The following is a 56,016-nucleotide window of genomic DNA, read 5'->3' on the forward strand; positions in this document are numbered from 1 at the left end:
TTCCTGTACATAATTCTACTTATTTCTTCTTAATATATCATTCTTAGTATTTCTCAATTATTTTCTAAAGACTCCCTTTACCTTATCTTATGTTTTGAATGACGATTAGAAAATGAGGTTTACTGCTTGCAAAAAATGTGAAGCGTGATCGGCAATGAGAAGAAGGTATAGCGATGAGGTCAACGCTATACCTAAAAACGGGTTAAAACTGTCTAGCGTACTCTTCCGCTTGACGCCATACCCTTAAGGTATTTCCCCCTAAGATTTTCTTGATTTGGCCTTGGGTATAATTTCTATCTAAAAGACCTTGTACTAAATTAGGATACGTTGACACATCTTTCAGACCGATAGGGAGAGAGTCGCCTACACCGTCATAATCAGAGCCAATACCAACATGATCGATACCAATGAGCTTAACAACATGATCTATATGATCAAGAACTTGTTCAAGCGTGGCAAAAGGGAAAGGGTTTTTTGCCCGGTATGCTGCCGCAAAATCGGTGGGTGTATTGCCGTTCTGTTGTGCTTCTTTTTGTGCTTTATTGCGCACATCATACCAGCTACGAGAGCTTGCTGTGACAAAGCTTGAGCCAAAGTTTATCTGGATAACTCCACCATTTTTTTTGAGAGCTTTTAACATTTTGTCATCCATGTTGCGCTCAAAGCCGGGTGTGTATTTACGTAATGAGGAGTGAGATGCGATAACGGGTACTTTGGATATTTCCATTGTTTGATAAAATGCGGCGTCAGAAATATGTGATACATCGATGAGCATCCCAATTTTATTCATCTCAACCACGAGGTCTTTACCAAATGGGCTAAGCCCTTTCCATTTTCTGCGTACATCGTAAGATGAATCAGAAATATGGTTACTTTGAGAGTGCGCTAAGGTGATATAGCGTACACCACGATCGAAAAAGTGTTTAAGGTTATTCAGCTCGCCTTCAATTGGTGAACCGTTCTCCATGCCCATGGCAATAGACATCTTCTTTTGTTTAAAGTGTACATAAATGTCTTTGGTTGAGTATGCAATTGCAAATTTGTCAGGTGCTCTGAAAGCCAGCGCTTCCATACCATCAATAAGCTGATTGGCAAGCTGATAACTTTTACCTTTCCCTTCAAACTCTAAGTTGGCTGGAATATAAATAGACATAAAAGGGGCGTTTAACCCCCCTTTCACAGCTCTTGGGTAATCAAAATCACCTGACTTGGTTGCTTTACTTACGTCATCCCATTGCTCTTTAAGTCGATATGGCACATCAATGTGTGTATCAATCAGGATGTTTTGTTGTGCGAGTCGGTGGGCGAGCTCGGATGCTTGATAATCTTTTGCATGTACACCGGATGCCATCAGTGCAAGTGCGCAAAGAGAATAACGTAAGGTCATGATTTTGCCTTTTTAGTTTAGTTATTAGCTCTAAACTATAACTGAAAATACAAGGCGGCAAAACCAGCTTTAGTTGTAATCCTCACTTTGCATGGCTTGAAATTGGGCTTTAGTGACAATGTTGACAGATTCATGCAGTTCTGAGAACACAATCAATGCTTCCCCTGCGGTGAGCAGCGCTTTGACATGGGCAATTTTTTCTTCAGTTGAATACTCATGCTCGCCGTAGTCGGTGCCTTCTCGTAAAACATAGTGCTCAATTAAATTAGCCAGTGTCGTTGGGTCAAGTTGTTGCATAGGAATGATCATGCTTTTTTATCCATATTGGCCAATGTAGTAAAATAGTGAGGTACAGCTTGCTCTAACCAAAAGAAGGGTTTAAATGGATTTATACCACTAATAAACCCGACATGCCCACCACGCTCTGACACCGCTAACGTAACGGCACTACTGACTTGCGCTTCATTGGGAATTGCTTGTGTGGATAACATTGGGTCATCTTTGGCGTGAATGAGCAAGGTGGGGGTTTGTATATGTTTTAAATAGGGTTGTGCGCTGGCTTTTTTGTAATAATCTTCTGCGTTTTCAAAACCATGTAATGGTGCAGTGATGTGATTATCAAATTGCCATAAATCATCAAAGTTATCTAATGTGACTTGATCTAAAGGCAATACACTCTGAATGGTTGGTAACTTGCGGGCAAACGACTTCTTCATTCTATCGAGTAAATACTTTTGGTAGAGACCATAGCAGCTATTGCGTATAACTTGGCATGAAGATGATAGATGATAAGGTGCCGAAATGACGGCAGCACCACAGAGGCTACTAGCATGACGTTGCTCACCTAAATATTTTGCGAGTACATTTCCACCCAGCGAAAAACCGACCGCATACAGTGGACTATCAGTATAGCGCTGTTTCAGCGTTTTAATTAAAAAGCTTAAATCAGTGGTTTCACCACTGTGATATGCACGAGCGAGTTTATTGGGAGTACGAGAGCAGTTGCGAAAGTGCATCAGTACCGTGTTAAAGCCTTTCTTACTGAGTGCATTAAGCATTCCTTTAGCATAAAAGCTATTAATATTACCTTCTAAGCCATGTAAAATAATTGCGATGGGGGCACTGGGCTTTTTGTTTTTGGCCCATGCAAGTTCAAGAAAATCACCATCAGGGGTAGTGAGCTCTTCAAAGTAGACCGGGACTTTTTGAAATGGTCTAAAAAAACGCGGCAGTATGGTCTGTACATGCCGATTGCGCATCCACCATGCACCTTTAAATGAGTAGTCCATAAAACATCTTGCTATCAATGGGTCGAATAGTTTAGCAAAAAACAGTGAGTGTGTTGAGGCTTAAATAAGCATGAATGCAGATAATAAAAAGCACCCGACTAACTAGGTTAGTAAGGTGCTTTGTGCGTCGTGCTTAATTCGGTTACATCAGGAATTTATTATCGTGTTTTATGAGTACTTTATTGCTCAGGCACTTCAGCATCATTAATTTTTTTCATAAAGTAATATACATAAAACAGACACAGCCCAATTACTATTCCCAAAAACCCAAATGACAAGAATAATACTGGGTCAGTAAAAAAATCTCTGAAGAATACGTTCATGGCCGTGACTCCTAATTAGTTGATGTATTCATCTTAGAGGAGGGGCTTACGAAGGATTATGATCAAGATCAAGTTTTTTAAGCGTGCTACGAGGGTTAATTCACTGATTTGATCTTGATCATGTTTTTGTGGCGAAAAAGCATTGTTTTAAGGCTAGTGCGTGGTGCTCATCGAGGTAAAACGTCAGGTTGTTTGAGACGTTGTTATGGTTCAAAGTATCGGATTCGAGGTGTTCTATAAGTAATTGCTGCTGAAACTTCTCAAGTGCTAATTCACTTGTTAACAGCTGCTTTCGCAATGACTGATAAGCAGGGTGGCGTTGATAAGATGCCTTGATGTGTTTGCGCAATTGCCGGTGTTGTAACAATGTTTGCGCGTCTATATCCGAACACAGATCTGCTAATGCTTTAACTTGTATTGGCGTTAACTGTATTTTTTGTTGCTCTAGGTAAAGTAATAACAAGCATAGGTTTATATTTTTATTATGCTTATCTTGTAGCGACAACAACAGCTCCTTGATGTTAGGCAGGGCATAGCTAGCGCAAGAAAATTGCCAAAACAGCGCAGCAGAGAGTGCGTTCATGCACTCATACTCTGTTCAAAATGGCGCTCTTTCCCTTCCAGTTCTTCTAATGCCATGAGCAAATCTTCTTCAACTTGGTTAAGCTTTGGTGTCACGAGCGCTTGCTTATTGAGTAAGTCAGTCAACTTAGCCTTGTTATCTTCATGATACAAATCGTTATCCGCTAACTGCATCTCAATCGTGGCCAACTCATCGGAATGCTTATCTAGCGCTTTTTCTAGCTTTTCAATTTGCTTTTTTAACGGTTGCACTGACTTTCTAAATTCGGCTGCTAGGCGCTTTTGTTCTTTACGATTACTACTAGAGTGACTTTTTGTGTCTACTTCCGGTTTCTTCGCGGCCTCTTTGTTTGCATTTAATAACCACTGATAATACTCATCAAGGTCATAACCAAATTGGGTTACCGTTCCATTATCAACGAGGTAGTATTCATCGGCTGTATTTTTTAGCATGTGGCGATCGTGTGATACGGTGACCATGGCGCCCTCAAAGCCTTGCAATGCCATAACGAGTGCATGACGCATTTCTAAATCTAGGTGGTTGGTCGGTTCATCAAGTAACAGTAAATTGGGCTTTTGATAGACTAACATCGCAAGTACGAGTCGTGCTTTCTCTCCGCCAGAAAATGGTGCAACTGGCTCAAGTGCTTTGTCACCTATAAAAGCAAATCCGCCTAAAAAGTCACGTAGGGATTGTTCACTGGCTTTGGGGTCAAGACGCTGTAAATGTGTGATTGCATTTGCTTGTAAGTCTAATGACTCAAGTTGGTGTTGTGCAAAATACCCGATATTTAAGCCTTGATGTTGGAATACTTCACCTGCTTGTGGTGCTAGCTCGCCGGCAAGTAATTTAATGAGAGTTGATTTACCCGCTCCGTTGCGGCCTAACAGGGCAATGCGGCTACCTGGAACAAGGTTTAATTTAATTTTATGTAAGATAGTGACATCACCATACCCAGCAACAGCATTGTCTAACGTCATAAGTGGGTTAGGCAATACTATGGGGTCAGCAAACTCAAAGTTGAAGGGGGAGTCTGCATGCGCTGGCGCAAGTTTCTCCATTCGTTCTAGCGCTTTAACCCGACTTTGAGCTTGCTTTGCTTTACTTGCTTTTGCTTTAAAGCGGGTAATAAATTGCTCTAAATGTGCAATATGTTCTTGTTGCTTTTCAAACAAAGCTTGGTGTTGTGCCATTCTTTCAGCTTTTTGACGTTCAAACTGAGAATAATGGCCTTTATAAATATTTATGCGCTGTTGATCTATATGCCAAATTTGGTCAATGACGGCATCTAAAAACTCTCTATCGTGAGAAATTAGCACCAGAGTGCCAGTATATGCTCGCAAGAAACGCTCCAGCCAATAAACCGCATCTAAATCTAAATGGTTAGTTGGTTCATCAAGCAGCAGCAGATCAGCATCACGAATGAGCGCTTGGGCTAGATTTAAACGCATGCGCCAACCACCAGAGAAGGCACTCACAGGGTTATCTATTTGCGCATTTGTAAACCCCAAGCCATGTAGTAATTCACCCGCTTTAGATTCAATGCTATAGCCATCAATGAGTTCAAGCTTTTGATGTACTTTGGCTTGTATTGCACCGTCACCGCTCGCCTCAGCTTGCTGCAAAGTGATGCGGCATTGATAATATTCGTGATGACCTTGCAGCACATATTCCAGCGCACTGATGTCTAATGCAGGGGTTTCTTGTTTTACCGAGGCAATAGACCAATCTTTAGGAAATTGAAAATCTCCAGAGTCTAATTGTAATTCGCCTTTTAATAGCGCAAATAGAGTGGATTTTCCACAGCCATTGGCGCCGACTAAGCCAACTTTATGTTCAGGGAATAAAGTGGCATTAGCATTTTTTAAGAGTGTTTTACCACCACGAAGTAACTCAATATCAGACAGCTGGATCATAATTTCAATTCTAAATGTGCATTAGGGACATCATAACATGATCTGCTTTATCCTGTTCAAGCGTATCATGCCAAGTCGCTTTAGGATAAAATGGCATCGTTGTAATATAACCCAGTAGTAGGGGAACATTTGTGAAACAAAAAAAACGCTTTATTGCAGGCGCATCGTGTCCAGAGTGTAAAAAAATGGATGTGATGATGCTATTTAAAGAACATGATGTGGAAAAGGTCGAATGTGTTGAGTGTGGTCATATCATGACACAACCAAAAGCAGCCGTGCAGGCGTCGACTCGCCAGTTTGAACAAGTTATTGGTGTGTTTAAGCCAGAGTAAACTGGCTGAACAACGAAAGGTTAGTAATGGGGAGGAGGCGGTTCTTGATGTTGTGGAATAATACCAGACTCATTGGTTTCCTTCATCTTTTCACCAATTAATTCAATTTGGCGCTGCATCTTCGCTAGGCGCTTTTGATGAGTTTGTAATTCATCATTGAGTGTGTCTATCGTGTCATCTTGAAAAGACACTTTAGCCTCTAATTCCATAACGCGGTTTTCTAAATCAGTCATCAACGGTTTACTCGCTTAAATCGTTCTAGTAGTCCACTAGAGCTTTCTGTTAATAGTGCTTGGTCTTGGTTTACAAATGCCACATCAAATACAACGGCTGATTTAGGTCGGCTCCCAGATCTGGGCTCAACAAGCCAAGATCCAAGCTTTTGTCCATCATTTACCTGCCATAAATCCATTTGTCGACTGGGTGAACCGGTAAGTAGCAAATGACTATTGTGATTAAAACGCACAGCACTAAAAATTTTCTGTCGCGCAATATACTGCAATTGAGAGACAAGATCACCTGAAGTCAGTTGCCATATACTGGCTTTTTTTAAACTGTCTGCGGTAAATGCATACTGCCCACTGGCATCTAATGCGACTTTTGTGACTCGACTTGGGTGATTAAATCGATGAATTACCTGCCCAGTTTTGGTATTCCAGAAGTAGGCACTGTAATCATTTGCGCCAGTTAAAGCAAAATGTCCATTCGGTGATAATGCGATACTATTAATTTTTTCTTGATGTCCAAGGAACTCTATGCGCCTTCCGCTTTCTAAGTCCAGATGTACAACAACGTTATCGCTGCGACCATAAAGTATGTAACGGCCCTGGTTGCTGATTGCAATGTCGCGAATAGTGCCTGTTTTTATTTGATAGAAACCTTGGTTTTTGCCATTTTTTATATTCCAAATGGCAAAAGTATTATTTTCGGCAGTAACGGCAAAGCTATTATCGTATGCAATAGCCAGTGAGTGGACGAGGTTTTCATGCTCAGACGATTGGTGCCATTGATATTTTAGCCCATGGCTATCATTGTCCCATAGGCTGACACCATGTTCGACTGAGGACACTAAACTGTAACGTCCATCTTGAGAAAGCGCAGCTGTGAATGCACCTCGTGCGGCGTGTTCAACAGTAAACTCAGCTTGGTTAGTGCCATCTGAGCAGCTTATAAGCAAAATTAATTGTGATAGCAGGGCGACACGAAAAACATTGGGCATAATATCGGTATTTTCCCTTAACGTCATGTAGTGCAAAGGGTAGACTATATATAATCTGCCCGTTAGAAGTAGTATGTTATTAGATACTAGCGTATCAAGTACACAAAGTCGCGTTAACTTATTCTACGTTTAGCGTTTGAATTTGGCATCTACTGCGATGAATGATAATGTGGCTACAATAGATTTAACCATTAATATAATATTAACAGACTACCGTTAGGTATGTCGGAAAGAGAGAATAGACAGAATGAAACAGACGATTAAATTGTCTTTGATTGCTGCGTCAGTTTTAGCATTAACTGCATGTAATCAAAAAGCTGAAGAAAAGCCAGTTGAAGTTAAACTAGAAACAGAGCTACAACAACAAGCTTATGGCATTGGCGCTTCAGTAGGTAATTTCTTGCAAAAAGACCTAGCTGATAAAAAAGGTTTTGGTGTTGAGCTAGATCAAGCGTTACTTATGCGTGGTTTTCAAGACGCATTAGCGGGAGAAGCAAAACTAGATGAAGCTAAAATCCGGGAAGTCCTTACTGCGTTAGACACATCGGTACGTGAGTTACAAGCTGAAAAAACCAAAGTAGATGCTGAAAAGAATAAAGCTGAAGGCGAAAAGTTCTTAGCAGATAATGCACAAAAAGCAGGTGTAACCGTTACTGAGTCAGGTTTACAGTATGAAGTATTAAGTACAGGTGAAGGTAAAAAGCCATTAGTCACTGACGTTGTTAAAGTACATTACAAAGGCACTTTAATTGACGGTACTGAGTTTGATAGCTCGTATTCTCGTGATGAGCCAACTACTTTCCCATTAAATCGTGTTATCTCAGGTTGGACTGAGGGTTTACAGTTAATGCCAGTTGGGTCTAAATACAAGTTTACTATTCCAGCGAACTTAGGTTACGGTGAGCGTGATCTAGGTAAAATCCCAGCAAACTCGACTTTAGTATTTGAAGTTGAATTACTGGAGATCCAAGAAGAAAAAGCGGAAGCTGCTGCGGAGTAATTCATTTCTCCAGCATCAGCAAAAAGGGCCTCAATAGGCCCTTTTTTAATTGTTGCTAACGTTCCGCAATGGCATAGTTATTAACGACTATAATTGGCATAGAGGTTATCAATCAACTCATCTTCTAACTCGAAGCGCAGTTCCAGTGTTTCACCTAATTTAGATAAATCACTATCAAACTCTACCAATGGGCTTTCTTGAGAGGCTTCGGCATATTTATCATTGAAATCTAAAGCAAGGTCAGTTGTATCAGCAATTCTAGGATAAAGCGCTTGCGCTAATTGTGCGCTTTCAGGGCCTTTTTCCTTACAGGCTTCTACGATGTTATCGTAGATTTCAAAATGGCCAGCGGATAAATAGTCCATAAGAATCTGACAGAAAGATTGAATTTGTACCTGCTCTGGCAAAGCTTGTTCATTCTTATCGTAAGGGGAAAATCCAGCTATTTTACAATAAAGTAATAACAGCTCTTGACGTTCAGCCAACCATGCATCAATAACACTATGGCTACCTCCCCATTTTTGTTGGGCTTGTTCTAACCTAGAAAGCATAGCGGACTCCTTTAGCGGATTGTTTTCCTCTATGAAAAGGAAATCTGCTGCAAAGGTCAACCTATTTTTATTTTATTTCACCAAAACTGGTGTAGGTTCTTGATTTTTAATGAGTTGTTGTTTTGGGTAAATCAATCGCTTTTCACAAGAAAAAACCACCCGTAGGTGGTTTGTAAATGAGTTTAGCTCTTTGATAATAGTTGTTATTTTTATTATAAAGGTGTTTTGTTGTTATTTTTGTAACGCGGATATTTTATACCAAGCTTTTACCTCTGTTGCAAACAAATTAATAAATTGTTTTACATTTTGTTACGTAGCGAAGGACTAACTTTCTGAATTTCAGTCTCTTTTAATCTAGATCATATTCCCGTATTTTGGTGTTTGCTTTTAATAGAGCGTTTGCGTGGATGATGATACAATCTGCTCAATTTTTAAAGCTTTGGAATTGAGAGCCGCTATGAGCGAATTGAAAAATGATCGTTATTTACGTGCGTTAATGAAACAACCTGTTGATGTCACGCCAGTATGGATGATGCGTCAAGCAGGTCGATACTTACCTGAGTATCGTGCAACTCGCGCACAAGCAGGTGATTTTATGAGCTTGTGTAAAAATGCAGAATTGGCATGTGAGGTTACTTTGCAGCCGTTGCGTCGTTATCCACTCGATGCGGCTATTTTGTTCAGCGACATCTTGACTATTCCAGATGCAATGGGCCTTGGTTTGTACTTTGAAACTGGGGAAGGGCCTAAGTTTGAACGCCCTATTAGTTCTTTGGCTGATGTGCAGAAAATCCCCAAATTAGATCCTACTGATGAGCTGGGTTATGTGATGAATGCGGTCAGTACAATTCGCCGCGAATTAAAAGGTGAAGTGCCTTTGATTGGTTTTTCTGGCTCTCCTTGGACACTTGCCACATATATGGTGGAAGGGGGCAGTAGTAAAACCTTTGGAAAAATAAAGAAAATGGCGTTTGCTGAGCCTAAGACATTGCACCTGTTGTTAGACAAATTAGCAGATTCAGTGATTGATTACTTGAACGCGCAGGTAAAGGCGGGTGCACAGTCGTTAATGATTTTTGATTCATGGGGAGGTGTGTTAAGTCCTCGTGATTATAAAGAGTTTTCATTGCAATATATGCATAAGATTGTAGACGGTCTCATTCGTGAAAATGATGGTCGAAAAGTGCCCGTAACGCTATTTACAAAAAACGGGGGTCAGTGGATCGAAGCGATTGCAGCGACTGGTTGTGATGCCGTAGGCTTGGATTGGACAATTGATATTGGTGATGCTAAACGTCGCGTGGGTGATAAGGTTGCCTTACAAGGTAATATGGATCCATCAATGCTACATGGTACGCCAGAGCGTATTCGTGAAGAAGTTCAGCACATTCTAGCTGGATTTGGTGAAGGCAATGGCCATGTCTTTAATTTGGGCCATGGTATTACTCCGGAAGTGGATCCTGAGCATGCGGGCGTTTTCATTAATGCGGTTCACGAATTTAGTGCGCAGTATCATAAGTAAGCACTTCGATAAGATAGTGGCTGATTTGCAGAAAACCCAAGCGATTGCTTGGGTTTTTTGTATTTATGGTGTCCGTTTTTCAAGTGCTATTTGGCAAATGCGCGTTTCATAAAGTTAGGAGTTGCCAGTGCACCTTTGTGAATGCCTGTATTATAGTAATCGGTATGAAATAGTGCTTTATCAGCATCTTGCTCTCTGAAGCCTGAGAACCCTTCGCCCTTACGGGCCATCGTTGATGACCATAAGCCACTTGGATAAATCGGTTGCGGAAAGGGTAAAGTTTGTAAGTCAACAAACCCAACATCTGTCATAGCATCACGCATTTCAATGAGTAGCGGCATATGCATTAGGGGAGATTCACTCTGTTGGATCATGATCCCACCTTTACGTAAAGCGTTTAAGCAGCTTGTATAAAAAGCATGGTTGAAGAGCCCTTCACCAGGCCCTACAGGGTCGGTACCGTCAACGATAATGACATCAATAGATTCAGCATCCGCTTCTTTCATAAATTTTATGCCATCATCAAACATGATGGTGGCTCTTGAGTCATTATTCGATTCACACAGTTCGGGGAAATATTTAAGCGACATTTGTGTTACCACTTCATCGATGTCGATTTGCGTAACACGTTCAATATCTGGGTGTTTTAAAACCTCACGCAGGGTTCCACAATCCCCCCCCCCGATAATAACGACATTCTTCGGTGCTGGGTGAGAAAACAATGCTGGGTGACTCATCATTTCATGGTAAAAGAAGTTTTCTCTGCTGCTGACCATAGTACAGCCATCGATTATCATTAGGTTGCCAAAGTCGGTGGTTTCATACATTTCAACATTCTGGAATGGAGATTGGATCTCATCGAGTTTTCTGTTGATACGCAGAGAAAAGGCGCTGCCATCACGGTCACTTACTTCGGTAAACCAACGGTTTGCTTCTAGATTTGCCATATATATTTCACACTTACTATTCAATTCGGGTAATTTTGCCAGTGAGCACGTGTTTGCTCAATCTATTTTAGCGCATTTTCGCTAAAAGCTCATGTTTCATCTGAGTTGTCATTGATCGAGCTTTGATTTGGCTAACAAGGAATAACAAAGTGAGGCATGCTTAACGGTTGTTTGATATATGTATTGCTTCTAAATTTTGCATCAAAGTGTGACTTTCGCGCTTTTGAAAAAAATATAAGCGTATTTTCACGAAAGAGACGTGAATTTTGTTCGCCAATAGTATGCGCTAGTATTAAAATACGCCTTTCGAATTGAGTAAGTGAGATTGCCATGAAATGGGGCTTAGAGACAGCGCGAGATATCTATAATGTTGCACATTGGAGTGATGGCTATTTTGATATTAACGATCAAGGTGAGCTCGTTGCATTCCCGGATGGGGAAAAAAGGACTCCGCCAATCTCATTGACCGAACTGACTGAACAATTTAAAGCAGAAGGCTTAACATTGCCGGTTTTAGTCAGGTTTACAGATATTCTGCAGCACCGTGTTGATACTATGACAGAGGCGTTTTCCTTGGCTTGTGAACAAAAGCAGTATCAAGGTCACTATACCTGTGTTTATCCGATAAAAGTGAATCAACAACGTTCGGTGGTGAGTAAATTATTAGCTCACCCGAGCGGGTTAGTTGGTTTGGAAGCCGGATCTAAGCCTGAATTAATGGCTATTTTAGGTCTTACGAACAAAGCGATTACCATTGTGTGTAATGGTTATAAAGACAGTGAGTTTTTACGTCTTGCATGCATTGGGCAAGCGATGGGTCATAACGTTAACGTGGTGGTTGAAAAGCTTTCTGAATTAACCTCTCTCATTAAAGAAATTGATGACTTAGACATTGAACCAGCGATTGGTATTCGGATTCGATTAAACTCAGTTGGCAAAGGTAAATGGCAGAATACAGGCGGTGAAAAAGGTAAGTTTGGATTAACTGCGGGGCAAGTATTAGAAGCCGTGGAGACGTTAAAACGTCATAACAAACTACATTTAATGAATTTGGTGCATTTCCATATCGGATCGCAAATTGCCAATATTCGTGATATTCAACGGGCATTAACGGAATGTGCCCGTCATTTTGCAGAGCTCTCTCGATTAGGCGTGCCCTTAAAAACGGTGGATGTGGGCGGCGGCCTAGGTGTGGACTACGAAGGTTCTGGGTCACGAAGCGCTTGCTCAATGAATTATACGGTAGCGGAGTATGCTCGTAATGTCGTGAGTGCTTTTGCGGATGTATGTGACCAACATGATCTAGAGCACCCTGCGATTATCACCGAATCAGGTCGTGCACTTACAGCGCATCATGCGGTGTTAATCACAGACGTTATTGATATTGAAAAAGCGCCAAAGCAAACGTCAAATACACCACCGAATAAAAGTGATCATGCTATTTTGCACCAGTTATGGCAAGTGCTCCATCGCATCACACCACGCTTGGCATTAGAGGCTTATCACGATGCAATGCATTTATTTAGCGAAGCGCATGGTCAATATGTGCATGGTTTGGTGAGCATGACGCAATGGGCACAAATTGAATTAATGTATTTCACTATTTTGCATCAAGTTCGTGAAACATTAAGCGATAATGCACGTTCACACCGCGAAGTGTTGGATGATTTAAATGAAAAGTTGGCTGATAAGCTTTTTGTGAACTTTTCTTTATTTCAATCATTACCTGATGTTTGGGGGATCCAACAGCTATTCCCTGTAATGCCGATAGAGTCTTTAGATCAACCATTGACTCAAAGGGCCATTATCCAAGATATTACCTGTGATTCTGATGGACAGATCAGAGAATATGTTGAAGGCTCGGGAATTGAATCAAGTTTGCCAATACCGCCTTATCAATTTGGTCAGCAATACCATTTAGCCATGTTTATGGTTGGAGCTTATCAAGAGATATTAGGTGATTTACATAACTTATTTGGTGATACGGATTCTGTGCATGTGGAGTTGACGGAGCAAGGATATACGTTAACCAATGCAATTAAAGGGGATAGCGTGGCTGATGTTTTGAAATTTGTGCATTATGATCATGAAAAACTGTCTAATAATTTTGTTGAACAAGTGAGCAAGTTGGATATTGAGCATGATTTAAAGGCGCAATATTTAGCTGAATTAAACGCAGGATTAGCAGGGTATACCTATTTTGAAGATTAAGCTTTTTATTGGCTTAGGTTTTTCGTAGCATAAAAACAAGGTATTATTCTCAGTCATGAATTAGGCTCGCATATGTAGCAAGATGTTAGCCTTTTGACTTAGGTTGTTGTAAAGGAAACATTGAATGTCGTTGTTACGTCGCATTATCAGTTTATTCTTGTATGCCCTGAATACGTTAGTTTGGTTTATACCCATTTTCTTATTTGGCTTATTGAAGTTGTTACCAGTCCCTATATGGCAAAAACTTTGTAGTAAACTGGCCAAAGAGTGTGCAAGCATGTGGGTTGCAGGCAATAACTGTAATCAGAATTTAATCACGCCATTTGAGCTAAATATAACAGGCTTAGAAGATATTAAACGTAAGGATTGGTATTTGGTGATTGCCAATCATCAAAGTTGGGTCGATATTGTGATTATGCAACGCGTTTTACATAGAAAGATCCCATTCTTAAATTTCTTTTTGAAAAAGGAATTATTGTACGTGCCAGTGCTAGGTTTGGCTTGGTGGGCGCTAGATTTCCCATTTATGAGCCGAACCAGCAAAAGCCAATTGCGTAAAAATCCGAAGCTCAAAGGCAAGGATATAGAAACAACGCGTAAAGCCTGTGAGAAGTTTAAAACTATGCCTGTGAGTATTGTAAACTTTGTGGAAGGCACACGTTTTACTCCAGAGAAGCATCAGCGCCAAAAAAGTCCGTTTGACCATTTATTAAAGCCAAAGGCCGGTGGCATTGCATTTGTGATGCAAGCGATGGGTGAGCAAATTAACAAAGTGGTGAATGTGACAATTCATTATCCAGACGGGATCCCAAACTTTATCGACTTTGTCAGTGGCAAGGTAAAAAGAGTAGATGTGCACATTGATGTAATGCCTGTAAGTGAAGAGCTAATAGGGGATTACAGTAACGACAACGAATTTAGAGTGCGTTTCCAGTCAGAATTAAATCGTTTATGGAGCGACAAAGATCAGCAGCTTGAAAAATTACAGCACGTTAAATAGACCGTCAAGATAGGTGTGGGGAGTATGTGTAAGTACGCTCCTCAATAAACCTTAGCTAATAAGGTGCGAGCAGTTAATGAGTACACAGCACTCACCTTCAAAAACCAAGATGTGGAAATACGGTGATTGTATTAGCGTAAGCTGATGAGGAGTGATTAAAATATGAGTATTGCACATATAACAGACTTAATTGAACCATGGCTTAATGGATTACCAAAAGAAGCTTTATTGAGTGCTATTTCGGCAAACAGCATTGGCTTTATCGGCGTTATTTTTGTATATATATTCACCCGTCGGTTGGTATTTCCAACCATTCAAAATACGCTCACTAAGTTTTCTCCATCGCGCTTGGGACAGCTCACAGAGCACCTCAATAAACTCACTGGTAGAATGGCGGCAATGCTCAGTTGTGTGGCATTTTTGGCATTTTATCCGCGTGTGCTCGTGGCGCCTGAATGGGTGCTATTGAGCTTTAAATCAGTGGGCCAAATTGTTCTGATTGTTATTTCTGGGTTTTTACTCAGCAGCTTAGTGAATCTTGCTCATGGGATTTACAGTCAATTGCGATTCGCTAAAGACGTACCTATACAAGGCATTGTGCAAGTTACTAAATTGATGACTTTTATTGTCTGCAGTATTTTAATCATCAGTTTGTTGTTAGATAAATCACCGACTTACATACTTTCAGGTTTTGGCGCAATTGCTGCTGTGACTTTGTTAGTATTTAAAGACACAATTTTGGGGCTGGTTGCATCCATTCAAATTGCTGCAAATCGATTGGTGACAATTGGTGATTGGATCCAAGTAGATGCATTTGGTGCTGATGGCGAAGTCATTGATTTAGGGCTAAATACGGTAAGAGTGAGAAATTGGGATAATACGGTGACAACCATCCCCACTTATATGCTCATTACGGATTCTTTTAAGAATTGGCGTGCGATGCAAGAGTCTGCGGGTAGAAGAATAAAACGGGCGTTGTTATTAGATATGCATAGTGTCGTTACGTTAAATGCAGCCAGCGTGACGCAGTTGCAAAATGTGTTCCCTGAACTTTTAGACGTTGGCGAGTTACCACAGCCCATTACGAATGTTGGATTGTTCCGCCGTTATGCAGAAGCGTATCTGCGTAAGCATAAAGATATTAACCAAGATTGTGTGCTAATGGTACGGGAACTCGCGCCTCAACACCATGGTTTACCAATTGAATTCTATTGTTTTAGTGTGAATAAGCAATGGGTTTTTTATGAACACTTACAAGCCGATATTATGGACCATATGATAGCTACAATGTCTGAATTTGAGTTGCGCCCGTACCAAACAGTATCAGGGCAACTACAAATAAACTCACGACAAGAACAGACCCAACGAAGCGAAGGCGATTAACATCATCCAAATTGGTGGCTTGAACAGTTTCATACAACTAAACCCAATAACGACAATGGCAATATGCCATAGATTAGTAACGCTTGATGACCAGATAGGCTGATAAAATGCAGCCGCGAGTAGGCCAACAACAGCCGCATTAATTGCCGCAGTTACACTGGCAAATTTTGGTAAATTACTCAATGCATGCCAACTATGGTGGCAGCTATACATAAGTAGTAAACCGGGCAAAAATACAGCAAGGGTTGCTATAATAGCACCAAACCAGACATTATCAGGCTGTGTCACAGCACCCAAATAGGTTGCAATAGTAAACATTGGCCCCGGCACTGCTTGCGCCGCGGCATAAGCGGTTAGAAAGCTTTCTTGAGAAAGGTGCTCTACGCTATTTTGCAACAGGGGTAGCACCACATGACCGCCGCCAAAAACCAAAGCCCCAGCTTGGTAAAAAGGCGCATAGAGATAGTCTGAGAAACCGAAAAATGATAGGACAAATAACCCGACGAAAAGGGCGAGTGCAGGCCAGTGCCACTTGCCGACTTTCGATGTAGTGCTATCGGGTATAGGGCTGAAGCGGTAGAGCATCCCCATAGATGCAGCAATCACCAGCAACCAAATTTGGCTAAATATACTCGGAGAAATAAGTATAAATAAGGTACTTGCGAACGTAACGAGCTTGAGTGCGGTGGTTTTACAAAAGCTCTTTGCCATTGATAAAATAGCGTCGGCGACAACGACCACGGCAAAGAGTTTTAAGCCATGAATGACGCCAGTCAAATTGTCTTGTAATTGGGTTGCGCTCAAAGCCAGTACTACCATGATTAAAAAAGAAGGTAGCGTGAAGCCAATGAAAGCTGCAATACCTCCTAACAGGCCTGCACGTTCTACGCCGATAGCAAAGCCGACTTGACTGGAACCTGGGCCTGGTAATATTTGTGATAAACTGATCATCGAGCTATAGCGCTCGTTTGATAACCACTTGAGGTTATCAACAAAGTGTTTTTTGAAAAAGCCAAGATGGGCAGCTGGACCACCAAAACTTGTACAGCCTAACAAGAAAAACTGATAGAAAATACTCAATACCATGGTTCACCTTATGTTATGGTTAGCACTTCAGCCTTACATACAATTATGACATTTTTGTGACTATGCGATGTAGTATTTTTTCGCTATGCTTAAGTTGCCTTTACTTAAATAGTTTATGTCTTTTAAGCGCGATAAAAGTGTGCTGCAGGTTGTGATTAAAGAACAGAGGTATAATAATTTGAAATGGTCTTTTGTCAGCTCATTGACGTTGATATTGCTACTATTATTAGTCAATATTGCACATGCTGACCATGATAAAGTGTATGTGGCTATCGATCATGCGCCTCCTTATAGTGTCATCACTTATGAGGGTGATGTGTCAGGGCTGATAATTGATATATTAACGCAACTACAGCCATATGCAGAGCGAGGTTATAAAATAGAGCCTGTTCCATGCCCTTTTTCTCGTTGTTTGAGAATGCTAATACAGGGTGAAGTTGATGTATTAGGGGGGCTTATACGTACCCCTAAGCGCGATAATCTAATACGTTTTGTCACACCAGCCTATATGGCACTGCCATCCTCTTTTGTATTTTACGCTAAACAAAGTAGTAGCATTGTCGTCAATAACTACGCAGATTTGAAAAATAAGCGCATTGCCGTGATGCGTGGAGGCGTATATTTTACCAAGTTTAATGAAGATCGCAGTCTGAACAAAGTCGCGGTGCCTTCAGAACGTGTTGCGGTTGATTTATTACTGAAAGGGCGAGTTGATCTTGTTATAGCCGTTGAAGACACGGCGGAAGTCGCGATGAGTGTCCTTGAGCAACCAACTTCAAAATTAAAAAAGGTCGCATATAGGTATACGAACACCATATATGGGCATATGGCATTTAGTAAAGCATTTGCCAAAACGACAGTGGCAAAACAATTGATGCAGGGAATGGTGGATATTGCTCAGCAGGGTACGCTTGATAAAGTGATTGCACCCTACCATTTACCTGCTATTCCAAAAAGGCTGCTGCCAGAATCACCATAGCTTAACTTTCTATTCATTTGTTCTGAGCATACTCATGCCTATGGGAGATCAGAATGAAAGAAATAATATGAAGGCTATGGTGTATTATGTGGCTATGGGGGCTGGCCTTTTATCGCTCTCTGGATGTGAAATGACACAGGCAGATAAAGGAGCAAGCTTAGGTGCAGCCGCCGGAGCTATATTGGGCAAAGCAACGGGGAATCATAAGAATAAGCGGGTGTTTATTGGAGGGGCTATTGGCGCAATCGCAGGCGCAGCTGTAGGAGAGTATATGGATAGGCAGGAAGCCGCACTCAATGACTCGCTTGCTGGTTCAGGTGTCACTATTGTCCGAGAGGGGAATGCTATGCGACTCGTGATGCCCAGTAAAATAACTTTCTCAAGTAACCAAGCGACTATCTCTGCAGATTTTTATAGTACGTTGAACGACATCGCCGATGTTATGCATCAGTATGATAAAACACGCTTGATTATTACGGGTCATACCGACAGCGAGGGAACCACCGCATTTAATCAACACCTCAGTGAGCAGCGCGCAGAGACGATTAAGAATTATTTGCTTGCACAAGAAATTGCTGCAGGACGTTTGCAAGCCGTGGGCATGGGTGAGTTTTCAAGTATTGCCAGTAATACAACAGCTCACGGACGTGCGTTAAATCGGCGGGTGGAAATAGAGATAAAGGCTAAATAAACCTCAGCTCTGGGTAAGCGAATCTGCCCAATAAAGCTATTTTTCTCACTCTCGGCGTTGCTTTCATTTGTAATAGCCCGCTATTACTGCATAAAAGCGCCTTGATATTGAAAAAAATATCATCATTGGAATGTACGTAAGTTTGTTTTCAAAATATTTCCTATTCCAAAACCCTTATCCAAACCTGAGGTTAAATAAGCGTAGTAAATTGGCGAGGTACGTATTACCCCGCCATTGTCTTTATTTTTGATATGTATATGCAAGACGCAGTGCCAGTGCTTTTATTTGTGAGAGTGCTTCGCTATGGGAATCAGAATTAAAATCTCCGTTACTGAGTAAAACAATACCATTTTGAGTATGTGTATCACCAATGAGGTAGGTGAGCACACCAGGATCAGCACCATCGTGGTGAATAATGGCTCCATCTAAATTCCAGAAGTAACCAATATCTCGGCTTGATGTTGGCACATCTGTTTGCGATGACAGCATATCTTCGACTACCTTAGCGGGCAGTACTTGCTTATTATTTAACACCCCTTGATTCATTGTGGCTTTCAAAAACTTCGTAAGGTCGTTCACTGTGGAAATAACAGAGCCATCTGCATACGTAATGGTGCGGTAATTTGGGAACTGCATTGGTTGCATCGTTTCTGGATCTATATAAAGCCTTTGGGCAACGTCGTTTGAGGGTATAGCGAGTCCCCAACTCGTGTCTTGCATGTTTAACGGCGAAAATACATAACGGTGCGAGAGTTCAGTAAATGACTCGTTGGTTTTTTTTTCAAGTGCATACGCTGCTAATGATGTTGCGATGTTCGAGTAAACTTGGACCTCACCAACAGATAAGTTGTATTGATGAATGAAATTTTGGGGACTGTTTAATTCTCCACTACGTGTTAAGTATTGCTCGAATAAGTTGGGTAAGCTCGGATACACTTGGTTAACGCAGTTACTGCTTTGCGTCATTAGGTTATATAAGCTTACATAGTTATCTAACACGTAATATGTGCAATTGTAGACTTGCGGGTTGTCAATTATGCCACTGGTATGGGTGATAAGATGGCGTAGTGAAATTTGTTCAGCTTGTTCTTTGGGTATAAAGAGTGGGAACGGCAATAAAGGCGCGACGGCCTCGTCTAACAATATTTGCTTATTGTGAACTGCTTGAGCAAGGGTGGCGCCAACCAGTGTTTTGGTCACTGAAGCCAAGAAAAAAGGCGTATCGACTGACACTGGCGAATGTTGTAAGTCTTTAACACCGAAGCCTCCTGCAAATACCGTTGAGCCATTATGTATCACTGCAGCCGATAGTCCGGGTAAGTTATGCTCAGACATAATACGATTAACCTGCTCTTCAAAAGTCGTAACGCTAATCGGGAGGTAGCTTTGTTTATTTAATAAAGACAGTACATGGTCATAACTTTCAAACCGATTAGACTCAAGTTCAAAGCTTGAAAAGGCGGATACATCAATATTGGGTTGTAGGCCTGCTTGCTCAAAGTTTTCGCCTTGAGCATTACGATATACTTCGTTTGAGAGACCGACCTCCCACCCATTTGGCAGATTGAAAGAGAGAATATCTGAGAATTCTCCAGAAGTTTCTTCACCTACTTGAGTTACATGAGGGAACTGTAGCATCGCCATCGCAAATACTTCTGCAGCACTTGCGGTGATTTGGCTAGTAAGCAAGTAGATAGGCTTGTTATACGGGGTATTATGTTGTTTCACAAGTGAACGATATGGTGAACCCAAGCCGGTTTTGTTGATGGCTTGTTTATTAAAAGCCAGAATGTCTTGGGTCGCAAATCGCTGTGCGATAGTCAACGCTAAGTCATCACTGCCGCCGGTGTTGATACGAATATCTAGAATAAGAGCTTCAGTTTCGGCCAAATCAAGCATGATTTTATCTAAATGACGCTCCAGTGCAGCCATGTTTTCAGTCGATGTTGCTTGAGGATGCGTATGGAAGTTCGCCATGTTGTTGATAGTCAATATACCAACATTGTCAGCGGTTTTACCCCAAATAAAGGTTTTCAATGTATCACCCGTTGGAAATGTATTCAGACTTGATGGTGAGATATATTGAGTGAGTGTATTTTCATAGGTAGACAATATGTAGTGCGTGACAGCTTGCTCATTGGGTTGCTCACCGTGTCGTAACGCGCTATTCGCCAACCCTTGTATTGCGTCAAATAGTGGAGAGGGTTTGCCTACCGAAAATGCTGAAAAGTCAGAGCTGAGGCTGACATGGCCGTCTTTTAACGGCGCAATCATAGCCGCAAGCACCTCAAACAAGGCTTCTTTACTCATTGCATTTGTAACACGAGGTCTAAATGTCTCGTATTGTGTTTGCCAATTTACATTCCTTAATTCAAAAAATGCATAATAATCATTAAATGTATGCCAAAAGTAGTCAAAGGTTTGGACTGCAGGTATGTCATTGGTGGTGTCTATAGGTGTTAAGCAAGAGGTTGGCAATCCTGTTACTTTATCAAACCGGGAGATGACTAACTCTCCTTGATAAGCAACATGTAATTCGTTATTAGAATGTCGTTTAAGTTGGTCAATTTCGGTAGGGAGTGCTGTTCCTCTGATAAATGAGTGAGTGTTCATGCAACCGTGTTGGTTATACTCGAATCGACTGATCTTATCTTTGGTGATTTCTAACACTTCCCCATAGGCTGTTTTGTTCCAAATACCTAATAAGGGATCTTGATCTTTGTTATCGTTATGGCTGTTGCACCCAGCGAGTAACAGTTGTGTGGTTAGCAGTATTCCTATGAATCTCGTTTTTTCAAACATAACCGGTTCCTTTTGCACATTTGTAACGTTGAAGATATTTTATACATGTGCATAAGGAAGATGCTGTGAGTAATTATTAAGCAATTGTGATGAAGCGTTAATGGGTCCCTACAGTTTTATACAAAAAGGCGTAACCACTGTGTTAAAGAGAGTCGAGCATAAGATAAATTATTTAAAGGCGTCGTATATCTCTGCAAATTTACAGGTAATAACACTAATATCTTGGTAGCCTAATCGTGTTAGCTGTTCAGCGGCAAATATGGCTCGCCCGCCTGTCGCACAATGTAAGTAGATGGGTTTTTGCGCATCTTTTTCTATATTTGGTAGCTTAAATTCAAGCAGCCCTCGGGGTATGTTCATAGCATGTGTTACTGCTTGTTGTTGATGCTCATTAGGTTCTCTAACATCAATCAGTAAACTTTCTTTGTTTGATAGTTCAACTTTAGCTTGTGTTGCACTGATACAGCGTTGATTAGGGCTAACTGTTTTTAAGACATCTTGTACGCTAGTGAGCATGAGGCACCTTGATATAGTTTACTTATAGAATGTTAAGTATATTTGTTATCACTATATTAGCAAGTTCTAATGTTAGACTGAAGCGCGCTAGAACACTATACTAAAGGTATACTATTTGACATAGGCAGGTGTATGACTCTCGCAAATATGGCAGACAATGCTGAGCAGGCGGCAAGCTTGTTGAAAATGATGGCAAACAAGCATCGGTTGATGATTTTATGCAGTCTTGTTGAAAACGAAATGAGTGTTGGGCAGCTTAATCATAAAGTCCTGCTTTCACAATCAGCTTTGTCTCAGCATTTGGCGAGTTTAAGAAAGGCAAACATTGTTAGCACGCGTAGAGAGAAACAAACGATTTACTACATGATAAGTGATGAAAAAGTGGTTGCGTTGATCACGTCACTGTATCAACTTTTTTGTTTGAAAGAGCCTTGAGTATACGCGGTGTTAGTTTGTTGGTCATGGCACTTTTTTAGCGGGTATTGTGATTGAGTGCCACAGATACAATGACTCACTCAGCATCGAAAGATGTGAGTGAGTGTTTGAGCTATAAAATGGTCGCAATATCATCGAACGGCTTTTTCACCAGAGCATGCTCTGGCACCGTGGCATCGTCAGCGGGGTAACCGGCAATTAGCAACATATACGGGCGTTCATTGTCACGGTCTCTACCGCAGATATCGGTTAAAAAGCTCATTGGTTTTGGAGTATGTGTGAGTGTAGCAAGACCAGCATTGTGCAGCGCTTGAATTAAAAACCCCGTCGCGAGTCCGACAGATTCATGGACATAGTAATTGGTATTTTTATCTTCGGTTTGGATGCCGCCTTTCTTCTGACTGAATACCGCGATGAGCCATGGGGCATGCTCTAAATACGGTTTTTGTGCGTCAGTACCCAAAGGTTTCAATGCATCTAACCATTCTTCTCCTGCGCGGCCTTCATAAAATGATTGCTCTAGCTCTTCCGCTGCGTGACGAATTTGCTGTTTGACATCTTGACTATGAATTGCGACAAAGTGCCAAGGTTGATGGTTTGCCCCGCTTGGCGCAGTCGCGGCTGTTTTTATACATGCTTCAATGATGTCCTGAGGGACGGGGCGGTCGCTAAAACTGCGGATTGAATGACGGCGTTTGGTGTTTGCTAAGTATTCATTAGCACGTTGCAGCATTTCCTCTTGAGGATATTCAACAAAATCACTCAGAGGTATATTGGCATGCTCTTTCATAGGATCACCTGATTTTTTTAGTTAGTATATGGGCAAGTTATAACCTGTGCAGTGCTGAGGCGCAACATGCGTTATAAAAATGTGAATGTGTGATGTAATTAATTAAATACAGAGAGTAAATGAATATGCGATATCAAGCGACATGGGATGATGGAAGGATCATTGACTTGCCTGTAGGGAAGGCAATATGTGTTGGCCGGAATTATGTGGCCCATGTACAAGAGCTCAATAACCCAATTCCTGATGAGCCATTGCTATTTATGAAACCCAGCAGTAGTTTTCAATCATTTGGCAGTGAAATAACATTGCGAGAGGATTTAGGTGAGCACCATTATGAAGCAGAGTTAGTTATTCTAATTGGCAGTGTCGTTGACCGAGATACCGTGAATTATGCAGATGCTGTGATTGGCATTGGCTTAGGGTTAGATTTAACGTTACGTAGTGTACAAACACGTTTAAAAAGCCAAGGGTTACCTTGGGAGCGGGCGAAAGCCTACGATGGGAGTTGTGCATTGACGCCTTTTACGCCGGTATCACAGCATCACAACTTACACGACAGTGAATATCGTTTTTGGATTAATGGAGAGCTCAAGCAACACGGTGACACTTCTTTGATGATCAACTCGGTTGAGGCACTCATAGCAAATATTGCGCAGGTTTTTTCACTCTACCCAGGTGATATTGTTATGACAGGAACTCCAGCAGGTGTCGGTTCACTTGCCCACGGCGATAAACTTCAGCTGCAGTATGAAAATGGTGAAAAATATAGCAGCACCACGATTATTACATAACAGAGACTTTAAGGCTTGGGGGGAATACGGGTTCGTCGGCTAATGAGCCCGGTTGTGAGAATGATATTTTGTACCCCAGGTTTGTATCGTGTAAAGAATATCTCGATTTTTATTTTGACCAGCAATAACCCCAATAGCAAATAGACCATGGTAGCTTCCAGCCAATTAATTGGTAGTAGTGTGAGGGTAGTAACGGCCTCTAAAGCAATAATAAAAATAACCATGGCGAGAATAGATTTTGCCGGAAGCTTTGTCATAATAAGCCCGCCTAATGGCGCGCCTATGGCCACGATAGGTGCAGCAAAAAACCAGCTAGATATCACAAATGGTGAAGGTACAGTGTTGCTGGATAAGACGAGTACAGAACCAATGATCGCGTTGCCGGCCATCAAAGCAACCGTTGTGGGGATCACTTTTTTTGCAGGTTGCTTCATCAGAATGACATAATAAAAAAACAATAATGTATCAGCACCTGCCCCTAAGAAGCCGCTGACCACCCCGCCAATAAATGCCGCAGTTGCCAGTCTTTTACGCGCAAAAATAAGGTGATATATCTTAGGTGTATGGGTAAAGCTATCAAGCAATATAATTGCAACCAGTAATAAAAAGCAAGTGTACATGTGCTTGATAACTAGGCCGCTTTCGATATGAATAAATAAGCATGCAAATTGCCCTAAGGCTGAGAAAACCAGAGCGTAACTGAGTGTTTTCCAGTCAATTTCTATTCTTTTACTGATAAAGAATAGCGTTGCAAATGACATACCGATAGATTGAATGAACAGTGAAAACACCTTTGCGTCTTCAGCAGATACCGCAAGCACTTTAGTTAAAATGGGGAATGCAACGGCGCCACCGCCTAATGGTGTCGATCCGGCGACAAACGAGCCGAATAACATTGTTAAGCCTGTTTTCCAGCTGGCTATGAGCTGTTCGACGTTGAAATATAAATAGTAATTACTGGCCCAAAATAATAGCCCAACGACAAGTGTAAACCAGTAAAGTCCCTGAATCCTTGGTTGTGTACTTAACATTAATAACATTCCATTTACTTGGTGCGGGTATTGTGCCCGTTCTCTCCACAGGGATCAAGGTTGGCTGATTATTCATCATTATAAAAACTTGTCACCCAGCGTTTTTACTGTAATAAACCTTTACTACTCAAGCATTTTTTTATTAGTCACTATAGAATACGACTCTACCTTACCAAGGAAATATTATGAAAATAAGAAAGTTAGGCACGCCTTTTTCTATATCTGCATGCAAGGTTTTGCTATGTGGGGGAGGAGAGCTTGGCAAAGAAGTGGTTATCGAATTTAAACGCTTAGGATGTGAAGTGGTTGTCTTAGATAGATACGACAATGCCCCCGCCATGCAAGTGGCTGATAGGTGCTATGTATTGTCTATGCTAGATGGTGACAAGCTTGAACGCATCATTCAACTAGAGCAACCCGATTATATCGTGCCTGAGATTGAGGCCATAGCTACGGATAAGTTAGTCGCGCTGGAAGCACAAGGCTTTACTGTGGTCCCCAGTGCAAAAGCAACTCAGCTAACCATGAATCGTGAAGGTATTCGTCGATTGGCAGCGGAAGAGCTCAATATACCGACTTCAAAGTATCAATTTGTTGATACCTTAAATGACTTTAAGCGTGCCGTTGCAGAAATTGGTTTTCCATGTGTAATAAAACCAATCATGAGCTCATCAGGGAAAGGGCAAAGTGTTGTTAAGCATTCTCAATATATCGAATTGGCGTGGCAGCATGCCCAAGAGGGCGGTCGGGCTGGGCAAGGTCGTAATTGTTGAGGGCTTTGTTGAGTTTGATTATGAAATCACGTTATTAACAGTGCGTCATATTGCAGGCACGAGTTTTTGTGAGCCAATAGGGCATGTACAAGAAAACGGTGATTATCAACAAAGCTGGCAACCACAAGCTATGAGTGCTTTGGCGCTAAAGCGAAGCAAAGCCGTAGCAACTTTAGTGACTGATGCGTTAGGTGGGCGTGGGTTATTTGGGGTAGAGCTGTTTATTAAAGGTGATGAGGTCTTTTTTAGTGAGGTGTCACCTCGACCTCATGATACTGGTATGGTGACCTTGATATCACAAGATTTAAGTGAGTTTGCACTTCATGTACGTGCTATTTTAGGTTTGCCCATTCCGCATATTCATTTTTCAGGGCCTTCAGCATCCAGTGTGCTTTTGGTAACAGGGAATTCAAATCGCGTGGCGTTTGACAACGTGGCAGAGGCATTGAGCGAATCGCACACCGATATTCGTTTGTTTGGGAAGCCCGAAGTTGCGGGTACTCGTCGTATGGGGGTGGCGCTTGCGCGTGATGAGTCTGTTGAGCGAGCAGTGAATAAAGCTAAAAATATAATTGAAAAAATACAGGTAGACGTGTGAGTGAAACAATGAGTTCTCGAGTGATTGACCCCTTAGTAATGGGGTTTTGGCGTTTGTTAGATTGGCAGCTGTCTGATCAGCAATGTGTGTCGTTTTTGAAAGAATGTATTGAACTGGGCATAACTCATACAGATCATGCTGATATTTATGGTCAATATGAGTGTGAGGCTGCATTTGGTGCAGCATTAAAATTGGCGCCCAGTATTCGAGATGAGATAAAGATTATTACCAAATGTGGTATTCGTCCGGCGATCGCTAAAACCGGTTTGGCAGGTAAAGCAAATCACTATGATTCAAGTTATACGCATATAATGGCTTCTGTAGTACAGTCTTTACAGCATTTTAATACCGATAGAATAGATGTTTTACTGATCCACCGACCTGATTACCTGATGGATGCTGACGAAATGGCGAAGGCATTTAATCAACTGAAGCGTCAAGGTGATGTTTTGAATTTTGGTGTGTCTAATTTTACCCCAGCTCAATTATCTATGCTGCAATCTCGCTGTGATTTTCCACTTGTAACCAATCAAATTGAATGCTCACCTTATGAAATGAAGGGGCTAGACGATGGCACACTCGATCAATGTCAGCAGCTAAGGATACATCCTATGCTCTGGTCACCATTGGCAGGAGGAAGACTGTTTAGTAATCGTGATGAAAAAGCGTTACGGTTGCAGACGACATTAAGCGAGGTCGCACAGGAGATAGGGGCAAAGTCAATCGATCAGGTGGTTTATTGCTGGCTGGCCACTTTGCCCAGTAAACCTTCTATAGTGCTTGGCACCGGCAATCTCGCACGAGTTAAAGCGGCACTAGAGAGTGCTTCTTTATCCATGGATAGAGAGCAGTGGTACCGAATATGGCAAGCTTCCACAGGGCACAGTGTGCCATAAAGAAAAAAGGGCTCACGGGCCCTTTTTAAATTAAAAATATGTATTAAGAATTTTGAACCTAGAGCTCAAAGTCGAGGCCATAGCTCACATAGGCTTTGACATCATCATCAGCATCTAAATCGGTTTTGACGACGCCAAGGGTAAAACCATTTTTAGCGACGCTGACGCCATAGTCCATATAAGCGTCATCTTCACTGGTCCACTCTAAAACGGTATCACCACTTGAGCGGCCAATATGGAACGACAGATCTGTGTCATTCAATATCGTGAAACTGGCGCCCAACTCTAAATACAGCATTTCTTCCTCCGTACTTTGGTCTTCTTGTGCATGCGTTAAGTAACTTGCTTTAAAGCTCAACCATTGCCAGCTTAAGGCGCCGTATAGCTCTCCGAAATCTATGCTCCCCTCAGCATCAGGGTAGGCATAGTGTATGTAACCTACGTCGTAGCCAAATTGACCTTGCTCGCCAGAGAAACCAGCATATAGGTCAAGTTCATAACTGGTTTTATTGCCAAAGTCGACATTGGATACCCAAGTACCTGCATAGAACCCAGAGTCGTCGCTATAATCTATTCCGCCGGATACTGCTGAGCCATCTTTGGTTTGTGTTATACCGCGCCAAAAGTAATTCGAGCTGGCTGCGACGTTTGCGGTGACTTCGGCCATCGAGTGAAACGAAGTAACGCTCATAAATGATGATGCAACGATTAGTGATAGTAGTTTATTCATTGTAATTCCTCAATGCGCTAGAGATGCCATGAATATTGCAATGGTTGCGCCAGTTGCAATAAAGCAAAGAATTTTTAGTTCAATATATTGATGTATAGTTGATTTTTTTATTCTTGCTAGGGTGAAGGGGTAAGTTGTTGTAAAAAAGTTGCTCAAATGTGGTGCAAAGAAAGAAAAGTTGCACGGGTATATCGCAATGCAGATATCGCTCTATTAACAGTCATAATGCGCGTGTATGGCTCATTGCGAGCCACACACAGACGTGTTAGCCAAAAATAGCACGCATTAATGAGATGGTCTCATCAACACTGCGGCCTTTTTCTACTTCAGCCACAATTGAGTCACGTTTATCGCGAATATGTTCAGGGATTGATTCATCACTGAGTGCTCGGTCAACTAAAATTTCGGCAGATTCTTTACCGCGACGCACTGCTTTTCTAGTCCCTGAGCTTGCACTGCGTGCTGGCTTGTTTAGTAATTTTATGTAGTTAGACTGATTGGCGGTTTCTTTGTCTGCATGATAAAACCAACAAGGGATCAACGCTTTGATACTGGCAAGCTGCTGCTCAAATTCATCTGCAGGTGAGGTCATAGTAAACCAAGGCATTGCGTGAATTGTCATAACAATGTCTGTCCAATAGCGCTCAAAATCACGATTGTTTAGTTTAGTGATACCTAAAGAAGAACATAAAGCGTCTAGTTTCGCATTGGTGATGGGTGTAAATACATCAGGGCGACGCATCGCAAGTAAGCGGGTAGCTGGTGCCAGAGTTGGTTTTTCATCACTGTTAGCAAAGGCGGTTAGATAGGCAACCATAAATTGCTGATAATCTTGCTCACTGACCCCACCTTCAAGTGGAATGTATGCGAGTGCAGTATCAAACTCTCCAGGGAGATCTGCAAATAATTGGTGGAAGCCTTTGGCATTTTTAGTTGAAGCAAACCACTCCACATCAAAATTATAAATGCTAGGATCAAGTGAAGCAGCATGTTTACCACTAAAGGCTAAACGGTCTTCTACAATCATTTCTTTCAATGGTGTTGCACGTAAGTTTGCAATGTAGTCGGTGAGTTTGAGTTGTTCTTCAAGTGCGAGCACATCGCTATGTTGTGTTACGAAACCGGTCAGTACAGGCCATGGAGTGACACGCAACGTTTTCAGTTGTAAAAAGCTGATGGCTGATCCTAATAAGTCTTGAAGCTTTTTGACTGTAGGCAACTGATGATCATCTAGCAAATCAAAGTTGATACGATTTTTAGCAATATCATATAGCTCATAACACCAACTTAAAAAGTCTTCTGGGTGTTGCTCAACTTTAACAGCCATGAGGTTTAAGCTTATCTCGGTGGCCTGTTTTAAAATATTTTGGTAAATCTGACTTTCTTGTTCACCTAGAGCCATTTTTGATGGGGAAATAAGCAACTTCTTCATATTGGCGAGAGCCTCCACACATATGCATATATTTTAATCATAATAGTTTAGCCAATAGTGAGCTAAACAGACAAGGCCGTGGATCATACCGAAGAATGTGAAAGTTACAATCACCGAAATAGATAATTGTGCCAGCAAATTGGGGGATTGTTAGGTAATGAGTGCGTTTAGGCACGTGTTTATAAGATGAAATACTTGTTTTTCAATCACATTGATTTGTGCACTGGACTACATTCTCTCACAAACTCATTGATGATTTTATAGCGTAGCAAGGCTACTATATAGACATAGCGCAAATCAGATTTATAGGGAAAAGTATGAACGCAGTAGTTAAAGTTGTTGGCGGCTTGGTTGTCGTAGTGGTGGGTGTGGCAGTCGCAGCGCCATTTTTGATACCAACACAGACGATTATTGACGAAATATCACAGCAAGTTGAGTCGACAACCGGTAGGACTTTGCAAATAGCGGGTGATAGCACGGTATCGATATTGCCCAGCTTAAATATCACCTTAAATAATGTGCGTTTTGCAAATATGCCATCGGGAAGTACCGAACATATGCTCGCTATGGAGCAATTATCAGTGCATATTCCTTGGCTTTCGTTACTATCAGGCGAGGCTAAATTAGAGCGTTTTGTTATTAATAACCCAACAATAACGCTAGAAACTGATAAACAAGGCCAGCCCAACTGGCAGCTATTTCCGACCCAACCAAATAGTTCTGTTACTGCACAAGAACCAGATGCACAAACGGCCTCAGCTGTGTCATTACCCAGCGGCTTTGATATCAGTCTTGGTGAAGTGGCCATTTATGGTGGCTCAATTGCTTACATTGATGGCCAAACCGGCACACAGCATCGCGTCGATGAGCTTGACTTAAGTATTCAGTTGCCGTCTTTGTATAAAACATTGACAATCAATGGTGCAATTACTTATCAAGCACAGAAATTTGAATTGACTTCGGTGGTTGATACACCCGCTAAGGCCATTGTTGGAGAAACGTTCAGTGTTCAGCAGCGCCTTGATTCGCAATTACTAAATGTTGAGTTCGACGGTGTCATTGCGCAGCAAGGTAAAAACATTCAAGGCGAATTAACCCTTGCTGGCGACTCAGTTAAAGCGATAACTCAATGGCAAAACATGGCGTTATCAGCTAAAGGCAACGCGTTTAATCGATTTAGTGTTGCTGGAAGTATGTCGTTTGTTGGCAATACGTTTACGCTGAAGTCTTTGGTTGCCAAACTTGATGAGTTAGAAATCAAAGGCCAAAGCAAAATTGTACTGGGGGAAAAACCGGATATTAACGCTAATATTGATTTAGGCATGTTAGATTTAAATCCTTACCTTCCTGAACCAGTAGAGCGAAAAACCTCAGAAAAAGCCGAAACTCAAACACCAAGTGAGCCCATAGTGTGGGATGACTCCCCAATTGATTTATCGGCATTGGGGCAACTTAATGCGCACGTTGTGGTGCGTTCTACGGGTTTAAAAGCCCACGATATTACGTTGGGCAAGAATCAATTTTCATTGCGACTCAAAAATAGCGTTGTGCAACTAGGTCTAGACGAGTTCAACGCGTATGAAGGGAGCGGTAAAGGCACTGTGAAAGTGGATGCAACAGCCAGTCCTTATAAAGTCGCAACAAATTTTGCGTTAAAAAACATCAATGCGGAACCTTTACTTACCGATGCCGTTGGCTTTGATAAAGTATTGGGCAAAGGCAGTATCGATTGGAACTTAACAACTCACGGACAAAGTCAAAAGCAATTCGTTTCAGCACTTGCGGGTAAGATGGCGTTTAGCTTTAAAGATGGGGGGGTTAAAGGCGCCAATATCGCTGAAATGACTCGTAAAGCCAAAGAGATGCTTAAAGGTGACTTCTCATCATTGAAAGACGGTTTAAATGCCGACTACGATCCGCAACAGAAAACCGATTTCTCAGCATTAACCGGCAGCTTTGTATTCAAAAACGGTGTTGGCCATAACAATGATTTGAGCTTAGCGAGTCCGCTCATACGGATCAGTGGTTCTGGTGATGTGGATTTACCTAAAACTTATGTTAATTATCGTTTGGTTACCGGTATTGTCGATACTGTTGAAGGGCAAGCCAGTGCGGATAAAAGCACCGGCTTTAAAGTGCCGCTGCGCATTAAAGGGCCTTTTCATAAGGTCGATGTCAATATAGATATAAGTAGTGCCGCAAAAGATACCGTGAAAGACAAATTAAAGGATAAATTGAAAGATAAATTCAAAGGCCTTTTTGGGGGATAATCGGTTACATATAGAGTGCGTATTAAATAAAGGGCCGATTTACCGGCCCTTTATTTCATATATGGATAAAAATAAAAAGGTATATTTAGATATGAAACAACAGTGGCAAAATGAATTTTCTCAGCAAGGCTATATCGTCATTGAGCAAGGCATTGAAGCAGCGTTGTTAGCACAACTTCAAGTCTACGCACAGCAACTGCTATTTGATGCAAAAGTGATGGCTATGCAAGGAAAAGACCTCAACAATATTGCCGTGTATAAACAAAGCGGGCAGCTATCAATATCTCGTATTAATGACTTATTTAGATATCAAGCACACTTTGCATCTTTGCTGACCCATTTAAATGTACTCAACGTGGCTGAAGCATTGATTGGCGAACCCGTATTACCCGTTTATGAGTCGCTTGTGATCAAGGACCCTATTAACACAGAGTCATTTGACTGGCATAGAGACATGGCTGTGAGATCAGATGAAAGGATTGTGACAATGGGGATTTATTTAGATGATTCACTCGCAGAGCAAGGGGCATTAAAAGTGATCCCTGGTTCACAGATGCAAGCACACAGTGTATGTGAATTCAAAGAGGCAGTGGAGCAGGGTTCTGTGGCAAGTCAAAATATAGCGGTAAAGGCGGGAGATGTGGTTATTCACCATGTTAATACCGTGCATGGCTCAGACAAGCAATTAACGAATGACCTTCGGCGAACGATTTATTTTGAGTTTAGGGCTGTCTCTCATTTAAAAAACAATCCACGCTTTAGTGAGCATTGGCTTAATCAAAGAGTCAGATTGATGGAACAGCTTAAATCGAAGGCCACTGGTAATGACTCAAATGCCATTGTACTGCCAACAGACTTTTATCAAGAGCAACTGCGTATAGAACCTGCTGAGTATTGCTTTAAGTTTTGAGCACCCCCAATAAGGGTTGTTGAATAGGAAGATACACGACATAAAATGGGCCGTTAACTAGGGGAAATAACGGGGGGGTGTTAAAATCACGAATGGCAACATCAGACAGTAGCGCAAAAAAAGAGGCGGTCAATCTCGGTGGTAATTGGTGGAGTTTATCTGTAAGAGCTTTGCTCTGCGTATAAAGCTTACGTTAAAAATGTTTGCTGGCATTGTTGCAAATAATGAAGAGGTTGGGCGTCGAGTAACTAAATTGAGTAGCTAAATAACCTCAGTTCAGGATAAGCAAATTTGCCCAATAAAGCTATTTTTCTCACTCTCGGCGTTGCTTTCATTTGTAATAGCCCGCTATTACTGCATAAAAGCGCCTTGATATTGAGCTAAATATCATCATTGGATTGTACGTAAGTGTGTTTTCAAAACATCTTCTATTCCAAAATCCTTATCCAAACCTGAGGTTAAATACAGTTTTTTATAAAATGCAAAATAGCTGGTTAAAAGTTAACCTGTTGAGTGTGTTTGAATTTCTATCTTGAAAAACTAACCCCTTGTCCTCATATCAGAAAAGTACTCAGCGAAACTCGGTGGAATACGTAAATTAATTAAAAATTGAGCTATCCAACCTAGCACTTTGCTGGTACAATTGCCCGCCCTTGAACGACAATGTAATTGTTTTTTGAGTGGTATTTAATCGAAGTGCTTTGATTTTAAACAAATTAAAGCGTGTTAAAACTACACCGGAGCTCATTCAGATGATCCAAATGCAAACTCAGCTGGACGTTGCTGATAACAGCGGCGCTCGCAAAGTGCAGTGTATAAAAGTCCTTGGTGGTTCGCACCGTCGCTATGCAGCGATTGGTGACATCATTAAAGTTTCTGTTAAAGAAGCTATTCCTCGCGGTAAAGTGAAGAAAGGTGATGTTAAAAACGCGGTAGTTGTGCGTACTAGAAAAGGCGTTCGTCGTCCGGACGGTTCTTTGATCCGTTTCGATAGCAATGCGGCTGTTATCTTAAATGATAGCTTACAGCCTGTTGGTACTCGTATCTTCGGCCCTGTGACTCGTGAACTGCGTACTGAAAAGTTCATGAAGATCGTTTCACTAGCCCCAGAAGTACTATAAGGAATCTATCATGGCAGCAAAAATCCGTCGTGATGACGAAGTAATTATACTAGCCGGTAAAGACAAAGGTAAGCGCGGAAAAGTGCTTTCAGTTGTAACTGAAGCTGGTCGAGTATTTGTCGAAGGCATTAACTTAATCAAGAAGCACCAAAAGCCTGTTCCGCAGTTGCAACAAGCTGGTGGTATTGTTGAGAAAGAAGCGTCAATCGACGTATCAAACGTTGCGATCTTCAACCAGGAAACTGGTAAAGCGGATCGTGTAGGTTTCAAGATTGAAGACGGTAAGAAATTACGTATCTTCAAATCTACTGGTAAAACTATCTAATAGTTGGAGTAGACGATGGCGAAACTGCATGAAGTATATAAAGACAAAGTAGTAGTTGAACTTCAAGAGAAGTTCGGTTTCAGCTCTGTTATGCAAGTCCCTCAGATCGAAAAGATCACATTAAACATGGGTGTGGGCGAAGCCCTAGCTGACAAGAAAATTCTAGAAAATGCAGTAAAAGATCTAGAATCAATCTCTGGTCAGAAAGCGCTTATCACGAAAGCACGTAAGTCAGTAGCTGGCTTCAAGATTCGTGAAGGCTACCCAATTGGTTGTAAAGTAACCCTACGTGGCGAGCGTATGTGGGATTTCTTTGAGCGTTTAGTCTCAATTGCAATGCCTCGTATTCGTGACTTCCGCGGTGTAAGTGCTAAGTCTTTTGACGGACGTGGTAACTACTCTATGGGCGTACGTGAGCAAATCATCTTCCCAGAAATCGATTATGATAAAGTAGACCGTGTTCGCGGTATGGATATCACAATCACAACTTCTGCGAAAACTGATGAGGAAGGCCGTGCGTTGTTAGAAGCGTTTAACTTCCCATTTAAGAAATAAGGGTAGGGTTATGGCAAAGAATTCTATGAAAGCGCGCGAAGCAAAGCGCACTAAATTAGTTGCTCAGTTCGCTGAAAAGCGTGCGGCACTAAAAGCTATCATTTCTGATGTAAATGCATCAGAAGATGATCGTTGGGATGCGGTATTAAAGCTACAAGCTCTACCGCGTGATTCTAGCCCTGCACGTCAACGTAATCGTTGTAACATTACGGGCCGCCCACATGGTTTCCTTCGTAAATTCGGCATGAGCCGTATTAAAGTTCGCGAAGCAGCTATGCGCGGTGAAATTCCTGGCCTTAAAAAGGCTTCTTGGTAATAGAATCACGGGAGTAAGACAATGAGCTTGCAAGATCCTATTGCGGATTTGTTCACACGTATCCGTAACGGTCAGACTGCGAAGAAGGTTGCTGTTGCAATGCCTACTTCAAAGCTGAAAGTAGCAGTTGCAAAGGTACTTAAAGACGAAGGTTACATTACTGACTTCGCTGTATCTAGTGACGTAAAAGCAGAATTGACTATCGAATTAAAATATTTCGAAGGTAAAGCTGTTATTGAAAACATCCAGCGTGTTAGTCGCCCAGGTCTACGTATCTATAAGAAACGTGACGCGTTACCGAAGGTAATGGGTGGTCTAGGTATCGCTATCGTATCAACTTCTCAAGGCTTGATGACAGACCGTGCCGCACGTAGTGCTGGTGTTGGTGGTGAAATCATTGGCTTTGTAGCTTAATCGGAGGGGAACAATGTCTCGTATAGCGAAGGCTCCAATTTCAGTTCCTGCCGGTGTAGAAGTTACAATTAAAGGCCAGGACATCACAGTTAAAGGCAAAAACGGTGAGTTGACTCGTACTATTAACAACGCTGTTGAAGTAACTCTTACTGATAACGTGATCACAACTACACCTCGTGAAGTTGCGAACGCATGGGCACAAGCAGGTACTGCTCGTGCACTTATCAACAACATGATTGTTGGTACGAATGAAGGTTATGAGAAGAAACTTCAGTTAATCGGTGTTGGTTATCGTGCGGCAGTTAAGGGTAAAGTATTAGACTTAACTCTTGGCTTTTCACACCCAGTTAATTTCGAGATCCCAGCGGGTATCACGATTGAAACTCCAAGCCAAACTGAGATTCTTGTTAAGGGCGCAGATAAGCAAGTTGTTGGTCAAACAGCTGCTAACATTCGCGCATACCGTGCACCAGAACCTTATAAAGGTAAAGGTGTTCGCTATGCAGACGAACATGTGCGTCGTAAAGAAGCCAAGAAGAAGTAAGGTAAGACGATGGATAAAAAAACAGCTCGTCTACGTCGTGCTAAACGCACACGTAGAAATTTTATTGAACAAGGCACAACGCGTCTTGTTATCCACCGCACGCCACGTCACATTTACGCTCAGGTTGTTAATGCTGAGGGTACTGTACTGGCTGCTGCTTCTACTGTTGAGAAAGCAATTAGCGAAACAGTTACAGGTACAAGCAACGTGGCTGCAGCACAAGCTGTAGGTAAAGCGGTTGCTGAACGTGCAGCTGACAAAGGCATAGCAAAGCTAGCTTTTGATCGCAGTGGCTTTAAATATCACGGCCGTGTGAAGGCGCTAGCTGATGCTGCGCGTGAAGCCGGTTTGCAATTCTAGGAGTAGACAATGGCTAACGTAGAAGCAAAGCAACAACAGCCTGATTTAGCTGAAAAGCTAATTGCGGTGAACCGTGTGTCTAAAGTAGTTAAAGGTGGTCGTATCTTTAGCTTCACTGCACTAACAGTAGTTGGTGACGGCGCAGGTAAAGTAGGTTTTGGTTACGGTAAAGCACGTGAAGTACCAGCTGCTATTCAAAAAGCAATGGAAAAAGCGCGTCGTAACATGATCAACGTTGATCTTAACGGTAACACACTGCAACACCCTATCAAGGGTCGTCACGCAGGTTCACAAGTGTTCATGAAACCAGCATCTGAAGGTACTGGTATCATCGCAGGTGGCGCAATGCGTGCAGTATTAGAAGTAACGGGTGTACAGAACGTTCTTTCTAAATGTTACGGTTCAACTAACCCAATCAACGTTGTTCGTGCAACAATTTCAGCTCTAGAGAACATGAATTCTCCAGAGGGTATTGCTGCAAAACGTGGTTTGACTGTTGAACAGATTCAGGGGTAATTAACCATGGCTAATAAAACTGTAAAAGTTACACAAGTAAAGAGCTCTATCGGTCGTTTACCGAAGCATAAAGCGACTTTACGTGGCCTTGGTTTACGTCGTATCAATCACACTGTTGAGTTGGAAGACACAGCATGTGTACGTGGTATGATCAACCAAGTTTCATACATGGTTAAGGTTGAGGGGTAATTCGAATGCATTTGAATACACTTTCTCCTGCTGCAGGTTCAAAAACTGCTGCTAAACGTGTTGGTCGTGGTATCGGTTCTGGTCTTGGTAAGACTGGTGGTCGTGGTCACAAAGGTCAAAAGTCACGTTCTGGCGGTAAAGTACGCGTTGGTTTCGAAGGCGGTCAAATGCCTATGCAACGTCGTCTACCTAAGTTCGGTTTCACTTCACGCAAATCTTTAGTATCTGCAGAAGTAAACTTGTACGAAATCGCTAAAGTTGAAGGCGATGTGGTAGACCTAAGCGCGCTACAGGCAGCTGGTCTAGTTAAAAAGAACGTTTTGTTCGTTAAAGTTGTTAAATCTGGCGATGTTTCACGCGCTGTTACCGTTAAAGGCCTTAAGGCTTCTAAAGGTGCTCGCGAAGCTATTGAAGCTGCCGGAGGCAAGGTAGAAGACTAAGGAAGTACAAAATGGCTAAACCAGGTCAAGATATGCAAAGTGCACAAAGTGGGCTTGCGGAACTGAAGCGTCGATTACTCTTTGTATTGGGTGCTATCATTATATACCGTTTGGGTTCATTTGTGCCGATCCCTGGGATTGACGCCGCTGTACTTGCCGAATTCTTCGAGCAACAAAAGGGCACCATTGTTGAGATGTTCAACATGTTTAGCGGTGGTGCGCTTGAGCGAGCTTCGGTATTGGCACTCGGTATTATGCCTTATATTTCGGCTTCGATTATTATGCAGCTATTAACGCACATACATCCTGCGATGATAGAGCTTAAGAAAGAAGGTGAACAAGGTCGTAAGAAGATCAGTCAATATACGCGTTATGGCACGCTCGTGCTTGCTACATTCCAGTCAATTGGTATAGCTACTGGCTTACCAAGCATGATGGACGGATTAGTTGTTAATCCAGGTTTCGGTTTCTACTTCACCGCAGTGGTGAGTTTAGTAACTGGTACTATGTTCCTTATGTGGCTGGGTGAACAAATTACAGAACGTGGTATCGGTAACGGTATCTCAGTTCTGATATTTGTTGGTATTGTAGCTAACCTGCCGTCTGCGATTGGTTCGACAGCTGAAATGGCGCGCCAAGGTGATTTGCATGTTTTAGCACTGCTATTGATTGCGGTAATCGTATTCGCTGTTACTTATCTTGTTGTGTTCTTTGAACGTGGTCAACGTCGTATTGTCGTTAACTATGCAAAGCGTCAACAAGGTCGTCAGGTATTTGCTGCTCAAAGTACGCATTTACCACTGAAAGTAAACATGGCGGGTGTTATTCCACCAATCTTTGCTAGCAGTATAATTCTGTTCCCTGGTACTATAGCAAGCTGGTTCGGCCAAGGTGAAGGTCCGGTCGCTGATGTGCTACAAGCTATCTCTGCAGTGTTGACTCCTGGTCAGCCTCTGTATGCGATGGTATTAGCCGCGGCTATTATCTTCTTCTGCTTCTTCTACACTGCGTTGGTATTTAACCCGCGTGAGACAGCAGATAACCTGAAAAAATCTGGCGCTTTTATCCCAGGAATTCGTCCCGGTGAGCAGACATCTAAATACATTGATAAAGTGATGACACGCCTGACATTGGCAGGTGCTTTGTATATAACCTTTATCTGTCTGGTGCCCGAGTTTATGACCATGGCATGGCAAACGCCATTCTACTTCGGCGGTACATCAATTTTGATTATCGTTGTTGTGATCATGGACTTCATGGCACAAGTACAAACTCATATGATGTCTCATCAATATGATTCTGTGCTTAAAAAAGCAAACCTTAAAGGCTACGGCCGCTAGGGTTATTTTCACGGAGTTGAGCAATGAAAGTACGTGCTTCCGTTAAGAAAATCTGCCGTAACTGTAAAGTTATCAAACGTGCTGGTGTAGTACGAGTGATATGCAGTGAGCCTAAGCATAAGCAAAGGCAAGGCTAGTAAAACTCATGCAGGCTAAGTAATAATACTTAGCCTGTGTTTTTAAATGTGGTTCGGTCTTCGTTTGAGTATCCTTACGGGCTTTTCAAACAGATGGGAATCGAATCGAAATATAGGAGATGTGTTAGTGGCCCGTATCGCTGGCATTAACGTCCCTGATCATAAGCATGCAGTAATCGGTTTAACTGCTATCTATGGTGTAGGTAAAACTCGCTCTAAGGCTATCTTAGCAGCGACTGGTATCGCCGAAAATACTAAAATCGGTGAGCTTTCAGACGAAACACTTGACGTACTTCGTGAAGAAGTAGGTAAGTACACTGTTGAAGGTGATCTTCGTCGTGAAGTGACTTTAAACATCAAGCGTCTTATGGACCTTGGTTGTTTCCGTGGCTTACGTCATCGTCGTTCGTTACCACTTCGTGGTCAACGTACTAAGACTAACGCGCGTACTCGTAAGGGTCCTCGCAAGCCTATCAAAAGATAAGGTGAGGTAAGTTATGGCTAAAGCACCAATTCGTCGTAAAAAGGTTAAAAAGCAAGTTGTTGATGGTATGGCACACGTTCATGCATCATTCAACAACACGATTGTAACCATCACTGACCGTCAAGGTAATGCTCTTTCTTGGGCGACTGCAGGTGGTTCTGGTTTCCGTGGTTCACGTAAGTCTACTCCGTTCGCTGCACAGGTTGCTGCAGAACGTGCAGGTACTGCTGCTCAAGAGTACGGTCTTAAGAACCTAGAAGTATTCATTAAAGGACCAGGTCCAGGCCGTGAGTCTGCTGTTCGTGCTTTGAATGCTGCTGGTTACCGTATCACAAACATCACTGACGTGACGCCAATTCCACACAATGGTTGTCGTCCACCGAAGAAACGTCGCGTATAACAATAGGTTAGGAGAAAGAACATGGCAAGATATTTGGGCCCTAAGCTCAAGCTGAGTCGTCGTGAAGGTACTGACCTGTTCCTTAAGAGCGGCGTGAGAGCAATCGACTCAAAGTGTAAACTTGAGACAGCACCTGGTCAGCATGGCGCACGTAAAGGTCGTCTATCAGATTATGGTTTACAGTTACGTGAGAAGCAAAAAGTTCGTCGTATCTACGGTGTACTTGAAAAGCAATTCCGTAATTACTACAAAGATGCTGCTCGCCTAAAAGGTAATACTGGTGAAAACCTATTACAACTTTTAGAGCAACGTTTAGATAACGTAGTTTACCGTATGGGTTTTGCAAGCACACGTGCTGAAGCACGTCAGCTAGTAAGCCACAAATCGGTAATGGTTAATGGTCGTGTTGTAAATATTCCTTCATTCGTAGTTACTCCAGAAGATACTGTTGTAATTCGTGAGAAGTCTAAAAAGCAAGCACGTATCATTGCAGCTCTAGAGTTGGCTGAGCAACGTGAAAAGCCTACTTGGGTTGAAGTTGACGGTAAGACATTGGAAGGTAGCTTCAAGCGCCTACCAGAGCGTTCTGATCTGTCTGCGGACATTAACGAACAATTAATCGTCGAACTTTACTCGAAGTAAAGTTAAGAGTTAAGAGAGGATAAAATGCAGGGTTCTGTAACTGAGTTCCTAAAGCCAAGATTAGTCGATATCGACGCTATCAACCCAACGCGTTCTAAAGTTGTTTTAGAACCACTTGAGCGTGGCTTTGGTCACACTCTGGGTAACGCTTTACGCCGTATACTACTTTCGTCTATGCCAGGATGTGCAGTAACTGAAGTTGAAATTGATGGTGTATTGCATGAGTACAGCGCGAAAGAAGGCGTACAAGAAGACATCATTGAAATTTTGTTAAACCTTAAAGGTTTAGCTGTATCTCTAGAAGGTAAAGATGAAGTTTTTCTTACCCTGACAAAATCTGGTGTAGGCCCTGTGACAGCGGCAGACATTCAGCACGATGGAGATGTAACAATCGCCAACCCAGATCACATTATTTGTCATTTAACGGCAAATAATAGCGAGATCAGCATGCGTATTCGTGTTGAACGTGGTCGTGGTTATGTGCCAGCGTCAAGTCGTTTATCCTCTGATGACGATGAGCGTCCAATCGGTCGTCTGTTGCTAGATGCATCATTCAGCCCGGTTGAACGTATTGCGTACTCGGTTGAATCAGCCCGTGTTGAGCAACGTACAGATTTAGACAAGTTAATCATTGATATGGAAACAAACGGCACTTTAGATCCTGAAGAAGCGATCCGCCGTGCGTCTACTATCTTAGCTGAGCAATTAGATGCATTCGTAGATTTACGTGATGTTTCTGAGCCAGAAGAGAAAGAAGAGAAGCCAGAATTCGATCCTATTCTGCTTCGTCCAGTTGATGATCTTGAGCTAACAGTACGTTCAGCAAACTGTCTGAAAGCCGAGCAAATTCAATATATCGGTGACTTAGTACAGCGTACTGAAGTCGAGCTTCTGAAAACGCCAAATCTTGGTAAGAAGTCTTTGACTGAAATAAAAGATGTACTGGCTTCACGTGGTCTTTCTCTAGGCATGCGCCTAGAAAATTGGCCTCCGGCAAGCTTAGCTGAATAAGCTAAGTTACTATATTAGTTTAGTTAGAAGGATAGGGTCATGCGCCATCGTAAGAGTGGTCGTCAATTAAACCGTAACAGCAGCCATCGTAAAGCGATGTTCAGCAATATGGCTAGTTCATTGGTGAAGCACGAAATCATCAAAACAACTGTGCCTAAAGCGAAAGAGTTACGCCGTGTAATTGAACCTTTAATCACACTGGCTAAGACTGACAGTGTAGCAAACCGTCGTTTAGCGTTTGCTCGCACGCGTGATAATGAAGTAGTTGGTAAGTTATTCAGCGAAATTGGTCCTCGTTTCGAAGGCCGTCCAGGTGGTTACACTCGTATTCTTAAGTGTGGCTTCCGTGCTGGTGATAATGCACCAATGGCTTATGTTGAACTTCTAGGTCGCCCTGTGGCGGAAGAAGCTCAAGAAGACGCGCAGTCTGCAGAGTAAGTCTTGTAGAAGACACTAAAAAAGCCGAGCAATAGCTCGGCTTTTTTGTATCTTATTTTTAGTCATTTCACATATACTCGCTATATCTCACACCTTTTCATAATAATGCCCATAACATCAAGAAGATAAAGTTAAGATTACTTTTTAGCATGGCTTGTTTTATCTTTACGACCTTTTAATACCTGCCTTTTACGCGTAGAAATACTGGCTAAGAGTTATAGCGTTTGCTTTGTGTGTAAAACTTGGAAAGCAGATAAAAAATATAATAATCAAAATCTTGCTAGGTTTAGTTACGAATGATTACTAATTAACAAATATTCATGAAAATAGAGATGTCTACCCATCCCCATTCATCGTATTTATAATGAGTATAAGTGCTTGTTCCAGTTGCGTTATTCTCATCGATATGCAAAGGCCTTATAATTACCTTAAAGAATATAAGGCGACAGGTTTAGGATTTCCACAAACACTGCGCCAATTTACGTCATCAAGAGGGTAAAATTGTGCTTCAAGAATATCGTCAACATGTAGAAGAGCGTGCCGCTCAGGGTATCGTCCCTAAGCCATTAGATGCACAGCAAACCGCAGACTTAATCGAACTCGTCAAAACACCGAGCGCAGGTGAAGAAGAGTTCATCTTAGACTTACTAGTTAACCGTGTGCCGCCTGGTGTAGATGATGCTGCTTATATTAAAGCGGGTTTTCTCGCAGCGGTTGCCAAAGGCAATACACAATCACCGCTGATCAGTAAAGAGTATGCAGCTGAGTTACTTGGCTCAATGTTAGGGGGCTATAATATTGCCCCGATGATTGAGCTGCTTGATGACGACGCGTTGGCGCCAATTGCAGTAAAAGGTCTGTCGCACACATTGTTAATGTTTGATGCTTTTTACGATGTAGAAGAAAAAGCCAAAGCGGGTAATACATACGCTCAACAAGTTATTGAGTCTTGGGCAAACGCACAGTGGTTTACTGATAAACCAGCAGTTGCAGAAAAGATTTCCGTCACGGTATTTAAAGTAACCGGCGAAACCAATACGGATGATTTGTCACCCGCACCAGATGCATGGTCTCGTCCCGATATTCCGTTGCATGCTTTGGCGATGCTGAAAATTGAGCGAGAAGGTATTATTCCAGAGAAATCGGGCGAAATTGGCCCTATTTCACAGTTAGAAGACTTGAAGAAAAAAGGCTTACCACTGGCGTACGTAGGTGATGTAGTTGGTACTGGTTCATCACGTAAGTCGGCCACTAACTCGGTGTTATGGTTTATGGGAGATGATATTCCATTTGTGCCAAACAAGCGGGTTGGGGGTGTTTGTTTAGGTGGAAAAATTGCACCTATCTTTTTCAACACAATGGAAGACTCTGGTGCATTACCAATTGAGCTACCCGTTGAGCAGCTGCATATGGGCGACCAAATCGATATTTTCCCTTATGAGGGGGTGGTTAAGCGCCATGGTAGCGATGAAGTCCTTTCTACCTTTGCATTCAAGTCAGACGTGATCCTAGATGAAGTACGTGCCGGTGGCCGTATTCCTTTGATCATAGGTAGAGGCCTAACAGATAAAGCGCGTACCTCTTTGGGCTTAGAAGCTGAAACTATCTTCCGTAAGCCTGCCGCTGCTGAAGTATCAAATAAAGGCTTTACGTTAGCGCAAAAAATGGTGGGTAAAGCCTGCGGTGTCGAAGGCATACGCCCTGGCCAATATTGTGAACCAAAAATGACCACCGTTGGTTCTCAAGATACAACAGGCCCTATGACGCGTGATGAGCTTAAAGACTTAGCATGCTTAGGTTTCTCGGCAGATTTAACCATGCAGTCTTTCTGCCATACGTCTGCTTATCCGAAGCCAATTGATGTGAATACACATCATACTTTGCCTGATTTCATTATGAACCGTGGTGGTGTTTCATTACGTCCGGGTGATGGGGTTATTCACTCTTGGTTGAATCGTATGCTGTTACCAGACACAGTGGGGACTGGCGGCGATTCACATACGCGGTTCCCGCTCGGGATTTCGTTTCCAGCAGGCTCGGGTGCAGTCGCATTTGCAGCCGCAACTGGGGTTATGCCATTAGATATGCCAGAGTCTATTTTGGTACGCTTCAAAGGAGAAATGCAGCCGGGGATCACGCTACGCGATTTAGTCCATGCCATACCGTATTATGGTATTAAGCAAGGGTTATTAACGGTTGAGAAAAAAGGCAAAGTCAATGAGTTCTCAGGCCGAGTACTTGAGATTGAGGGGGTTGAGCATTTAACCGTTGAGCAAGCCTTTGAACTGTCTGACGCATCTGCTGAACGTTCTGCAGCAGGGTGTGCGGTTAAGCTTTCTAAAGAATCAATCGCTGAATACCTTAACTCAAACATTGTTATGCTTAAGTGGATGATTGCAGAAAGCTATGGTGATGTACGAACCATCGAGCGCCGTATTACTAAAATGCAAGAATGGTTAGCTAACCCAGAGTTAATGGAAGCCGATGCTGATGCCGACTATGCCCATATTATTGAGATTGATTTAGCTGATATTAACGAGCCTATTTTATGCGCGCCAAATGACCCTGACGATGCGCGTTTGCTTTCAACCGTACAAGGGCAAAGCATTGATGAGGTCTTTATTGGTTCATGTATGACCAACATAGGTCACTTCCGCGCAGCGGGTAAGTTATTGGATAACTATGGCGGCCGTTTACCAACACAGCTTTGGGTTGCACCACCGACCAAAATGGACAAAGACCAACTTACCGATGAAGGCTACTATGGTATTTTTGGTCGTGTTGGCGCGCGGATAGAAACGCCGGGGTGTTCATTGTGTATGGGTAACCAGGCACGCGTTGCCGACAAAGCAACGGTTGTATCAACTTCAACACGTAACTTCCCGAATCGTTTGGGTACGGGCGCAAATGTATTTTTAGCATCCGCTGAGCTGGCTGCAGTGGCTGCCATTATTGGTAGACTACCTACAACGACGGAGTATCAAGAATACGCAGAGAAAATTAACGCAACGGCAGCTGATACCTATCGTTACCTTAACTTTCATAAAATGCCACAGTACACTAAAAAAGCCGATGATGTGATCATTCAACAAGCTGTGTGATCATTATATGCAATGAAAAAAGCCGGCTGTATTGCCGGCTTTTTTGTGGGTGAAACACCGTAATCAAAGTATTATAACAATATGAAATAAATATCTAAAAATAATTCAATTATCGGTTTGTTGTTGCGTTTTGTTGGTAATTTAATAGGTAAATTAGACAGTATTTATTTTCCATTCGCTTAGAATTATCGCCAATTTCTCATCAATAGGCGAGCGCAAAATGACCGCAGTAAACAATCAGAATTTGCTTCAACTACGTTTCATCAAACAAGCGCATATCAACGCAGTGAAGCCCTCATTTAATCAATTACCGAGTAACCCCTATGCCGATGGTGCATTTAGGAAACGCCGTTACTCTGTGGTTAAATTTGTTCAAGATGAAGTGTCACTTCAGCCAGCCAAAGCATTTGTGCAAGACGATGCCATTAACACCTTTCAGGGCAATGTCGAACGAGTATACGAAAACCTAGAAGACAGCTTATTGCAAAGTACAGGCTTTAAACATTTGCTTAGTGAATTTAGAGCGATGACAGGTATTGCAGAAGAGCGTGATATTGAAGTGCACCAGTTCCGCATGCTTGCCATTGAAAGCGATACGCCCCCGGCACCAGAAGGTATTCACCAAGATGGCTTCGATCATGTGTGTGTATGTGGTGTGTCTCATGAAAATATCGCTGGCGGCGAGTTATTGGTGTATGAAAACAAAGATGTTGAACCATGTTTTAAAATGGAAATAAAAGACGGGTTGTTTGCTTTGATCAATGACCGTGAAGTGTGGCACAACGCAACACCAATGAATAAACTAAATGCTGATGAAGTCGGTTATTTAGATTGTTTTGTATTTACCGCATAACGAGTGAATGATGGACCTAACTAAACTACGACGCCAATTTCCGGCATTAATGCAGCAAGTCAACGGCCAATCGCCGATTTTTTTAGATGGCCCAGGTGGCTCGCAAGTACCTCAGTCGGTATTGAGTGCTATGTCGGCTTATTTAGGGTATTACAACTCTAATTTAGGCGGGGCGTTTTTCTCTAGTGAAAAAACCGTTGACCTACTAAGTAATGCGCGCCAAGCCGTGGCTGATTTACTGAATGCACCCAGCCAAGAGCAGATCGTGTTTGGTGCCAATATGACCAGCTTAACCTTTAGCTTCAGTCGTGCTATTTCAAGAGACTGGCAAGCAAGCGATGAAGTTATTGTCACTAACGCCGACCACTTCTCGAATGTGTCGTCTTGGCGTCAAGCGGCAGAAGACAAAGGCGCAACAGTTCATGCCCTACAAGTGAATGATGCTGACTGCACCCTTGATTTGACCCAATATCAGCAGTTACTTAACAGCAACACCAAATTAGTCGCGGTGACTTACGCATCAAATACCACAGGGTCTATTAACAACATTAAGCGCATTGTTGAATTGGCTCATCAAGTTGGCGCGCTCGTGTACGTTGATGCGGTGCATTATGCGCCACATGAGCTCATTGATGTGCAAGCACTAAACTGCGACTTCCTAGCGTGTTCAGCCTATAAGTTTTTTGGCCCACATGTGGGTATTGTGTATGGTAAACGCGAGCATTTGGAAGGTTTTACCCCTTACAAAGTGGAGCCTGCCAAAGATATCCTTCCTGGTCGCTGGGAAACCGGTACGCAGAGCTTTGAGGGCTTAGCTGGGGTGGTTGCTGCCATTGACTATATTGCAAGCTTAAATGGGTTACCTGAAACAACGCCTCGTCGGCAGCGCTTGAGTGAAGCATTTGCAAACACCAAGCAGCATGAAATGGCATTAAGTGAATACTTTTTAACGCGCTTGGCCGAGTTTCCAGACATTACGTTATTTGGCATAAGCGACTTAACGCGGTTGGCTGAGCGTACGCCTACCTTTGCATTGACCTTTGAAGGCATTGCCCCAAGAGACGTCTCAGAGTTTTTAGGTAAGCAGCACATGTGTGTGTGGGATGGCAACTTTTATGCGCAAGGTTTATGTGAGCAACTGGGTGTAATGGATAAAGGCGGCGTCGTGCGTATTGGGTGTATGCATTACAACACGATTGATGAACTAGAAACATTATTTAGTGCGTTTACGGCCTTATTTAATCGCTCATAACTCGCTAATAATTCGCTAAGACTGAGCGGGGAAAGCGTCGATTAATAATTCGGTATACTATACGCTATCAGTTAGCCAAAAATTGAGCGCTAAAACATTTTAATAATTCTAGTGCTCAGTTTTATCTTTGGCTATTTAAATGTTTAAATTAACAGCCAAAGCGAGGGTTATTGCTAATACAGCCTAAATAGCTCATACACTTCCATACAGGTAACGTATAGTCGCCTGCACCTGCTACATTGGGCGTTAATTCTGCTGGCAATGTTTTCGCATTATGTTTTAAATCTTTCATGTTTTTTTTCTTTAGTACGAGTTTCATGTTGTATTCCTTTAAATTTGGAGTACAAAATTTAACCATACGTACTATGCATGTAAAGTGAATAATATTTATACAGATAAATACAATGGTGCTTTTAATGACACTTAACGGGGTTATTTTTAATTGTTCATACAAGGGTTTTTATATTTAAAAGTATTAAAACCCATGTAAGAAAAAGATAAACAGCTTAAATATTATCTTCAATAAAGTTACTTAATGTACTAATACGTGCACTCATGCCTTCGATGATTTTGTCTTTTACTTTTTCTCTTATTACATTGGGGAGGCGTGTCATAGCTTCTGGGGTAATGGCCAATAAAATACTGTCTTTGAGTGCTTTGGCGCTGGTAGAGTGCTCTTTATGGCAAATAAAAGCGCCTTCACCAATAAACTCCCCAGGGCCTACGCGGCCTAATTCAAGTAACTGACTTTTTTTGAAAATTATAAACTCGCCACTTAATACAATAAACAAGCGGTTATCGAGCTCAAAGCGTTTAAATGCATGATGCTTTTCATGCACTAAATATAAATGACTAAATGACTCAAGTAATACCTGCCGTTCAGACAGAGTAAACTCATTGAAAAAATTGAGTCGATTGATGATCTCAAGCTGTTTTAAAAGTGGAACATTTTCGAGTAATTTCATGCTAATGGCATAACAGACGTAACATAGGGTAAATAGTGGCGGGTTTTTATCAATGGATCAACGTATTTTAAAAAGCCATACGGGGTATGGCTTAGCGCACTTATAATTAGCAGCCAGGATCATACGGAGAAGTAGGGCAAGTTAACCCTTGGTAACTCATACAACCTGCGTTATAAGGCGATGACGCATATTGCCCACCAGCCGCTTGAGGGGTTAACTCTTTAGCAAGTGTATGCTGGCTGTTATCTAATTGTTTTAGTGACTTTTTGTTGAGTTTTATTTTCATGTTAATTCCTTTACGTGTTGTATTTTTATGTTGTACCGAACGAGTCGGTCTAAATAAATTACGCAATGGTTGTGTGTTTTTCAATCAAGTTTAATTCATGTAGTGGGTACACATTATGCGTAACAAAATGTGTTTTTAACTCAGGATCAAGAAGGAGGGCGCTAATCGGTGTCTAATAGGGTGTTTTAATAGATAGTGCGCATTGGTGTTGCAAGAGGTCGTTAAGAGGTCGTTGTAACAGGTCGCTAAGTCAGAGAGTATAAGCAATTGGTCAAGAGATATTGATAGAGCATCATGACAGTAGCCATAAAAACGAATCAAAGTTGTCTGCCATTATAAAACAGAGCCCCAGAACACGCAGTAAAATCAGATTGGGGCTACTCTGTTGTATAGCAATATCATTTAAGCAACCAGTGCTGCACCAGCCTGATTATTTCCCATTAATTGCGCAATATTAGGGCTAGAAAAGTCATTGCCAAAAATAAGCAACATTTCATAAACCTGGGTAATACTCATCACGGTTTTACCACTTTCAAAATTGCTGATGGTGGCTTGATCGACGCCTAACATATTACCCAGCTGCTTTTGAGTAAGACCCCTGGTTTTACGTAAATTGCGAATCGACTTTTGTAGTTCTTTTTCAAATCGGTTTATTTTGGTTTGTCTTTTTTTAGAGTTGTTTTTCATGTTACACCTCGACCGATGAGTAAAGGGAAGCACTCTGAGGGCTTACTTTAAGTGCGTCAGAGAACCCAGCTAAAAAGCGCAGCATGGCAAATGCACTTAGGCTAGTTTGTAAGCAAAGGGTGTACAACTTGTTGTGTGGTGCGTTAAAAACACCGTTAAATCGCGTATTATGCGTATTTATGAACAAATCACCTTGTGGTTGACGTTCTGTACAAGAAATATGCGCATCAAGTCGGCACATAAGCACTGTACTGGCCGTATTGATAGTGCTATTAAGTCCGTTAATAGACGGGGTATTCGCTTCGATATCCATGTTAAAGCATTGTATTGACATATTATTTAGCTAATTATGTGTTGGTGTTAATATATTGTGTTATTCGGTGTGGAAAAATCTCCTCATCGAAAAATAAAATACGACGAAATAACAAATAACGTTACAAAATGATGAAATATAAAGAAAATAGTGCAACTACTCGTGAATTTTTGCGGGTAAAACCACGTCATTGTGGTTGCGTAGAGAGCAAAGGCTTTTCATGCGGTTGCATATAATGGCTAAGCTCGTTTACAAGCGGATGAAATGAAGTACATTGAATGTCACGGCCATAAAACCATACTTTTGAAATCATACTTTTTAAGGCAAGCAAGCGTAAGCCAAAGCGGTTTAAATCAGCGCCGTTTAAACCAGAGCCGTTTAATCCAGCGCTGAGTAGCAGAAAGCATAACTTAACTGATCCCCTTTTTTACTTATAGCCCTCGGTTACTCATTGCCAGTCGTTTGTTTATCGTTACAACAGTTTGAGCCAGTTGAGCTAATCATCATCGCCAGTAATGCACCACAACAGAGCGCCCAGCCAATATAAATCAACCCTTCAAAGTTATCGTAGATTAATGTCCAAGATTTCAGTTCGAAATGGGACCATGCAATATTTTCTAAAAGGGCGAGTAAGTAGATCAGAGAAGCGTAAATGTAAAGCCAATGGAATATGCCATCAAAGTGCGTTAAGGCGATATTGTTTGATTTAGATATGAGTCGAGAGAGTTGTACTCTAAAAATTAATACAAACACTGTGATTATGCTTAAAATAAGTTGAGTACCATAAATGATTGTGCCTTGGAGTAGCTTATTGTCGCTGGGCGTGACGTAATTTATTAGGCCACTATCGAATATTGGGTAATTAACGGCTGTTAGAATAAAGATAAACCCAGCAATATGAGTAACATTAATATCTTTTCTATACACGCCGTAAGCTGCGCAAACACCAAGCAGTAAAAAATAAAGGGGGTGACGATTAAGTGACTCCATAACGGGCTAAATAGTAATATCACTGACATGATGTCTAGCAGCTTCGACTGACCATTTTTACTCGCTTCGCCACGTACTGCTTTCACTTGGTTTAGTAACACCGATAAATCGAGTTTGCAGAATGTAAGCCATTGGAATAATCGTGAAGAGGGGATATCACTCACACCAATTTCATAGTTGTGAATGGTTTTTCTGTCACATTTGAGCTTTTTCGACATGCCTTGCTGCGAAATACCGGCATTGATGCGCATCGCTCTTAAGTCATCACCATCTATCATATTTTTCCTTTTTTAATGAACATAGTATTTTGAAATACAGGGTCTGTAAACCGACGCTGTATACAAGGAGTGTTTACTGAAAATACATGCAGTAGCTCAATGTTGAATAGCTCAATGCTAAATAGAACAAGTGTACCGGGTAAATGTGACTCTATTTTGTTAGAGGAGGAGAGTGACTGACGAAATGGCTTTGAGGCGAAATGGTTTTGGGACAGGCAGTAAGTCGGGAGGTTATAGTAACCACCCGTTTATAATCTAACTATAAGCGCTGGGGTACTTAAAACTTGAAAGTGATACCTGTATAAAAAGCTGTAGTAAGAAAACCGTATAAAATGCGAGCGATATAAAGAAATTTGAAGACGCAGCTAATTCACGGCTAAATCATAGCGTATTACGTCTTCTCAATTTATTTCGCTTCTTTAAGAAATAGCTTCTTCTTTTTCATCATGATGGTTTGATTTTTTAGAGGTGATCATCATGGCTACTAAGGTGCCACAATTTAATGCCCAAGCAATATAAATCAACCCTTCAAAGTTATCGTAAATTAAGGTCCAAGATTTCATTTCGAAATAGTTGTACATTACATCTTCTATCAGGGCTAAAAAATTAATCACTGCCATATAAATAAAAAACCAATGAAAGATACCATCAAAGTGGGTCAATTCAATGTTTTTTGATTTGGAGAGCAGTCGAGACAGTTGTACTCTAAAAATTAATACAGTTGCCGTTATTAGAGTAAATAAAATCTGAGTACCGAAAACAAGAACGATTTGCAATAACTTATTCTCATCAGGTGTTATGTTATTTATCAGGCCCATTTCAAATATTGCGTGGCTAATAGTAGTCAAAATAAAGATGAATCCAGCGATGTGGGTTATGTTGATGTCTTTTTTAAAAGCACCATATGCTATGCACATACCAAGCAACGATAAGTATAGGGACATAACAATGCGATCATCCCAGAGTTGAATATAAAAAAAAGCTAGAGAGATGATGCTGAGCAAAATAAGGCTTGAGGGTTTCATTATCTATCCTTGTGAACTATCTATGGGAATAATGGGCGCACGATTAGCAGATACAGCCCTTGGTGTTTTTTTTGCACTGTTACCACCAGCCACCAAAATACATGTTCTTTGTTCGATAGTATCTATTTTCTGATCGCCTGCAAGTTTTTCCGTACGCGGTCCATTTCCCTTTATTAAAAAATTCATAGCGCTAAGAGTTTTAAGTAGACTTATTTTTTGCATTTTTCTTCATCCTGTAAGCTTGGGTTTTTTGTACGATTGACTTGATCACGGATCTGCTTAATTTCGTTTAACAAGGATCCTGAGTCTATCTTACAATATACCAGCCACATGAAAAGCTGTTTAGAGCGAATATCGCTCACACCTAACTCATAGTTGATGACGGTCTTTCTATCACACTTAAGTTTCTTAGCCATGGTGTCTTGAGAAATACCTGCATTGACTCTCATCGCCCTTAGGTCATCACCATCTATCACATCCTTATCCTTATTTTTTTAGGGGAGACGTTGTTCCATATATGCACATACACACTGTTAACAATGAATGCTTCAAGGTAAGGAGTGTATCAGTGAAAAAGCAGCCAAATATTGTGCTTTTAGCCGTATTAGGACTTCGGTATACATAATATTTCGAAACGCCTAAAATGTAAACATCATGTTTACATCCGTTGACAGAGTTTGGTGAGAATTTGGTGAGAGCTGACTGAGATGTGATGGGAGATGAGGTCGAGTTCCGGTTGTTGGCAGTGAGCGCCCCGCAGGAGAGCTGAAAATGGGGTAAGTAAACGCAAGGAGTAAATAGAACTTCCTAAAAAGAGGTATAAAGCCGCCAGCTATTACGACTTTTTAGTGTGGTTTTATTTAGGTGCTAAGCGCGTATTCATGTTATTTACTGGTATTGCGACGTTAAACAACAAGACTAAATGTAGATTTACCCAGATCTTAATTTTGTTACGTTGCGCTTATGTCCCAATTTTATATAGTATTCAAGTATTGCCATTGCGATGAAAAAAAGGATGTAAAATTGCTTAGCTTGCAGCGTCTGTTTATAAAATTGAAAAAGTTAGTATTCCGTGACAATTCAAGTAACCTGCGGATGGAAACAGAGCGGGTAGCAACTGAATGGGTCGCGACTGTCGAAGAGTTGATTCAGTTAAGTAATCACCGAGATGGCTACAAGAGAGAGAATGCCGCTGCAAAGTTAGGTTATTTAGGTGATCCGATAGCAATTCCAAGTTTGCTTCTGCGTGTTAATGATTGGGTCCACAAGTTAGGGCAGCTGCAATAAAGTCACTTAAAAAATTGATCATAACAGAGCACCTAGACTCAATTATTCAATGCTTGCCACATATATACCATTTAAGAGAGTGCCATAGAGCAGATCACGAACATCTCATCCAACACATTGAAGGTTTATTGTTGGCGGAATCAAATCAATATTATTTGCTCGATGGGCTTCATAACGCAAATAGTGATATTGCAAGATTGTGCTTACAGTTAGCAATTCGAAGTCAATTTATTGATGTAGCTAATTTATTGTCGGTTGCTTTTTTAAGCAAAGACGTTTTAGTGAGAATGAACGCCTTTCGATGGGCTAAAAAAATGCACCCTGACGAGTTAGAGAGCTATTACTCGTCTTTATTGAAAGACGCATTTATGCCTATTCGAAAGGAATCATTGCGGTATTTACTCTGTGCAGATGATGCTGATACGGTTGCTAAAAATGCTTTATTTGACCACCATACCTCGGTACGCGAGCTTGCCATAAAGTATTGCCTTGAAAATGGCGAAGACGCCGTGTCGTTGTATCGGAATAATTTCACAACAAGCGCAAAAACCAAAGCTGCTATTTGGGGACTTGGCTACCTTAACAGTCATGATGACTTGGAAAAAATCAAATCTTTTTATAACAGTGTAACGCCCTCTTTGAGAAAACAGGCGCTTAATAGTTTGTTAAGGCTTGACCCACAAAATAGTGAAATATACCTGCTCAAAGGGTTAAAAGACCCAGCGCCATCCGTGTGTAAAAACTCTGCAAAGTTAATTGTGAAGGTGAAGGTTCATGTTGGTGTGAATGAACTGATACGTATAATCGACGAATCAGTATACCCTCATACTGCATTATCTTGTGTGGCTATTTCTCATCACCTTAACAAATGGGATAGAGCTGTATTTTTACTTTCATGGACAGTAAATGAAAAAATGTCGTCAACGCTTAAAGAAGCGCAATTTGAAGCTGAACTGGGGATCTGGAATAGTGACTACAATCGTTCATTTATACAACCTACTCAAGCTCAAATAGCGACCTTAAAGGCTTTAATAGCGTCTGTAGGTATTGAACAAAAGTCTAAGCAATGGAAAGGTTTAATCAGCATTATTATAAGTACAATTTAGTTGGTTTATTTAAAGGTACTGTCACAGGACACTCCCAGCTTCTTCGGCCAGCAGTAAACAAGCTTCTCCTTCTGGTAAGGCATTATCAAGGAAACTGTATGCAACAGAGTTATCGTGATTATTATCAAGCATTAAGCTTGGTGATATGGGGAAACCGTTTTGCTGCCACACTTTATTGTATTCTAATTTAAGCAAGCCTGTTTCTTTGTTCAATACGAGTGAACCGATTAATCAATCCGAAAATTTTGTGTTTAGGCTGTGGGCATCTAATTTATTATCCATGTGTTAAACCCATTCGCTGTCTGCTAAAGAGTGAGAGCTGGGAGTTAATAGCTCTTTTGTCGTGAGTTTGATCCCTAAGCCTTGTAAGACTGAAAATACTGCGGATAAAGTGCAATTAGCATTGCCGTTTTCAATACGTGATAGGGTATTTATGCCAATTCCACATAGCGCTGCGCAGTCTGCCAGCTTCATATTCAACTTTGTTCGTTTTGCTTTGATCAGCTTACCTAGTATTGCCGCATCTTCTATGTATTCAGAGCTGGGCATGTCTGACACTTTAACGCGATTAGCCATATTGAAAACACTCAATTATTCACCATTAATAGTGATTATATTCGTGGATCTAATATAAGCAATAAAAATTTACTACTATTAGTGAATAAAACAAGTAGTCGTTAGAATGGGAAGTATATTCATCACTATTGGTGAATATATGTTGTACTGCGAGTGATTCAAAAAACATTCACTAGTAGTGGTGAATTTAGGTTCATGCGAATCAAAAGGGTCAAAAAGGGTCAGGGTCGCTAACTTATAAGCCAATACTATCATTTTACTGATTGAGACTTAGATTAACCAAAATAACTCAGACGCTAAAAACAAAAAAGCCCAGTATGACTGGGCTATATCGGGTGATTCTGAATTGATTTAGAGGTTACTCAATATTCTGGATCTGCTTCTTGAGTGTAAAATAGGAATCTTTAAATTACAGTTGGTTATCTTTGGTTTTTACTAGCAAGAAAGGGCGTCTGCCACCACTCCTGCCACCATTGTTTTTCGGTTAACCCTGTGTCGAATTACTCTATATTCCGAGGCTAGTTTAGCAGCTTTTAATCCACTCTTGTATATCACTATAGCGCCAGCCGATACGGCTTCCTGTTAGTGGCACTCTAGCGGGGAATTTCCCTGCACGTTCTAGTCGCCAAATGGTTGTACGGGAGAGGTCAGTTAGGCGCTGTACTTCTTTTACGCAAATGATCTTATCGGGTGTGTTTAGTTGTGGCGGTTCATTCCTGGGCTGAATTTGTTGTGCCAAGTACTCCAAAAGTTGAAAGCCGAAAAATTCCGTAATTTCTTCGTTAACTTGGATATACTCAATTTTATGCTGCTTCTGTAACTTTGTGAGCGCTTCAATAGTGCAATGCAAGAAAAGAGCGGCTTCAGCCTGAGAAAAGCGCTGATAAAGGCATATACCCATACTATCTGCCATATCACATATTTGTGGAGTAAACGGATGCGCCATATTTAAGCTCTATTCCCTTCTTGCTATACCTGACAAAGTTGAAATTTTATGGTTCAGGGTTCAAACTGTTCATATATCAGTCAATATAGATAGTAATGTATGGAAGCCAAAGAGCAAGATTCAATTTATCGGCCAAAAGATGACAAGCTGGTTTCACGAATTAACGCCTATCACACTGTAATGAAGGAAAAGCGCAATATTGAACTGAGTCTTGACCTATTCAAAGATAAAGAATGGGCTGAGCGGTTGGGTTCGACACAGGAACTCGAACAGGCGCACAAAGTCATTTCAACTAGCCTAGAAAAGGCCATCATGAGTTTTAGTGATAGCGATTTGAAAAAAGCCAGTGAACAAAAACTCTTAGACGATACACAGCTCCATGAAATGCGAATTAACCAAGCTAAAGCAAAGCTCGGTACACTTCGTCAATCTCAAGATAGTTACGAGAAAAAATACGGTAAATCAATTTAATAGAGTGACTGAGTTAAATCGATTATTTCGAGTAACGCTAAATAACAAAGTAAATTTGATTATTTTAAAATATCAGTAAAATCAGTTTGATAGATTTAATTGATAACACAAGTTTATGAAAGTAACTGTCTATACTACAAAATGAGGGGCGGGGAAGTCTCCAATCTCAACCAATATCGTTCACGACCACGGTTTTGCGTTAGGAACAAACGAGCCATACCATATTTATGACGAAATATTACCTGAAGATCAGTT

At 41.6% G+C, this 56,016-nt stretch carries 65 protein-coding genes and 1 pseudogene; 37 read left to right on the forward strand and 29 right to left on the reverse strand.

Features of this window, described 5'->3' with window-relative positions; translation table 11 throughout:
• Nucleotides 1-202: 202 nt before the first annotated feature.
• The 5 genes from J8L97_RS11040 to J8L97_RS11060 all read right to left on the reverse strand — a co-directional run bounded on the left by J8L97_RS11040 (nucleotide 203) and on the right by J8L97_RS11060 (nucleotide 5,498).
• Entirely contained in the window at nucleotides 203-1,387 is a 1,185-nt protein-coding gene (locus J8L97_RS11040) for a dipeptidase (protein WP_211049691.1), read from the reverse strand.
• Between the two features lie 69 nt (nucleotides 1,388-1,456).
• Nucleotides 1,457-1,696: a YheU family protein gene (locus J8L97_RS11045; RefSeq protein ID WP_211049695.1), complete on the reverse strand. Its 240-nt coding sequence runs from the start codon at nucleotides 1,694-1,696 to the stop codon at nucleotides 1,457-1,459.
• On the reverse strand, nucleotides 1,693-2,676 hold the full coding sequence (locus J8L97_RS11050) for a hydrolase (RefSeq protein ID WP_211049698.1): 984 nt from the start codon (nucleotides 2,674-2,676) through the stop codon (nucleotides 1,693-1,695). The genes J8L97_RS11045 and J8L97_RS11050 overlap by 4 nt, the downstream gene beginning before the upstream one ends.
• 441 nt (nucleotides 2,677-3,117) lie before the next feature.
• A complete protein-coding gene (locus J8L97_RS11055) occupies nucleotides 3,118-3,582 on the reverse strand; it encodes a TIGR02444 family protein (RefSeq protein WP_211049700.1) in 465 nt (154 codons plus the stop codon).
• On the reverse strand, nucleotides 3,579-5,498 hold the full coding sequence (locus J8L97_RS11060) for an ATP-binding cassette domain-containing protein (protein ID WP_211049703.1): 1,920 nt from the start codon (nucleotides 5,496-5,498) through the stop codon (nucleotides 3,579-3,581). The genes J8L97_RS11055 and J8L97_RS11060 overlap by 4 nt, the downstream gene beginning before the upstream one ends.
• Nucleotides 5,499-5,629: 131 nt before the next feature.
• On the opposite strand from J8L97_RS11060, the gene J8L97_RS11065 reads away from it, so the two are divergent.
• Nucleotides 5,630-5,830 carry a YheV family putative zinc ribbon protein gene (locus J8L97_RS11065; protein WP_192506028.1) on the forward strand — a complete coding sequence of 67 codons (201 nt, stop codon included), beginning with the start codon at nucleotides 5,630-5,632 and terminating at the stop codon, nucleotides 5,828-5,830.
• A gap of 20 nt (nucleotides 5,831-5,850) precedes the next feature.
• On the opposite strand, the gene J8L97_RS11070 is transcribed toward J8L97_RS11065, so the two are convergent.
• Both J8L97_RS11070 and J8L97_RS11075 read right to left on the reverse strand, forming a co-directional pair.
• Nucleotides 5,851-6,063 carry a SlyX family protein gene (locus J8L97_RS11070; protein WP_210996855.1) on the reverse strand — a complete coding sequence of 71 codons (213 nt, stop codon included), beginning with the start codon at nucleotides 6,061-6,063 and terminating at the stop codon, nucleotides 5,851-5,853.
• Complete coding sequence (locus J8L97_RS11075; protein ID WP_211049706.1) at nucleotides 6,063-7,049, reverse strand: WD40 repeat domain-containing protein; 987 nt, start codon at nucleotides 7,047-7,049, stop codon at nucleotides 6,063-6,065. The genes J8L97_RS11070 and J8L97_RS11075 overlap by 1 nt, the downstream gene beginning before the upstream one ends.
• A gap of 247 nt (nucleotides 7,050-7,296) precedes the next feature.
• Between J8L97_RS11075 and fkpA the strand changes: the two genes are divergently transcribed.
• Nucleotides 7,297-8,049 (forward strand): FKBP-type peptidyl-prolyl cis-trans isomerase, encoded by a 753-nt coding sequence (fkpA, locus tag J8L97_RS11080; RefSeq protein ID WP_192506025.1) that lies wholly within the window; start codon nucleotides 7,297-7,299, stop codon nucleotides 8,047-8,049.
• 80 nt (nucleotides 8,050-8,129) lie between these two features.
• On the opposite strand, the gene rsd is transcribed toward fkpA, so the two are convergent.
• Complete coding sequence (rsd, locus tag J8L97_RS11085; RefSeq protein ID WP_192506024.1) at nucleotides 8,130-8,600, reverse strand: sigma D regulator; 471 nt, start codon at nucleotides 8,598-8,600, stop codon at nucleotides 8,130-8,132.
• A gap of 457 nt (nucleotides 8,601-9,057) precedes the next feature.
• Between rsd and hemE the strand changes: the two genes are divergently transcribed.
• Nucleotides 9,058-10,122, forward strand: a complete 1,065-nt coding sequence (gene hemE, locus J8L97_RS11090) for a uroporphyrinogen decarboxylase (protein ID WP_192506023.1) — start codon at nucleotides 9,058-9,060, stop codon at nucleotides 10,120-10,122.
• Between the two features lie 86 nt (nucleotides 10,123-10,208).
• On the opposite strand, the gene speE is transcribed toward hemE, so the two are convergent.
• Nucleotides 10,209-11,069 (reverse strand): polyamine aminopropyltransferase, encoded by an 861-nt coding sequence (speE, locus tag J8L97_RS11095; protein WP_211049709.1) that lies wholly within the window; start codon nucleotides 11,067-11,069, stop codon nucleotides 10,209-10,211.
• Nucleotides 11,070-11,399: 330 nt separating this feature from the next.
• On the opposite strand from speE, the gene speA reads away from it, so the two are divergent.
• The 3 genes from speA to J8L97_RS11110 all read left to right on the forward strand — a co-directional run bounded on the left by speA (nucleotide 11,400) and on the right by J8L97_RS11110 (nucleotide 15,663).
• Complete coding sequence (speA, locus tag J8L97_RS11100; protein WP_211049712.1) at nucleotides 11,400-13,280, forward strand: biosynthetic arginine decarboxylase; 1,881 nt, start codon at nucleotides 11,400-11,402, stop codon at nucleotides 13,278-13,280.
• A 124-nt stretch (nucleotides 13,281-13,404) separates the two neighbouring features.
• Nucleotides 13,405-14,280, forward strand: coding sequence for an acyltransferase (locus tag J8L97_RS11105; RefSeq protein ID WP_192506020.1), 876 nt, complete (start codon nucleotides 13,405-13,407; stop codon nucleotides 14,278-14,280).
• A gap of 162 nt (nucleotides 14,281-14,442) precedes the next feature.
• A complete protein-coding gene (locus J8L97_RS11110) occupies nucleotides 14,443-15,663 on the forward strand; it encodes a mechanosensitive ion channel family protein (protein ID WP_211049715.1) in 1,221 nt (406 codons plus the stop codon).
• Here J8L97_RS11110 and chrA read toward each other — a convergent pair.
• Entirely contained in the window at nucleotides 15,625-16,749 is a 1,125-nt protein-coding gene (gene chrA, locus J8L97_RS11115; protein WP_211049718.1) for a chromate efflux transporter, read from the reverse strand. The genes J8L97_RS11110 and chrA overlap by 39 nt on opposite strands.
• Before the next feature lie 178 nt (nucleotides 16,750-16,927).
• On the opposite strand from chrA, the gene J8L97_RS11120 reads away from it, so the two are divergent.
• Together J8L97_RS11120 and J8L97_RS11125 are read left to right on the forward strand one after the other, a co-directional pair.
• Nucleotides 16,928-17,728 (forward strand): ABC transporter substrate-binding protein, encoded by an 801-nt coding sequence (locus J8L97_RS11120; protein ID WP_247688644.1) that lies wholly within the window; start codon nucleotides 16,928-16,930, stop codon nucleotides 17,726-17,728.
• Between the two features lie 67 nt (nucleotides 17,729-17,795).
• The gene (locus J8L97_RS11125) at nucleotides 17,796-18,419 is read left to right on the forward strand and encodes an OmpA family protein (RefSeq protein WP_210996847.1); all 624 of its coding nucleotides are present in this window, start codon (nucleotides 17,796-17,798) and stop codon (nucleotides 18,417-18,419) included.
• 240 nt (nucleotides 18,420-18,659) lie between these two features.
• Here J8L97_RS11125 and J8L97_RS11130 read toward each other — a convergent pair whose 3' ends face one another.
• Together J8L97_RS11130 and J8L97_RS11135 are read right to left on the reverse strand one after the other, a co-directional pair.
• Nucleotides 18,660-21,221, reverse strand: coding sequence for a serine hydrolase (locus J8L97_RS11130; RefSeq protein WP_211049724.1), 2,562 nt, complete (start codon nucleotides 21,219-21,221; stop codon nucleotides 18,660-18,662).
• A 168-nt stretch (nucleotides 21,222-21,389) separates the two neighbouring features.
• Nucleotides 21,390-21,737: a rhodanese-like domain-containing protein gene (locus J8L97_RS11135; RefSeq protein WP_210996845.1), complete on the reverse strand. Its 348-nt coding sequence runs from the start codon at nucleotides 21,735-21,737 to the stop codon at nucleotides 21,390-21,392.
• 132 nt (nucleotides 21,738-21,869) lie between these two features.
• Here J8L97_RS11135 and J8L97_RS11140 point away from each other — a divergent pair, with 132 nt between their 5' ends.
• A complete protein-coding gene (locus J8L97_RS11140) occupies nucleotides 21,870-22,172 on the forward strand; it encodes a helix-turn-helix transcriptional regulator (RefSeq protein ID WP_211049727.1) in 303 nt (100 codons plus the stop codon).
• 112 nt (nucleotides 22,173-22,284) lie between these two features.
• Here the strand turns inward: J8L97_RS11140 and J8L97_RS11145 are convergent, their stop codons facing one another.
• Nucleotides 22,285-22,962 (reverse strand): nitroreductase family protein, encoded by a 678-nt coding sequence (locus J8L97_RS11145; RefSeq protein WP_211049730.1) that lies wholly within the window; start codon nucleotides 22,960-22,962, stop codon nucleotides 22,285-22,287.
• A gap of 119 nt (nucleotides 22,963-23,081) precedes the next feature.
• On the opposite strand from J8L97_RS11145, the gene J8L97_RS11150 reads away from it, so the two are divergent.
• Entirely contained in the window at nucleotides 23,082-23,753 is a 672-nt protein-coding gene (locus J8L97_RS11150) for a fumarylacetoacetate hydrolase family protein (RefSeq protein WP_312037153.1), read from the forward strand.
• Between the two features lie 8 nt (nucleotides 23,754-23,761).
• Here J8L97_RS11150 and J8L97_RS11155 read toward each other — a convergent pair whose 3' ends face one another.
• A complete protein-coding gene (locus tag J8L97_RS11155) occupies nucleotides 23,762-24,784 on the reverse strand; it encodes a sulfite exporter TauE/SafE family protein (protein WP_211049733.1) in 1,023 nt (340 codons plus the stop codon).
• A gap of 185 nt (nucleotides 24,785-24,969) precedes the next feature.
• On the opposite strand from J8L97_RS11155, the pseudogene purT reads away from it, so the two are divergent.
• Nucleotides 24,970-26,155 (forward strand): annotated as a pseudogene (purT, locus tag J8L97_RS11160) (formate-dependent phosphoribosylglycinamide formyltransferase).
• An 8-nt stretch (nucleotides 26,156-26,163) separates the two neighbouring features.
• Complete coding sequence (locus J8L97_RS11165) at nucleotides 26,164-27,051, forward strand: aldo/keto reductase family oxidoreductase (protein ID WP_211049797.1); 888 nt, start codon at nucleotides 26,164-26,166, stop codon at nucleotides 27,049-27,051.
• Nucleotides 27,052-27,109: 58 nt separating this feature from the next.
• Here J8L97_RS11165 and J8L97_RS11170 read toward each other — a convergent pair whose 3' ends face one another.
• Complete coding sequence (locus tag J8L97_RS11170; protein WP_211049736.1) at nucleotides 27,110-27,781, reverse strand: TorF family putative porin; 672 nt, start codon at nucleotides 27,779-27,781, stop codon at nucleotides 27,110-27,112.
• A gap of 265 nt (nucleotides 27,782-28,046) precedes the next feature.
• A complete protein-coding gene (locus tag J8L97_RS11175) occupies nucleotides 28,047-29,213 on the reverse strand; it encodes a hypothetical protein (RefSeq protein WP_211049739.1) in 1,167 nt (388 codons plus the stop codon).
• 317 nt (nucleotides 29,214-29,530) lie between these two features.
• On the opposite strand from J8L97_RS11175, the gene J8L97_RS11180 reads away from it, so the two are divergent.
• The 22 genes from J8L97_RS11180 (at nucleotide 29,531) to J8L97_RS11285 (ending at nucleotide 46,831) form a co-directional block, all read left to right on the forward strand.
• Nucleotides 29,531-31,483, forward strand: coding sequence for an AsmA family protein (locus J8L97_RS11180; RefSeq protein WP_211049743.1), 1,953 nt, complete (start codon nucleotides 29,531-29,533; stop codon nucleotides 31,481-31,483).
• Nucleotides 31,484-31,574: 91 nt separating this feature from the next.
• The gene (locus J8L97_RS11185; RefSeq protein WP_211049746.1) at nucleotides 31,575-32,393 is read left to right on the forward strand and encodes a phytanoyl-CoA dioxygenase family protein; all 819 of its coding nucleotides are present in this window, start codon (nucleotides 31,575-31,577) and stop codon (nucleotides 32,391-32,393) included.
• Nucleotides 32,394-33,145: 752 nt separating this feature from the next.
• On the forward strand, nucleotides 33,146-33,514 hold the full coding sequence (gene rplN / locus J8L97_RS11190; protein WP_010363768.1) for a 50S ribosomal protein L14: 369 nt from the start codon (nucleotides 33,146-33,148) through the stop codon (nucleotides 33,512-33,514).
• A 10-nt stretch (nucleotides 33,515-33,524) separates the two neighbouring features.
• Complete coding sequence (rplX, locus tag J8L97_RS11195; protein WP_138593398.1) at nucleotides 33,525-33,839, forward strand: 50S ribosomal protein L24; 315 nt, start codon at nucleotides 33,525-33,527, stop codon at nucleotides 33,837-33,839.
• Between the two features lie 15 nt (nucleotides 33,840-33,854).
• Nucleotides 33,855-34,394, forward strand: coding sequence for a 50S ribosomal protein L5 (rplE, locus tag J8L97_RS11200; RefSeq protein WP_192506006.1), 540 nt, complete (start codon nucleotides 33,855-33,857; stop codon nucleotides 34,392-34,394).
• Nucleotides 34,395-34,404: 10 nt separating this feature from the next.
• The gene (gene rpsN / locus J8L97_RS11205; RefSeq protein ID WP_010363762.1) at nucleotides 34,405-34,710 is read left to right on the forward strand and encodes a 30S ribosomal protein S14; all 306 of its coding nucleotides are present in this window, start codon (nucleotides 34,405-34,407) and stop codon (nucleotides 34,708-34,710) included.
• A 21-nt stretch (nucleotides 34,711-34,731) separates the two neighbouring features.
• Complete coding sequence (rpsH, locus tag J8L97_RS11210) at nucleotides 34,732-35,124, forward strand: 30S ribosomal protein S8 (protein ID WP_138593396.1); 393 nt, start codon at nucleotides 34,732-34,734, stop codon at nucleotides 35,122-35,124.
• 13 nt (nucleotides 35,125-35,137) lie between these two features.
• On the forward strand, nucleotides 35,138-35,668 hold the full coding sequence (rplF, locus tag J8L97_RS11215; protein ID WP_010363759.1) for a 50S ribosomal protein L6: 531 nt from the start codon (nucleotides 35,138-35,140) through the stop codon (nucleotides 35,666-35,668).
• A 9-nt stretch (nucleotides 35,669-35,677) separates the two neighbouring features.
• Nucleotides 35,678-36,028, forward strand: a complete 351-nt coding sequence (gene rplR, locus J8L97_RS11220; protein WP_010363756.1) for a 50S ribosomal protein L18 — start codon at nucleotides 35,678-35,680, stop codon at nucleotides 36,026-36,028.
• Between the two features lie 9 nt (nucleotides 36,029-36,037).
• Nucleotides 36,038-36,544, forward strand: coding sequence for a 30S ribosomal protein S5 (gene rpsE / locus J8L97_RS11225; protein ID WP_010363754.1), 507 nt, complete (start codon nucleotides 36,038-36,040; stop codon nucleotides 36,542-36,544).
• A 6-nt stretch (nucleotides 36,545-36,550) separates the two neighbouring features.
• Nucleotides 36,551-36,733 carry a 50S ribosomal protein L30 gene (rpmD, locus tag J8L97_RS11230; protein ID WP_016710201.1) on the forward strand — a complete coding sequence of 61 codons (183 nt, stop codon included), beginning with the start codon at nucleotides 36,551-36,553 and terminating at the stop codon, nucleotides 36,731-36,733.
• Nucleotides 36,734-36,738: 5 nt separating this feature from the next.
• Complete coding sequence (gene rplO, locus J8L97_RS11235) at nucleotides 36,739-37,173, forward strand: 50S ribosomal protein L15 (protein ID WP_192506005.1); 435 nt, start codon at nucleotides 36,739-36,741, stop codon at nucleotides 37,171-37,173.
• Nucleotides 37,174-37,184: 11 nt separating this feature from the next.
• Nucleotides 37,185-38,513, forward strand: a complete 1,329-nt coding sequence (gene secY / locus J8L97_RS11240; protein ID WP_192506004.1) for a preprotein translocase subunit SecY — start codon at nucleotides 37,185-37,187, stop codon at nucleotides 38,511-38,513.
• Between the two features lie 23 nt (nucleotides 38,514-38,536).
• Nucleotides 38,537-38,650, forward strand: coding sequence for a 50S ribosomal protein L36 (rpmJ, locus tag J8L97_RS11245; RefSeq protein ID WP_002959476.1), 114 nt, complete (start codon nucleotides 38,537-38,539; stop codon nucleotides 38,648-38,650).
• Nucleotides 38,651-38,777: 127 nt separating this feature from the next.
• A complete protein-coding gene (gene rpsM / locus J8L97_RS11250; protein ID WP_010363725.1) occupies nucleotides 38,778-39,134 on the forward strand; it encodes a 30S ribosomal protein S13 in 357 nt (118 codons plus the stop codon).
• 13 nt (nucleotides 39,135-39,147) lie between these two features.
• Nucleotides 39,148-39,534, forward strand: a complete 387-nt coding sequence (gene rpsK / locus J8L97_RS11255) for a 30S ribosomal protein S11 (RefSeq protein ID WP_010363724.1) — start codon at nucleotides 39,148-39,150, stop codon at nucleotides 39,532-39,534.
• A gap of 21 nt (nucleotides 39,535-39,555) precedes the next feature.
• Nucleotides 39,556-40,176: a 30S ribosomal protein S4 gene (rpsD, locus tag J8L97_RS11260; protein WP_119861573.1), complete on the forward strand. Its 621-nt coding sequence runs from the start codon at nucleotides 39,556-39,558 to the stop codon at nucleotides 40,174-40,176.
• Between the two features lie 24 nt (nucleotides 40,177-40,200).
• Nucleotides 40,201-41,187 (forward strand): DNA-directed RNA polymerase subunit alpha, encoded by a 987-nt coding sequence (locus J8L97_RS11265; protein ID WP_210996837.1) that lies wholly within the window; start codon nucleotides 40,201-40,203, stop codon nucleotides 41,185-41,187.
• A 39-nt stretch (nucleotides 41,188-41,226) separates the two neighbouring features.
• Nucleotides 41,227-41,625, forward strand: coding sequence for a 50S ribosomal protein L17 (gene rplQ / locus J8L97_RS11270; RefSeq protein ID WP_192506002.1), 399 nt, complete (start codon nucleotides 41,227-41,229; stop codon nucleotides 41,623-41,625).
• 503 nt (nucleotides 41,626-42,128) lie between these two features.
• Entirely contained in the window at nucleotides 42,129-44,726 is a 2,598-nt protein-coding gene (gene acnB, locus J8L97_RS11275) for a bifunctional aconitate hydratase 2/2-methylisocitrate dehydratase (RefSeq protein ID WP_211049749.1), read from the forward strand.
• 220 nt (nucleotides 44,727-44,946) lie between these two features.
• Complete coding sequence (locus J8L97_RS11280; protein ID WP_210996835.1) at nucleotides 44,947-45,579, forward strand: 2OG-Fe dioxygenase family protein; 633 nt, start codon at nucleotides 44,947-44,949, stop codon at nucleotides 45,577-45,579.
• A 10-nt stretch (nucleotides 45,580-45,589) separates the two neighbouring features.
• Nucleotides 45,590-46,831, forward strand: coding sequence for a cysteine desulfurase-like protein (locus J8L97_RS11285; RefSeq protein WP_211049752.1), 1,242 nt, complete (start codon nucleotides 45,590-45,592; stop codon nucleotides 46,829-46,831).
• A 148-nt stretch (nucleotides 46,832-46,979) separates the two neighbouring features.
• On the opposite strand, the gene J8L97_RS11290 is transcribed toward J8L97_RS11285, so the two are convergent.
• The 10 genes from J8L97_RS11290 to J8L97_RS11335 form a co-directional block, all read right to left on the reverse strand.
• Nucleotides 46,980-47,150, reverse strand: coding sequence for a hypothetical protein (locus J8L97_RS11290; protein ID WP_192505999.1), 171 nt, complete (start codon nucleotides 47,148-47,150; stop codon nucleotides 46,980-46,982).
• Nucleotides 47,151-47,337: 187 nt separating this feature from the next.
• Nucleotides 47,338-47,796, reverse strand: coding sequence for a cyclic nucleotide-binding domain-containing protein (locus J8L97_RS11295; protein WP_210996834.1), 459 nt, complete (start codon nucleotides 47,794-47,796; stop codon nucleotides 47,338-47,340).
• A 106-nt stretch (nucleotides 47,797-47,902) separates the two neighbouring features.
• Entirely contained in the window at nucleotides 47,903-48,082 is a 180-nt protein-coding gene (locus J8L97_RS11300; protein ID WP_192505997.1) for a hypothetical protein, read from the reverse strand.
• Nucleotides 48,083-48,484: 402 nt separating this feature from the next.
• Entirely contained in the window at nucleotides 48,485-48,769 is a 285-nt protein-coding gene (locus J8L97_RS11305; RefSeq protein WP_210996833.1) for a helix-turn-helix transcriptional regulator, read from the reverse strand.
• Between the two features lies 1 nt (nucleotide 48,770).
• Nucleotides 48,771-49,103: a hypothetical protein gene (locus J8L97_RS11310; protein WP_211049754.1), complete on the reverse strand. Its 333-nt coding sequence runs from the start codon at nucleotides 49,101-49,103 to the stop codon at nucleotides 48,771-48,773.
• 423 nt (nucleotides 49,104-49,526) lie between these two features.
• Nucleotides 49,527-50,009, reverse strand: coding sequence for a hypothetical protein (locus J8L97_RS11315; RefSeq protein WP_211049757.1), 483 nt, complete (start codon nucleotides 50,007-50,009; stop codon nucleotides 49,527-49,529).
• Entirely contained in the window at nucleotides 49,955-50,350 is a 396-nt protein-coding gene (locus tag J8L97_RS11320; RefSeq protein ID WP_211049760.1) for a helix-turn-helix transcriptional regulator, read from the reverse strand. The genes J8L97_RS11315 and J8L97_RS11320 overlap by 55 nt, the downstream gene beginning before the upstream one ends.
• 419 nt (nucleotides 50,351-50,769) lie before the next feature.
• Nucleotides 50,770-51,375, reverse strand: a complete 606-nt coding sequence (locus tag J8L97_RS11325; protein ID WP_211049762.1) for a hypothetical protein — start codon at nucleotides 51,373-51,375, stop codon at nucleotides 50,770-50,772.
• Between the two features lie 3 nt (nucleotides 51,376-51,378).
• Complete coding sequence (locus J8L97_RS11330) at nucleotides 51,379-51,597, reverse strand: hypothetical protein (protein WP_211049764.1); 219 nt, start codon at nucleotides 51,595-51,597, stop codon at nucleotides 51,379-51,381.
• On the reverse strand, nucleotides 51,585-51,851 hold the full coding sequence (locus J8L97_RS11335) for a helix-turn-helix transcriptional regulator (protein ID WP_192505992.1): 267 nt from the start codon (nucleotides 51,849-51,851) through the stop codon (nucleotides 51,585-51,587). The genes J8L97_RS11330 and J8L97_RS11335 overlap by 13 nt, the downstream gene beginning before the upstream one ends.
• Nucleotides 51,852-52,398: 547 nt before the next feature.
• On the opposite strand from J8L97_RS11335, the gene J8L97_RS11340 reads away from it, so the two are divergent.
• Both J8L97_RS11340 and J8L97_RS11345 read left to right on the forward strand, forming a co-directional pair.
• Nucleotides 52,399-52,662, forward strand: a complete 264-nt coding sequence (locus J8L97_RS11340) for a hypothetical protein (RefSeq protein WP_211049769.1) — start codon at nucleotides 52,399-52,401, stop codon at nucleotides 52,660-52,662.
• 131 nt (nucleotides 52,663-52,793) lie between these two features.
• Complete coding sequence (locus J8L97_RS11345; RefSeq protein ID WP_211049772.1) at nucleotides 52,794-53,768, forward strand: HEAT repeat domain-containing protein; 975 nt, start codon at nucleotides 52,794-52,796, stop codon at nucleotides 53,766-53,768.
• A gap of 21 nt (nucleotides 53,769-53,789) precedes the next feature.
• On the opposite strand, the gene J8L97_RS11350 is transcribed toward J8L97_RS11345, so the two are convergent.
• The 3 genes from J8L97_RS11350 to J8L97_RS11360 all read right to left on the reverse strand — a co-directional run bounded on the left by J8L97_RS11350 (nucleotide 53,790) and on the right by J8L97_RS11360 (nucleotide 55,290).
• Nucleotides 53,790-53,996 carry a HipA N-terminal domain-containing protein gene (locus tag J8L97_RS11350; protein WP_312037154.1) on the reverse strand — a complete coding sequence of 69 codons (207 nt, stop codon included), beginning with the start codon at nucleotides 53,994-53,996 and terminating at the stop codon, nucleotides 53,790-53,792.
• Between the two features lie 57 nt (nucleotides 53,997-54,053).
• The gene (locus tag J8L97_RS11355) at nucleotides 54,054-54,359 is read right to left on the reverse strand and encodes a helix-turn-helix domain-containing protein (protein ID WP_247688645.1); all 306 of its coding nucleotides are present in this window, start codon (nucleotides 54,357-54,359) and stop codon (nucleotides 54,054-54,056) included.
• 508 nt (nucleotides 54,360-54,867) lie between these two features.
• Nucleotides 54,868-55,290 (reverse strand): helix-turn-helix transcriptional regulator, encoded by a 423-nt coding sequence (locus tag J8L97_RS11360; RefSeq protein WP_247688646.1) that lies wholly within the window; start codon nucleotides 55,288-55,290, stop codon nucleotides 54,868-54,870.
• Between the two features lie 99 nt (nucleotides 55,291-55,389).
• Here J8L97_RS11360 and J8L97_RS11365 point away from each other — a divergent pair, with 99 nt between their 5' ends.
• Nucleotides 55,390-55,761, forward strand: a complete 372-nt coding sequence (locus tag J8L97_RS11365; protein ID WP_211049776.1) for a hypothetical protein — start codon at nucleotides 55,390-55,392, stop codon at nucleotides 55,759-55,761.
• Nucleotides 55,762-56,016: the final 255 nt, after the last annotated feature.

The sequence above is a fragment of the Pseudoalteromonas sp. MMG012 genome (assembly GCF_018100875.1).
Taxonomy (GTDB): Bacteria; Pseudomonadota; Gammaproteobacteria; order Enterobacterales; family Alteromonadaceae; genus Pseudoalteromonas; species Pseudoalteromonas aurantia.

Coding starts and splice junctions, on each gene's coding strand:
- J8L97_RS11300 (WP_192505997.1), bottom strand. CDS start 48,082: ATGAAAATAAAACTCAACAAAAAGTCACTAAAACAATTAGATAACAGC.
- J8L97_RS11185 (WP_211049746.1), top strand. CDS start 31,575: ATGAAACAACAGTGGCAAAATGAATTTTCTCAGCAAGGCTATATCGTC.
- J8L97_RS11075 (WP_211049706.1), bottom strand. CDS start 7,049: ATGCCCAATGTTTTTCGTGTCGCCCTGCTATCACAATTAATTTTGCTT.
- J8L97_RS11290 (WP_192505999.1), bottom strand. CDS start 47,150: ATGAAACTCGTACTAAAGAAAAAAAACATGAAAGATTTAAAACATAAT.
- J8L97_RS11365 (WP_211049776.1), top strand. CDS start 55,390: ATGGAAGCCAAAGAGCAAGATTCAATTTATCGGCCAAAAGATGACAAG.
- J8L97_RS11050 (WP_211049698.1), bottom strand. CDS start 2,676: ATGGACTACTCATTTAAAGGTGCATGGTGGATGCGCAATCGGCATGTA.
- rpsH (WP_138593396.1), top strand. CDS start 34,732: ATGAGCTTGCAAGATCCTATTGCGGATTTGTTCACACGTATCCGTAAC.
- J8L97_RS11055 (WP_211049700.1), bottom strand. CDS start 3,582: ATGAACGCACTCTCTGCTGCGCTGTTTTGGCAATTTTCTTGCGCTAGC.
- rpmJ (WP_002959476.1), top strand. CDS start 38,537: ATGAAAGTACGTGCTTCCGTTAAGAAAATCTGCCGTAACTGTAAAGTT.
- J8L97_RS11320 (WP_211049760.1), bottom strand. CDS start 50,350: ATGATAGATGGTGATGACTTAAGAGCGATGCGCATCAATGCCGGTATT.
- J8L97_RS11180 (WP_211049743.1), top strand. CDS start 29,531: ATGAACGCAGTAGTTAAAGTTGTTGGCGGCTTGGTTGTCGTAGTGGTG.
- J8L97_RS11150 (WP_312037153.1), top strand. CDS start 23,082: ATGAATATGCGATATCAAGCGACATGGGATGATGGAAGGATCATTGAC.
- hemE (WP_192506023.1), top strand. CDS start 9,058: ATGAGCGAATTGAAAAATGATCGTTATTTACGTGCGTTAATGAAACAA.
- rpsE (WP_010363754.1), top strand. CDS start 36,038: ATGGCTAACGTAGAAGCAAAGCAACAACAGCCTGATTTAGCTGAAAAG.
- J8L97_RS11305 (WP_210996833.1), bottom strand. CDS start 48,769: ATGAAAAACAACTCTAAAAAAAGACAAACCAAAATAAACCGATTTGAA.
- J8L97_RS11280 (WP_210996835.1), top strand. CDS start 44,947: ATGACCGCAGTAAACAATCAGAATTTGCTTCAACTACGTTTCATCAAA.
- J8L97_RS11360 (WP_247688646.1), bottom strand. CDS start 55,290: ATGGCGCATCCGTTTACTCCACAAATATGTGATATGGCAGATAGTATG.
- rsd (WP_192506024.1), bottom strand. CDS start 8,600: ATGCTTTCTAGGTTAGAACAAGCCCAACAAAAATGGGGAGGTAGCCAT.
- J8L97_RS11070 (WP_210996855.1), bottom strand. CDS start 6,063: ATGACTGATTTAGAAAACCGCGTTATGGAATTAGAGGCTAAAGTGTCT.
- J8L97_RS11130 (WP_211049724.1), bottom strand. CDS start 21,221: ATGTTTGAAAAAACGAGATTCATAGGAATACTGCTAACCACACAACTG.
- rplQ (WP_192506002.1), top strand. CDS start 41,227: ATGCGCCATCGTAAGAGTGGTCGTCAATTAAACCGTAACAGCAGCCAT.
- J8L97_RS11105 (WP_192506020.1), top strand. CDS start 13,405: ATGTCGTTGTTACGTCGCATTATCAGTTTATTCTTGTATGCCCTGAAT.
- J8L97_RS11165 (WP_211049797.1), top strand. CDS start 26,164: ATGAGTTCTCGAGTGATTGACCCCTTAGTAATGGGGTTTTGGCGTTTG.
- rplO (WP_192506005.1), top strand. CDS start 36,739: ATGCATTTGAATACACTTTCTCCTGCTGCAGGTTCAAAAACTGCTGCT.
- rplF (WP_010363759.1), top strand. CDS start 35,138: ATGTCTCGTATAGCGAAGGCTCCAATTTCAGTTCCTGCCGGTGTAGAA.
- J8L97_RS11155 (WP_211049733.1), bottom strand. CDS start 24,784: ATGTTAAGTACACAACCAAGGATTCAGGGACTTTACTGGTTTACACTT.
- rpmD (WP_016710201.1), top strand. CDS start 36,551: ATGGCTAATAAAACTGTAAAAGTTACACAAGTAAAGAGCTCTATCGGT.
- J8L97_RS11045 (WP_211049695.1), bottom strand. CDS start 1,696: ATGATCATTCCTATGCAACAACTTGACCCAACGACACTGGCTAATTTA.
- rpsN (WP_010363762.1), top strand. CDS start 34,405: ATGGCAAAGAATTCTATGAAAGCGCGCGAAGCAAAGCGCACTAAATTA.
- fkpA (WP_192506025.1), top strand. CDS start 7,297: ATGAAACAGACGATTAAATTGTCTTTGATTGCTGCGTCAGTTTTAGCA.
- J8L97_RS11145 (WP_211049730.1), bottom strand. CDS start 22,962: ATGAAAGAGCATGCCAATATACCTCTGAGTGATTTTGTTGAATATCCT.
- rplX (WP_138593398.1), top strand. CDS start 33,525: ATGGCAGCAAAAATCCGTCGTGATGACGAAGTAATTATACTAGCCGGT.
- J8L97_RS11140 (WP_211049727.1), top strand. CDS start 21,870: ATGACTCTCGCAAATATGGCAGACAATGCTGAGCAGGCGGCAAGCTTG.
- speE (WP_211049709.1), bottom strand. CDS start 11,069: ATGGCAAATCTAGAAGCAAACCGTTGGTTTACCGAAGTAAGTGACCGT.
- rplR (WP_010363756.1), top strand. CDS start 35,678: ATGGATAAAAAAACAGCTCGTCTACGTCGTGCTAAACGCACACGTAGA.
- J8L97_RS11325 (WP_211049762.1), bottom strand. CDS start 51,375: ATGAAACCCTCAAGCCTTATTTTGCTCAGCATCATCTCTCTAGCTTTT.
- J8L97_RS11110 (WP_211049715.1), top strand. CDS start 14,443: ATGAGTATTGCACATATAACAGACTTAATTGAACCATGGCTTAATGGA.
- rplN (WP_010363768.1), top strand. CDS start 33,146: ATGATCCAAATGCAAACTCAGCTGGACGTTGCTGATAACAGCGGCGCT.
- chrA (WP_211049718.1), bottom strand. CDS start 16,749: ATGGTATTGAGTATTTTCTATCAGTTTTTCTTGTTAGGCTGTACAAGT.
- speA (WP_211049712.1), top strand. CDS start 11,400: ATGAAATGGGGCTTAGAGACAGCGCGAGATATCTATAATGTTGCACAT.
- rpsD (WP_119861573.1), top strand. CDS start 39,556: ATGGCAAGATATTTGGGCCCTAAGCTCAAGCTGAGTCGTCGTGAAGGT.
- J8L97_RS11175 (WP_211049739.1), bottom strand. CDS start 29,213: ATGAAGAAGTTGCTTATTTCCCCATCAAAAATGGCTCTAGGTGAACAA.
- J8L97_RS11170 (WP_211049736.1), bottom strand. CDS start 27,781: ATGAATAAACTACTATCACTAATCGTTGCATCATCATTTATGAGCGTT.
- J8L97_RS11265 (WP_210996837.1), top strand. CDS start 40,201: ATGCAGGGTTCTGTAACTGAGTTCCTAAAGCCAAGATTAGTCGATATC.
- J8L97_RS11330 (WP_211049764.1), bottom strand. CDS start 51,597: ATGCAAAAAATAAGTCTACTTAAAACTCTTAGCGCTATGAATTTTTTA.
- secY (WP_192506004.1), top strand. CDS start 37,185: ATGGCTAAACCAGGTCAAGATATGCAAAGTGCACAAAGTGGGCTTGCG.
- rplE (WP_192506006.1), top strand. CDS start 33,855: ATGGCGAAACTGCATGAAGTATATAAAGACAAAGTAGTAGTTGAACTT.
- J8L97_RS11285 (WP_211049752.1), top strand. CDS start 45,590: ATGGACCTAACTAAACTACGACGCCAATTTCCGGCATTAATGCAGCAA.
- J8L97_RS11040 (WP_211049691.1), bottom strand. CDS start 1,387: ATGACCTTACGTTATTCTCTTTGCGCACTTGCACTGATGGCATCCGGT.
- J8L97_RS11125 (WP_210996847.1), top strand. CDS start 17,796: ATGAAGGCTATGGTGTATTATGTGGCTATGGGGGCTGGCCTTTTATCG.
- rpsK (WP_010363724.1), top strand. CDS start 39,148: ATGGCTAAAGCACCAATTCGTCGTAAAAAGGTTAAAAAGCAAGTTGTT.
- J8L97_RS11295 (WP_210996834.1), bottom strand. CDS start 47,796: ATGAAATTACTCGAAAATGTTCCACTTTTAAAACAGCTTGAGATCATC.
- J8L97_RS11310 (WP_211049754.1), bottom strand. CDS start 49,103: ATGTCAATACAATGCTTTAACATGGATATCGAAGCGAATACCCCGTCT.
- J8L97_RS11135 (WP_210996845.1), bottom strand. CDS start 21,737: ATGCTCACTAGCGTACAAGATGTCTTAAAAACAGTTAGCCCTAATCAA.
- J8L97_RS11060 (WP_211049703.1), bottom strand. CDS start 5,498: ATGATCCAGCTGTCTGATATTGAGTTACTTCGTGGTGGTAAAACACTC.